Annotated in this window: 50 protein-coding genes and 1 pseudogene (2 of these 51 cut by a window edge); 32 read left to right on the plus strand and 19 right to left on the minus strand. The window is 41.9% G+C overall.

Annotated elements, in window-relative coordinates; translation table 11 throughout:
• From EQO05_RS07165 to EQO05_RS07180, 4 genes and pseudogenes are all read left to right on the plus strand, one after another.
• A protein-coding gene (locus tag EQO05_RS07165) for a PEGA domain-containing protein (protein ID WP_128505115.1) crosses the window boundary here: on the plus strand, window positions 1–392 show its end. It extends 697 nt beyond the left edge of the window; the window shows 392 of its 1,089 coding nt (coding positions 698–1,089); its start codon lies off the left edge, out of view; the stop codon is at window positions 390–392.
• Between the two features lie 154 nt (window positions 393–546).
• Window positions 547–1,083, plus strand: coding sequence for a PH domain-containing protein (locus EQO05_RS07170; RefSeq protein WP_128505116.1), 537 nt, complete (start codon window positions 547–549; stop codon window positions 1,081–1,083).
• Between the two features lie 693 nt (window positions 1,084–1,776).
• Window positions 1,777–3,474, plus strand: a complete 1,698-nt coding sequence (locus tag EQO05_RS07175) for a catalase (RefSeq protein WP_128505118.1) — start codon at window positions 1,777–1,779, stop codon at window positions 3,472–3,474.
• Window positions 3,475–3,577: 103 nt separating this feature from the next.
• A pseudogene (locus EQO05_RS07180) lies at window positions 3,578–3,802 on the plus strand (CatA-like O-acetyltransferase); the annotation flags it as partial.
• Window positions 3,803–3,868: 66 nt separating this feature from the next.
• Here EQO05_RS07180 and EQO05_RS07185 read toward each other — a convergent pair.
• Complete coding sequence (locus EQO05_RS07185; RefSeq protein WP_128505119.1) at window positions 3,869–4,474, minus strand: pentapeptide repeat-containing protein; 606 nt, start codon at window positions 4,472–4,474, stop codon at window positions 3,869–3,871.
• 348 nt (window positions 4,475–4,822) lie between these two features.
• On the minus strand, window positions 4,823–6,511 hold the full coding sequence (locus tag EQO05_RS07190) for a HEAT repeat domain-containing protein (RefSeq protein WP_128505121.1): 1,689 nt from the start codon (window positions 6,509–6,511) through the stop codon (window positions 4,823–4,825).
• Window positions 6,512–7,049: 538 nt separating this feature from the next.
• Here EQO05_RS07190 and EQO05_RS07200 point away from each other — a divergent pair.
• The gene (locus tag EQO05_RS07200; protein WP_128505123.1) at window positions 7,050–7,661 is read left to right on the plus strand and encodes a GNAT family N-acetyltransferase; all 612 of its coding nucleotides are present in this window, start codon (window positions 7,050–7,052) and stop codon (window positions 7,659–7,661) included.
• A 731-nt stretch (window positions 7,662–8,392) separates the two neighbouring features.
• Window positions 8,393–9,601 (plus strand): DEAD/DEAH box helicase, encoded by a 1,209-nt coding sequence (locus tag EQO05_RS07205; protein WP_240664435.1) that lies wholly within the window; start codon window positions 8,393–8,395, stop codon window positions 9,599–9,601.
• 587 nt (window positions 9,602–10,188) lie between these two features.
• Here EQO05_RS07205 and EQO05_RS07215 read toward each other — a convergent pair.
• A complete protein-coding gene (locus tag EQO05_RS07215; RefSeq protein ID WP_128505251.1) occupies window positions 10,189–10,428 on the minus strand; it encodes a DUF2683 family protein in 240 nt (79 codons plus the stop codon).
• Window positions 10,429–10,572: 144 nt separating this feature from the next.
• Here EQO05_RS07215 and EQO05_RS07220 point away from each other — a divergent pair, with 144 nt between their 5' ends.
• Window positions 10,573–10,668 carry a CatA-like O-acetyltransferase gene (locus tag EQO05_RS07220; protein WP_128505129.1) on the plus strand — a complete coding sequence of 32 codons (96 nt, stop codon included), beginning with the start codon at window positions 10,573–10,575 and terminating at the stop codon, window positions 10,666–10,668.
• A gap of 94 nt (window positions 10,669–10,762) precedes the next feature.
• Here the strand turns inward: EQO05_RS07220 and EQO05_RS07225 are convergent, their stop codons facing one another.
• On the minus strand, window positions 10,763–11,089 hold the full coding sequence (locus tag EQO05_RS07225; RefSeq protein ID WP_128505131.1) for a hypothetical protein: 327 nt from the start codon (window positions 11,087–11,089) through the stop codon (window positions 10,763–10,765).
• A 197-nt stretch (window positions 11,090–11,286) separates the two neighbouring features.
• Here EQO05_RS07225 and rsgA point away from each other — a divergent pair, with 197 nt between their 5' ends.
• The 3 genes from rsgA to EQO05_RS07240 all read left to right on the plus strand — a co-directional run bounded on the left by rsgA (window position 11,287) and on the right by EQO05_RS07240 (window position 14,281).
• The gene (gene rsgA / locus EQO05_RS07230) at window positions 11,287–12,396 is read left to right on the plus strand and encodes a ribosome small subunit-dependent GTPase A (protein ID WP_128505132.1); all 1,110 of its coding nucleotides are present in this window, start codon (window positions 11,287–11,289) and stop codon (window positions 12,394–12,396) included.
• A gap of 294 nt (window positions 12,397–12,690) precedes the next feature.
• Window positions 12,691–13,743, plus strand: a complete 1,053-nt coding sequence (locus EQO05_RS07235; RefSeq protein ID WP_255420841.1) for a DUF362 domain-containing protein — start codon at window positions 12,691–12,693, stop codon at window positions 13,741–13,743.
• 352 nt (window positions 13,744–14,095) lie between these two features.
• A complete protein-coding gene (locus EQO05_RS07240) occupies window positions 14,096–14,281 on the plus strand; it encodes a hypothetical protein (protein WP_128505136.1) in 186 nt (61 codons plus the stop codon).
• 137 nt (window positions 14,282–14,418) lie between these two features.
• Here EQO05_RS07240 and EQO05_RS07245 read toward each other — a convergent pair whose 3' ends face one another.
• Entirely contained in the window at window positions 14,419–16,461 is a 2,043-nt protein-coding gene (locus EQO05_RS07245; RefSeq protein WP_164888494.1) for an MASE3 domain-containing protein, read from the minus strand.
• Between the two features lie 462 nt (window positions 16,462–16,923).
• On the opposite strand from EQO05_RS07245, the gene EQO05_RS07250 reads away from it, so the two are divergent.
• Complete coding sequence (locus EQO05_RS07250; protein WP_128505139.1) at window positions 16,924–18,216, plus strand: methyltransferase; 1,293 nt, start codon at window positions 16,924–16,926, stop codon at window positions 18,214–18,216.
• 268 nt (window positions 18,217–18,484) lie between these two features.
• Window positions 18,485–19,549, plus strand: coding sequence for an AmmeMemoRadiSam system radical SAM enzyme (amrS, locus tag EQO05_RS07255; protein ID WP_128505141.1), 1,065 nt, complete (start codon window positions 18,485–18,487; stop codon window positions 19,547–19,549).
• Between the two features lie 95 nt (window positions 19,550–19,644).
• Here the strand turns inward: amrS and EQO05_RS07260 are convergent, their stop codons facing one another.
• The 4 genes from EQO05_RS07260 to tatC (EQO05_RS07275) form a co-directional block, all read right to left on the minus strand.
• Window positions 19,645–20,166, minus strand: coding sequence for a Nudix hydrolase (locus tag EQO05_RS07260; protein WP_240664438.1), 522 nt, complete (start codon window positions 20,164–20,166; stop codon window positions 19,645–19,647).
• A gap of 159 nt (window positions 20,167–20,325) precedes the next feature.
• Window positions 20,326–20,631, minus strand: a complete 306-nt coding sequence (locus EQO05_RS07265; protein ID WP_128505143.1) for a twin-arginine translocase TatA/TatE family subunit — start codon at window positions 20,629–20,631, stop codon at window positions 20,326–20,328.
• Between the two features lie 238 nt (window positions 20,632–20,869).
• The gene (locus EQO05_RS07270; protein ID WP_128505144.1) at window positions 20,870–21,250 is read right to left on the minus strand and encodes a twin-arginine translocase TatA/TatE family subunit; all 381 of its coding nucleotides are present in this window, start codon (window positions 21,248–21,250) and stop codon (window positions 20,870–20,872) included.
• A gap of 132 nt (window positions 21,251–21,382) precedes the next feature.
• Window positions 21,383–22,165, minus strand: a complete 783-nt coding sequence (gene tatC, locus EQO05_RS07275; protein ID WP_128505146.1) for a twin-arginine translocase subunit TatC — start codon at window positions 22,163–22,165, stop codon at window positions 21,383–21,385.
• Window positions 22,166–23,173: 1,008 nt separating this feature from the next.
• Between tatC (EQO05_RS07275) and tatC (EQO05_RS07280) the strand changes: the two genes are divergently transcribed.
• From tatC (EQO05_RS07280) to EQO05_RS07300, 5 genes are all read left to right on the plus strand, one after another.
• Complete coding sequence (gene tatC / locus EQO05_RS07280; RefSeq protein ID WP_128505148.1) at window positions 23,174–23,959, plus strand: Sec-independent protein translocase TatC; 786 nt, start codon at window positions 23,174–23,176, stop codon at window positions 23,957–23,959.
• Window positions 23,960–25,062: 1,103 nt separating this feature from the next.
• Window positions 25,063–30,552, plus strand: a complete 5,490-nt coding sequence (locus EQO05_RS07285; protein ID WP_128505150.1) for a DUF3320 domain-containing protein — start codon at window positions 25,063–25,065, stop codon at window positions 30,550–30,552.
• Window positions 30,553–30,694: 142 nt separating this feature from the next.
• Window positions 30,695–30,988: a hypothetical protein gene (locus EQO05_RS07290; protein ID WP_128505152.1), complete on the plus strand. Its 294-nt coding sequence runs from the start codon at window positions 30,695–30,697 to the stop codon at window positions 30,986–30,988.
• Entirely contained in the window at window positions 30,958–31,443 is a 486-nt protein-coding gene (locus EQO05_RS07295) for a hypothetical protein (RefSeq protein ID WP_128505154.1), read from the plus strand. Before EQO05_RS07290 ends, EQO05_RS07295 begins: the two co-directional genes overlap by 31 nt.
• 198 nt (window positions 31,444–31,641) lie before the next feature.
• Entirely contained in the window at window positions 31,642–32,964 is a 1,323-nt protein-coding gene (locus tag EQO05_RS07300; RefSeq protein ID WP_128505156.1) for a hypothetical protein, read from the plus strand.
• Between the two features lie 221 nt (window positions 32,965–33,185).
• Here EQO05_RS07300 and EQO05_RS07310 read toward each other — a convergent pair whose 3' ends face one another.
• The 3 genes from EQO05_RS07310 to EQO05_RS07320 form a co-directional block, all read right to left on the minus strand.
• Window positions 33,186–33,731, minus strand: coding sequence for a pyruvoyl-dependent arginine decarboxylase (locus EQO05_RS07310; RefSeq protein WP_128505160.1), 546 nt, complete (start codon window positions 33,729–33,731; stop codon window positions 33,186–33,188).
• A gap of 196 nt (window positions 33,732–33,927) precedes the next feature.
• Window positions 33,928–35,949: a hydantoinase/oxoprolinase N-terminal domain-containing protein gene (locus EQO05_RS07315; protein ID WP_128505255.1), complete on the minus strand. Its 2,022-nt coding sequence runs from the start codon at window positions 35,947–35,949 to the stop codon at window positions 33,928–33,930.
• Window positions 35,950–36,192: 243 nt separating this feature from the next.
• A complete protein-coding gene (locus EQO05_RS07320) occupies window positions 36,193–38,103 on the minus strand; it encodes a hydantoinase/oxoprolinase family protein (RefSeq protein WP_128505162.1) in 1,911 nt (636 codons plus the stop codon).
• Between the two features lie 589 nt (window positions 38,104–38,692).
• Here EQO05_RS07320 and EQO05_RS07325 point away from each other — a divergent pair.
• Window positions 38,693–40,078 carry a S8 family serine peptidase gene (locus EQO05_RS07325; protein WP_128505164.1) on the plus strand — a complete coding sequence of 462 codons (1,386 nt, stop codon included), beginning with the start codon at window positions 38,693–38,695 and terminating at the stop codon, window positions 40,076–40,078.
• A 48-nt stretch (window positions 40,079–40,126) separates the two neighbouring features.
• Here EQO05_RS07325 and EQO05_RS07330 read toward each other — a convergent pair whose 3' ends face one another.
• Entirely contained in the window at window positions 40,127–40,420 is a 294-nt protein-coding gene (locus tag EQO05_RS07330; RefSeq protein WP_128505166.1) for a hypothetical protein, read from the minus strand.
• 336 nt (window positions 40,421–40,756) lie between these two features.
• Here EQO05_RS07330 and EQO05_RS07335 point away from each other — a divergent pair, with 336 nt between their 5' ends.
• Both EQO05_RS07335 and EQO05_RS07340 read left to right on the plus strand, forming a co-directional pair.
• Window positions 40,757–40,951, plus strand: a complete 195-nt coding sequence (locus EQO05_RS07335) for a hypothetical protein (RefSeq protein WP_240664440.1) — start codon at window positions 40,757–40,759, stop codon at window positions 40,949–40,951.
• Window positions 40,948–41,229, plus strand: a complete 282-nt coding sequence (locus EQO05_RS07340; RefSeq protein WP_128505167.1) for a type II toxin-antitoxin system RelE/ParE family toxin — start codon at window positions 40,948–40,950, stop codon at window positions 41,227–41,229. Before EQO05_RS07335 ends, EQO05_RS07340 begins: the two co-directional genes overlap by 4 nt.
• 25 nt (window positions 41,230–41,254) lie before the next feature.
• On the opposite strand, the gene EQO05_RS15485 is transcribed toward EQO05_RS07340, so the two are convergent.
• Window positions 41,255–41,416, minus strand: a complete 162-nt coding sequence (locus EQO05_RS15485) for a hypothetical protein (protein WP_164888495.1) — start codon at window positions 41,414–41,416, stop codon at window positions 41,255–41,257.
• 261 nt (window positions 41,417–41,677) lie between these two features.
• Here EQO05_RS15485 and EQO05_RS07345 point away from each other — a divergent pair, with 261 nt between their 5' ends.
• The 6 genes from EQO05_RS07345 (at window position 41,678) to EQO05_RS07370 (ending at window position 46,792) form a co-directional block, all read left to right on the plus strand.
• Window positions 41,678–42,415, plus strand: a complete 738-nt coding sequence (locus EQO05_RS07345) for a M48 family metallopeptidase (protein WP_128505169.1) — start codon at window positions 41,678–41,680, stop codon at window positions 42,413–42,415.
• An 802-nt stretch (window positions 42,416–43,217) separates the two neighbouring features.
• Window positions 43,218–43,349, plus strand: coding sequence for a hypothetical protein (locus EQO05_RS16095; protein ID WP_255420838.1), 132 nt, complete (start codon window positions 43,218–43,220; stop codon window positions 43,347–43,349).
• Window positions 43,350–43,750: 401 nt separating this feature from the next.
• Window positions 43,751–44,065, plus strand: a complete 315-nt coding sequence (locus tag EQO05_RS07360; protein WP_128505172.1) for a hypothetical protein — start codon at window positions 43,751–43,753, stop codon at window positions 44,063–44,065.
• Window positions 44,066–44,331: 266 nt separating this feature from the next.
• On the plus strand, window positions 44,332–44,679 hold the full coding sequence (locus EQO05_RS07365; protein ID WP_128505174.1) for a DUF86 domain-containing protein: 348 nt from the start codon (window positions 44,332–44,334) through the stop codon (window positions 44,677–44,679).
• A gap of 582 nt (window positions 44,680–45,261) precedes the next feature.
• Entirely contained in the window at window positions 45,262–45,396 is a 135-nt protein-coding gene (locus EQO05_RS16100) for a hypothetical protein (RefSeq protein ID WP_255420839.1), read from the plus strand.
• Window positions 45,397–46,417: 1,021 nt separating this feature from the next.
• Window positions 46,418–46,792, plus strand: coding sequence for a hypothetical protein (locus EQO05_RS07370; RefSeq protein ID WP_128505176.1), 375 nt, complete (start codon window positions 46,418–46,420; stop codon window positions 46,790–46,792).
• A gap of 303 nt (window positions 46,793–47,095) precedes the next feature.
• Here EQO05_RS07370 and EQO05_RS07375 read toward each other — a convergent pair whose 3' ends face one another.
• The 4 genes from EQO05_RS07375 to EQO05_RS07390 all read right to left on the minus strand — a co-directional run bounded on the left by EQO05_RS07375 (window position 47,096) and on the right by EQO05_RS07390 (window position 51,267).
• Window positions 47,096–48,064 (minus strand): MarR family transcriptional regulator, encoded by a 969-nt coding sequence (locus EQO05_RS07375; RefSeq protein ID WP_128505178.1) that lies wholly within the window; start codon window positions 48,062–48,064, stop codon window positions 47,096–47,098.
• A 665-nt stretch (window positions 48,065–48,729) separates the two neighbouring features.
• Window positions 48,730–49,056 carry a hypothetical protein gene (locus tag EQO05_RS07380; protein WP_128505179.1) on the minus strand — a complete coding sequence of 109 codons (327 nt, stop codon included), beginning with the start codon at window positions 49,054–49,056 and terminating at the stop codon, window positions 48,730–48,732.
• Between the two features lie 632 nt (window positions 49,057–49,688).
• Window positions 49,689–50,702: a DUF5996 family protein gene (locus tag EQO05_RS07385; protein ID WP_128505181.1), complete on the minus strand. Its 1,014-nt coding sequence runs from the start codon at window positions 50,700–50,702 to the stop codon at window positions 49,689–49,691.
• Between the two features lie 202 nt (window positions 50,703–50,904).
• Window positions 50,905–51,267, minus strand: a complete 363-nt coding sequence (locus EQO05_RS07390; RefSeq protein WP_128505183.1) for a VOC family protein — start codon at window positions 51,265–51,267, stop codon at window positions 50,905–50,907.
• 135 nt (window positions 51,268–51,402) lie between these two features.
• Between EQO05_RS07390 and EQO05_RS07395 the strand changes: the two genes are divergently transcribed.
• Entirely contained in the window at window positions 51,403–52,629 is a 1,227-nt protein-coding gene (locus tag EQO05_RS07395) for an ATP-grasp domain-containing protein (protein WP_128505185.1), read from the plus strand.
• Window positions 52,630–52,803: 174 nt separating this feature from the next.
• Window positions 52,804–53,229, plus strand: a complete 426-nt coding sequence (locus EQO05_RS07400; RefSeq protein WP_128505187.1) for a hypothetical protein — start codon at window positions 52,804–52,806, stop codon at window positions 53,227–53,229.
• 120 nt (window positions 53,230–53,349) lie between these two features.
• Here the strand turns inward: EQO05_RS07400 and EQO05_RS07405 are convergent, their stop codons facing one another.
• Complete coding sequence (locus EQO05_RS07405; protein WP_128505189.1) at window positions 53,350–53,712, minus strand: STAS/SEC14 domain-containing protein; 363 nt, start codon at window positions 53,710–53,712, stop codon at window positions 53,350–53,352.
• A 187-nt stretch (window positions 53,713–53,899) separates the two neighbouring features.
• Here EQO05_RS07405 and EQO05_RS07410 point away from each other — a divergent pair, with 187 nt between their 5' ends.
• The 4 genes from EQO05_RS07410 to EQO05_RS07425 all read left to right on the plus strand — a co-directional run.
• Window positions 53,900–54,871, plus strand: a complete 972-nt coding sequence (locus EQO05_RS07410; protein ID WP_240664456.1) for an ATP-binding cassette domain-containing protein — start codon at window positions 53,900–53,902, stop codon at window positions 54,869–54,871.
• 2 nt (window positions 54,872–54,873) lie between these two features.
• A complete protein-coding gene (locus tag EQO05_RS07415) occupies window positions 54,874–55,710 on the plus strand; it encodes an ABC transporter permease (RefSeq protein WP_128505193.1) in 837 nt (278 codons plus the stop codon).
• A gap of 340 nt (window positions 55,711–56,050) precedes the next feature.
• Window positions 56,051–56,761, plus strand: a complete 711-nt coding sequence (locus tag EQO05_RS07420; RefSeq protein ID WP_128505195.1) for an SDR family NAD(P)-dependent oxidoreductase — start codon at window positions 56,051–56,053, stop codon at window positions 56,759–56,761.
• 289 nt (window positions 56,762–57,050) lie between these two features.
• Window positions 57,051–57,671, plus strand: partial view of an SDR family NAD(P)-dependent oxidoreductase gene (locus EQO05_RS07425; RefSeq protein ID WP_128505197.1) — the 5' portion only. Its footprint extends 90 nt past the window's final position; the window shows 621 of its 711 coding nt (coding positions 1–621); the start codon lies at window positions 57,051–57,053; the stop codon falls past the right edge of the window.

The following is a 57,671-nucleotide window of genomic DNA, read 5'->3' on the forward strand; positions in this document are numbered from 1 at the left end:
ATGAGGTTGTTGTTTTTGCTTATGACAGAGAAGAGGATGTAAATGATGCTTTCACTCTAGGTAAAGTCGAATGGTGCCCAAACGGTGACTGGGGCTCTATGACTCCAGAAATTGCATTTAGTAATGATCGAACTTCCTATCAATATGTGTTTGACATTAAAGATAAAGTTGGAAATATAGATGCTTCAGACAGCCCTACAGAAAGAGAGTACGAAATCTATGATTATTATGAGAAATGCTATGGCGCTGCATGGGATAATATTGACTTGAGTGACCCAACAGCAACTGTAGATGAAGACTTAATAATGGAAGAAGTTGCCAAAAAGTATGGAATTACCAAAGAAGAAGCAAGTAGAATTTGCGATAAAGTGGTGCTTTACAAAATGAGTTGATCTATATAAAATTATGACATAAACAGTAGCTTTGACCAAAATGTTCAGGCTTTGAGAATTGATAGTGTAATGACAAAAATTTCAGTGATTTTTTAATATCAAAGCAATTAAAATTTATGAATTATTCAATTAATTATGTTTATCGGGTGAAACTATGCCAACATTAGAGGAAGTCAAAGACCAAATTTCACATCTTGATACTACAAGTAAATTGTTTGGGCATAAAGAGATTAAAGAATTACCAAATATTTTATGGGAAGACGAAAGAATTGAAAAACTCGTACAAGGGTTATATGAAAAGAAAAATGGTATATTAGTAGCAACAAACAAAAGATTGATTTTCATTGATAAGGGTCTGATTTATGGCCTTCGTGTTGAGGATTTTCCATATGATAAGGTTAGCTCAATTCAATACAAAACTGGACTGATTTTTGGAGAACTTACAATTTTCGCATCTGGAAATAAAGCAGATATACAACAAGTCGATAAAAAAATAGTAAGAAACTTCTCTGATTATGTTAGAGCTAGAATTACAGAAATTAAAGAACATCCAAATCACCCATCAGAAGTAAACCAAAATTCTTCAGGGGATTTAGCAGATCAAATTAAAAAATTGGCAGACTTAAAAGATCAAGGAATTTTGACAGAAGAGGAATTTAGTGCAAAAAAGAAGAAACTGCTAGGAATTTAAATAATTTTTTAGTTCTTGTAAATATTCAGGTAGCCTTTTAAAGGCTACATTTTTTCCTCATTTCGAGGAAATAACCAATAAAAGTAAACACGTCAGCTTGATAACAAACTTATCTCAAAAAGTTCCACCTGGATTTTTGCTTTATTTATTCTGTAATTTTCTTTTAAAAGAGGATAGTTTGTTTTTTGGGAAGGCAACTTTATGAATGAGCCTATCCCAAAAGCCACTTTTACTCCTATATTGGGAGGTACCCATAACTATTTTCCGGATCAATAGTTCGATTGTTCATCTCAAAACAAAATTCAAAGAGCAGTTTTTGAGTTTTGGAATCAGCTCAATATCAATTGAATTAGCAGTATAGTTTATTGTCTGTGAATGTTTATTCTTTTTTCATACCTTTTAGGAGTTTATTTAATGTTCAAGGCATTAGTGCTGCATAAAGATTGGACAAAGATATAACAATAAATGTTAACCAGAGCTAATATATGGTTTTAAATTATAGTTATAGAAAAAAAATATAGTAAAAACATTTGCCTTTATGGGGAAGAGGTTTTGAGGTTCTGTCAGGTCTATGAGGGAGAAATAGTTTACTTTCCTAAATTCTGCTGGAAATGATTTTTTCCTAATAGACTTGATAATGCCCTGATTTGAACATAAAAAGTTAGCGTGAGAGCACATAGTTGAGGGTATTTTATGAAAGGCGACAACTATAAGAATCCAATGGATAAAAACCAATTAGGTGAGCCGCTTCCAAGCAGAAATCAAACAGTGGGGGATACTCCTGAATTAACTACAGTAGCAGGAGCTCCGGTGGAAAGCAACCAGGATAGCATGACAAGCGGTAGACGCGGACCTCTTATGCTTCAAGAGATCTGGTTTCTGGAAAAATTAGCACATTTTGACAGAGAAGTAATTCCAGAGCGTAGAATGCATGCAAAAGGCTCAGGGGCATTTGGAACATTTACCGTAACTCATGATATAACCAATTACACTAAAGCAGCCATATTTTCTGAAATAGGGAAACGAACTAAAATGTTTGCACGCTTTTCTACCGTAGCCGGTGAGCGTGGAGCAGCTGATGCAGAGCGTGATATTCGTGGTTTTGCTTTGAAGTTTTACACTGAAGAAGGCAACTGGGACATGGTAGGGAATAACACGCCAGTATTCTTTTTCAGAGATCCTCTAAAGTTTCCGGATCTGAACCACGCAATTAAACGTGATCCGCGAACCAATATGCGTAGCCCGAATACTAACTGGGACTTCTGGACATCTTTACCGGAAGCTCTGCTACAGCTAACTATTATTATGGGTGATCGCGGACTGCCTTCTTCTTACAGGCACATGCATGGATTCAGCAGCCATGCTTACAGTTTAATAAATAAAGATAATGAACGTGTATGGGTAAAATTCCACTTCAGGTCGCAGCAGGGTATAAGAAACTTAACCGACCAGGAAGCTGAAAAAGTTGTCGGAATGGATCGCGAAAGCCATCAAAGAGACCTGTACGAAGCTATTGAAAAAGGCAAGTTCCCGAAATGGAGAATGTATATACAGGTTATGACAGAGGAACAGGCTAATTCTATGAAGAATAACCCCTTTGATCTGACCAAAATGTGGCATAAAAAGGATTTTCCGTTAATACCGGTTGGTGAATTCGAGTTAAACAAAAATCCTGAAAACTATTTTGCAGACGTGGAACAGGCTGCTTTTTCACCGGCTAATGTAGTACCGGGAATCAGTTTTTCCCCGGACCGTATGCTACAGGGACGTTTGTTCTCTTACGGAGATGCACAGAGGTATAGATTAGGAGTAAACCACCACCAGATACCTGTGAATTCTCCTCAGGGCGTTAAAAACTATCACAGCTTCCATAGAGACGGACAGATGAGAGTTGATGGTAATAGAGGAAGTCAAGTGCATTATGAACCCAACAGCTATGGAAACTGGAAAGATCAGCCCCAATATGCACTTCCAGTTGAAAAAACAGGTTCAACAGATATCTGGAGATATGATTTCAGAGAAGATGACAGTGATTATTATACCCAGCCAGGAGAGTTATTCAGAGCTATGACTCCTGATCAGCAACAGGTTTTGTTTGAAAACACTGCCCGAAATATGGGTGATTCCACTCTTCAAATCAAGCACAGATATATTTATAGCTGCTATCAGGCAGACCCTAAATATGGTGAAGGTGTTGCAAAAGCATTGGAGATAGATATTTCAACCGTTGATTTAAATTTGCCGAAGCGCACTTCAAGAGAAGCCAATTACGAAGCAAACAATAAACATTCCGAATTAAATCAACCTACAATGAAAAAAGATTCAGGCAGGGAAATTGACACTAACGGCGATCCCTACATTGAACCCGAAAATGATCCCTGGCTTTTGTAAATATTAAAATATACATCGGTACTATCAAGTTTACGAGGAATAAACAAATTTGTCTCGAATGGGCTGAAATAATCTCAGCCCTTATAAACTTGACAATACCTTATTTCTAATTTTTTTACGTATTGTAATATTTACTTATTTAGTATTGATGGGCGCGGATTTAGGAAATATGGAAAAAGCGCAGCCCATATTTGATTGGGGAAAATATCACGAAAAAGAAGGCAGATTGATGATGCCGTTTACAGTCCAGGTTCACCACGCATTTGTTGACGGTATTCATATTGGCAAACTTGCGGATAAGCTGCAGAGATACCTGGATGAAGTGTAGATAATAAGCATAATGGGAGATTAGAATGCTTTAAGGGAAAAACTCGAAAATAGTAGCAGTTATTTTTCAGACAATTTTGATTCCCAGAATCCGCGCAGCGAGTTCTATTGCTTGCCCGGCATTGAATATAGCTCCCCTGAGTTCATTGCGTGTATCGGATACCGTGATCCCGTCAATGATACAATCCGATAAGTCGATGTCTTTGAGTAAGGTTTTAAAGAAATCCGCACCTGTGAAATTAACCGCTTTCAGCGTGGGTTTCTTTAACCGAATCTCGGATAAGAAGGCTTCCGTAAAATTGCAGTCACGAATGGTGCAGTTCTCCAGTACAGAACCTGAAAAATCTGCATATCGAAAAGAACCGTCCGTTAAAAAGGATTCTTTCATATGGCTCTTGCTGAAGTTGCTGCCATCGCCCTTGCACGTTAAAATTTTGGAGCCTTTCCAGTAGCTTTCCATAAAAATGCAGTTCGCAAAATTGCAGTTATCAAACACCGAATTGTAAAAGCTGGCTTTTGAAAAATCACATTTATTGAACTGGCATTGTATAAACTGTACCGATTCGAATTCTATCCTTGTGATATCGACGTCTGAAAGCATCTCGCCTTCAAAGCGAATCCGTTCTATAAAATTGTCATCAGATTGTGCGGCTATAATTCTGCTTTCCAGCACGCTTCCATCTCCATATATTGAGGTTTCAAAGGATGGTGTTATATAGGACTTTATATAGGACTTTATATAGGACTTACACACTGGCAGGCAAACCTATAGTAAGAGAGTACCATTAAGAGAGGGTCTCAAATTAAAGCTGAGGATAAGTTCAGATTTTGGGCATCTGTACTTCTCATTGAAGAATGGCTTGGACGAAAGTTAAGAGTCAGAACAGCAGTGAAGTGCCTGAGATAAATGGAGGCAGGGTAAAAATGGAGGAGAGATTTAAGAAATACTGCACCTGACTTTTATCTCCGTTTCCATCTCTCTGATCCGTCAAATGCTACTGCTGGAAAGCAAAAGATAAGTTTACTGCCTTTCATAGCCAGAAAGTCCCGAAAATGCAGATTTATAAAGCACCCATTTTTCATACCCTATCCTCTGGATTCTTTTACCTGGAGTTCTTGAATACATCCTGGCTCCGGGTATCAGGCTTAATAATCTACTAACTTGCCTGTAGCGTTCAAGAAGGTACTGTTCCTGACTGATATCATCAAGTTTCTTAAAAATATAGGTGTTTTCAGGGATAAAAGGAATCTGAGTTCTAAGAGTGCTAAGCAAAGACTCAAGCTGCCTGTCCAGTTCTTTTCTATCCTTTTCAAGATCCTGTAAACTCCATGTTTTGACCCTCTGGTTTACAGCACATGTAATTTTTTCCGTAGGCTTGCCTTTTGCCTTGAAGCATGCTGTTCTTGCTTTATACTTAATTCCGGAAAGGACCTTTTTTAGCTCATGTTCCGCAACTACTTTTCCCGTTATTGAACATTTTTTTCTCAAGTTTTTTTGCTCAAGAATAGCGTCTTCTTCCAGAATATCCAGAATTCCTGAAGCTCTGTCAAAAGCCTCAATGCAGGTCTCAAGAAGTTTTTTCCGGGCAGGCAAATCTCCGGCAGTCAGATTTCCTGCTGCTAAAAAGAGCTCTGAGAATTCTTCCATAGTTTTAAGAAGCCTCTGGTCTTCTTCAAGATACCTGATCTCATGGGTTACTTCTGAAATATATCGTTCGCTTTCAAGTCCTGGGGATCTTTCCCCGAAAAGGATCTGTAAGAGAGCCTCGTAAAAGGAATAGTATAATTCGGGAATAACAGTGCTGGCAGAGGCCTCAGCCGACTCTTTAAAGTATTTGACTGCCTCTTTAAGCCCGAAAAGATAAGCAGCTTCGTTTTCAGCCTTGAGAGCCCTCCAGAGGGAAGCTTTTCCAAGGGATCGAAGTGCGTACATACGGACGTAGATATAAGGGTTATCAATAAGACCCTGCAAATCTTTCCATGCCTGTGTTTTATCAGGCACATAAAAGAAGGCAGGTCCAAGAGTCTTTGTTGCTACCCTTTGAACAAAATTATCACCATGAGTCGAAAGCCTGATAAGGTCGCTCCAGACTTTTCTTTTATCCGGAACCTCTGAATAGCCTGACGAAAGCGCAAGTACAGCCTCTTTTCTTACCTCTCGGTCTTCAGCGGATGTAAGCCTCAAAAGCTCGTCCCATGTTTTTTGCTTATCAGCTGAGTACGCAAATGCGACAGTAAAAAGCTCTGCAGCTTTCTTCCTGAGCTGGGCGTCCCGACTCTCAGTGAGCTTTACAAGGTCAGAAAAAACGGTAGATTTTTCCTCAACCACCGGAAAGACACGCGAAAGCATGCTTGCAGCACCCTTTCTGACACCTGTGTCCGTATCTCCAGACATTTTTAGAAGTTCATCCCAGATATCCTGTTCTTTGCCTGATTTTAGCGAATAAATAGTAAGAAGGGACTCGATTACACCTCTTCTTATCTGCGGGTCCGGATCCGAACTGAGTCGAAGGAGCTCCTCTATAATTTTCTCTTTTTCTGAAAGACTTGCATATGATCTTGCAAGAGAATCTTCTGAATCTTTTCTCAGATATTCGTCTCTGTCATCTGTAGGTCCCAGGAAACTAAAGGCGGATATTCTGCATCCTTTTTCTTTAACCTGCTCACATTCGATCTCGCCCTCGCTTCTCATTTCTCTCTCCCTTGTCATTCCTTTTTTCTCCTCTTTCCATCTCTTTTTATCCTTCAATTTTTTCAAATTGACATATTCTCCAAATGAGTTTGAGTTATAAAATAAATTGGAATTGTCATTTAAATAAATGTCTATTTATTCCCTATAAATAATAAAGCTATAATTAATTTCGAAAGACCAGAATTGGAAGACAAGTTTTCATTACAAAAGGCTCTTCACAAGATTATTTCAATCTAAAGCTTGTATTATATGAAACTGGGAGTCATGGAATGTTATCTCAAATGAACGGGACGAGGGTGCTTGTGAAAGAATTTCTAAACGAATCCACCTATTAAACTGCATGTACCTGAATATTGAACTAACCTTTTCCAAAAGCTTTTGGGGATTGGCAGGTTAAGATATGGAAGATCTCCTTAAGTTGCACTATGGGACTATCTCAGAAAACAAGATGCAAACAAATATAGCAAAAGATTTTAATTTTGATGTGAAAATGGAGTAATTTTATTTTCATTCATTGAAAAAGCGGATTTACTTTATAGGTGAGGAGAAAACGACAATGAACATTTTTATAAGATTAGAAGAAGAAAAGGATTTCAAAATTGTAGAATACATGACAAGAGAAGCATTCTGGGATCTATACAAACCAGGATGCGATGAGCATCTTATAGTGCATAAAATAAGAAAAGTACCTGCATTTGTGAAAGAACTGGATTTTGTTGCATATGATAAGGATACGATCGCCGGCAATATTATTTATTCAAGAGCTAAGGTCCTGAATGAGGAAAACAACGAATTCGAAGTTTTATGTATGGGCCCAATTGCAGTATCGCCATCATATCAAAAGCAGGGTATCGGTTCTTTATTAATGAATCATTCTATCGAAAAAGCAAGGCAGCTGAGATATAAGGGTATAATTATTTTTGGAAATCCAGACTATTATCATCGTTTTGGTTTTGTCAATGCTGAAAAATATAATATCCGGACATCCTGGGGCGATAATTTTGATGCATTTATGGCATTGGAACTCTACGATGGCAGCCTGAGGGAAATTTCAGGAAAATTTTATGAAGACGAGGTTTTTAAAATAGAAAATGAGGAGCTGGAGGATTTTGAGAAGCAATTTCCCTACAAAGAGAAGCATGTTACGGACACTCAATTAAAACTATGAATAAAAGAGGCCTTCGCCTTGCATGTCGCAGTTTGATTGAAGGATAAGGAGTTTAGAATCCCACCCCGCACTTAAATTTTGTGTCGTCTATCTCATAATTTTTTTCCAGTGCGCCTTCTTCTTAGAGGTCACGGTACCCGGACTGGTCCCTGACAGAGCTATGCTGTCCCAAAGCAGATCCGCTTCGAGCCTGCCTTCTTCGGTTTTTGGGTTTAAAGAAATTGTGATGATAGGCATGTATACCATGGTGAAAGTTCACATCAATACTGCAGCTATTGTCTCTGTATTGACAGAATTATTTATTTGTTTTTTGTGAGTGCCATCTCATATTTGTCCATTGGCATTATGAGAATCTTTCAAATAAGCCAGAAGCGATACAGGATATAGATATTGCCTGATGATAGATGAGTGAGCCTTGCAGTGTTATGCGGTATATTGGACGTGGTGGCGCGCAAACAAACCGGAAACGGCTCTTGCATGAAGCGGCACACTATTACAAAAAGAACCTTTGGAAGAACAGTGAATGCTGGGTAATCACATCATCAAAATAGGCAAAAGTATAAAGGGAGAGTTCACCGTTATAAGCGATTACTAACTTTTAAGCAGTAAATTAATCTTAACTTTTCTAAAGTTGTGCTTATAGCTCTTAATTGTTTTTAATATGTCTTAAATATATGAATATGAAAAAGCAATTAAGTAGCTTTTTCAGAAAAATCACGGAAAGTCTAACTATGAATAATTTTAAAAAACTAGGTCTCAGCAATGCTGTTTTGAAATCAATAGATGAACATGGCTTTGAAAGCCCTACAGCAGTACAGGAAAAATCAATTCCCCTAATACTTGCTGGGGAAGACGTTATAGCCGGAGCCGCAACAGGTACCGGAAAAACACTGGCATTTGCTTCCGGCATATTACAAAATTCCGAAAAAGGAAAAGGAATTCAGGCTTTGATTCTGACCCCTACAAGAGAACTTGCGGAGCAGGTGGCAAGTTCTTTCAGGAAATTCTCAAAATACGACCCGTTAAATATCGCATCTATCTATGGCGGTGTAGGGATCAATTCACAAATTAAAGAATTAAAGAATGCCGAGGTTGTTGTGGGAACACCCGGTAGGCTACTCGATCATATCAGCAGAAATACTATCAAATTGAATAATATGAAAACCCTTGTCCTTGATGAGGCAGACCATATGTTTGATATGGGATTCAAAGTGGATGTAGAAAAAATTATCAAGGAATGTCCTCAAAACAGGCAGACCCTTTTGTTCTCTGCGACCATTACAAAAGATATTGTCCGGCTTTCCCGCAAGTACATGGAAAACCCGGTTCAAGTATCAACAGAGTCTTATATCGACCCGCAAAAATTGAATCAGGTCGTTTATAAAGTACAGGATGACATGAAATTATCTCTGCTCGTGTACCTTCTGCAAAATGAGAAGTCAACCCTCGGGATGGTTTTCTGCAACACAAAAAGAAATACTGACAAAGTCGCAAAAAACCTGAGAAAATCAGGTATCAATGCCGTGGCAATTCATGGCGGATTGACACAGAACGAACGAACTCGCATAATGGAAAAATTCCACTCCGGGAACATAGGAGTCCTTATATGTACGGATGTAGCCGGAAGAGGTCTTGATATACAGGGTGTTTCCCATGTTTACAATTATGATATTCCCAGGGAGAGTAAACAGTATATTCACAGGATTGGAAGAACTGCACGAGCAGGAACAGAAGGAAAAGCGATAAATATCCTTTCCAGAAATGACCATGCTAATTTCATGAGTGTACTGAAAGACAATGATGTAAATATTAAGGAACAGGCACTACCTGCTCTGAAGAAGATTGTAATTGAAAGACCGGAAATAAGATTGCCAAAGCCGGTAAATAGGATGAACAACCCCTCCAGAAAAGGTAATAAACCGAGGCACAAAAACTGTTAGACACCGTTCGTCTGTGCATTGCATTATAACTAACCATTGATCGATTGGCATCGGCAGGAGCAATGGACTGCTCCTGTAAAACCCGGGCACGAGAATAAGAACGACAGCCAGTTCGTGCCACTACGATATCAAAATGCACCCTTCCGATGCCTTCGGACAAATGGGCAGAGTTCGTTGACTCCGGGATGGGAGATTTATGCTAAAATCAAATTGCGTACGGCACTCCAACTTAAACAGGCTATTCCCCTGGGCCTCTGGGCATATGAAGAAAGTGAAGAAAGTTTTCAAGGAGCTGCCAGAAAAATAAACAAAATTTCGAAGTCAATATATTTTATCGTGATGATCGTAATCTTCCAGGGTTATAGTTTTTGATTCCTCATCAATAGAGAAGACTAATACAAAATGTTTATCGATATGCACTCTTTTTAAATGGTTCATCGGAGCTCTTAAATTTTTGTACCGATGTGGATTTTCTAAGATCTCATTTACTTTACTTAAAATAATTTCAAGTTGTATTGTATTCTTTTTTGCTAATTTTTCAAATTTACTATCAAGTTCCGATCTGATTTTTAAAAAATACATAAAAATCAAAGACCATATCGTTTCCTTAAGTTTTCAACCGTGCCCAATTCTATAGTTTCCTGTTTTTCTACTTTCTTCAGTTTTTCAATGTATTCAGGCTTTAACTCTGGCTCTAATATCTCTTCTTCATACTCTTCAGCCATTTTAATAATAGCAGCACTTTTGTCTTTTAAACCGTATTTAGCCTTGATAATATTCAAAACTCGATTCGTTCGCTCATCAATGTTTATTATCGCTTGAACCATATATACCATATTAATAAGAGGTTAATGCCCTATTAATATATATCGTTCTGCCTCACTAAAGAATAATTATGTTCTCCAGATCCACTGGAGAAAAAGCGCAGTCCATACTTAGTTAGGGAAATATCATGAAAAAGAAGCAGATTGATGCCTTTTGCAGTCCAGGTTCATCATGCATTTATTGATGGTGTTCATACTGGCAAATTTGCGGATAAGCTGGAGAGATGCCTGGATGAAGTGTAGATTATAAGTATAATAGGAGAACCGGTAGTTCACTTATTTTTACTTTCTGAAGTTATGTTTTCAGAATACATAGGTTTTACATGAGAGTAAGTTATTATTTCTTTTTCACGTCCTCTCTCTTTCCTTTTTCCTCAAGCAAAGCTCCAAAAGCCACTCCGAGGGAAAGTCCGAGAGCAAGTCCCAGGCCTATATTGTCTATCATAAGGCCAAGTATCAAACCGAATGACATACCAAAAGGAATCCCAAGCGCCAACGAATCCTCTTCTTCATTCTCGCTCTCATTTTCTTTCTCTTTAGTAGAGCTTTCAATGTATTTTTCAGCCTTATAGAGCCTTTTCCTTAAACGTGAGAATATAAGTAAAATAGCTATAACAATGAGAATAAAAATTGCAATTATTCGTAAAGATGCAGAATCAATCATTATTTTGAATTAGCTACTTTACTATAAAAGGAGTTTGAAATAGATAGAAAGAGAAGTAGAGAAAAGGGATGTATAATTGAGCGGTTATCGGGCAGAGAATTTTTGCAGCTGGTAGGAAAGATGTTTTCAGGAACTCTCGAACTGAGAAAGGACAAAATATCAAAATATTTAACCATTTAACCGGATATTTCCATTTTATGAACAATCATAGCGAAACAGGAAACTCAGGTGATATTTCAGCCTACAGTAGCGCCGATACTATTCCAGGATGGAATAAAGAGCTTGATCTTGCTTTTTCTGCCTACAGAGGTTCCTACACTCCCGGAAGAGTTGCATCGAGGCATAAAACGGTCTGCGAGGTTCTTATCCCTGGAGCTGTCGTACAGGCTGGAATTTCCGGTGCACTCCAGCGAATAGGAAAGCAGCCGGTCGTAGGGGATTTTGTCGTTTTGCTTGACCAGCCTGAACTGGGCTCACGAGTAGTTGTAAATATCCTTCCCAGAAGAACCTGCTTTTCAAGAGGAGCAGCAGGGGATGGGGGCGGAGAGCAGGTAATTGCTGCAAACCTTGATACCATTTTTATCGTGACCTCCGTTGGTAAGGATCTCAACCTGCGGAGGCTTGAGAGATATCTAGCCGTTGTCTATTCTTCCGGGGCAAATCCGGTGATTTTACTTAACAAGATTGACCTTGCGGATGACCCTGCCAGGCTGGTAGAAAAAATCCAGTCTATTGCAGGAAACGTGCCGGTTGTTTCCTTAAGTGCCCTTTCGGAAATCGGACTCGATACACTAAGTCCTTATCTTAAGCCGGGGGAAACGGTTGCACTAATCGGCTCCTCAGGTGTTGGAAAATCTACAATTATTAATGCTCTTCTTGGCGAAGCCGTCCAGAAAACGGCGGGTATCAGGGAAGACGATCAGAAGGGCAGGCACACAACTACAGTCCGCCAGCTATTCCTGCTTCCAAATGGCGCGGTTCTTATAGACAACCCCGGAATCAGGGAAATCCAGCTCGGAGATTCTTCCGAAGGGCTTGAGAAAGCTTTTTCCGAAATCGTTGATGCAGCCCGAGATTGTAAGTTTAAAGACTGCACTCACCGCGACGAGCCGGGCTGTGCCGTACTGAAGGCGGTTGAGGATGGGCTTATTCCTGAAGAACGGCTTGACAGCTATCACAGGTTAACTGAAGAACTTATATTCCAGACGAAAAAAGCCGAGATAGGGCTCAAGCGGCTTGAAAAGGAAAAACACAGGGAAATCGCAGTGAATATTAAAAAATATAAAAAATTTACTGGAAAGCCATAAGATAAGGATCATAAATAAGGCGATTTCAGGCAGGATTTGTCAGGAATTTATTATTATTTTAGCATATCTTTATATTTTTACAGATTCGATGTGCTGTGTGGACTTCATCGAATGTAATAACATCTATCTTCTTCTCCTGACAGCGCAATACCTAAAAACTAAAAACACTTTCTTAAATCCACATTTTTAACTTCACACTTCAGGATAAAGCACAAATCTAGATTAGGAGGGACTTAGACGGCAAGTAAAGTTTATTTTGCAGACCTGAGGGCAAGAAACCCGCAGGATAGCACCATCAGTAAGATTCAGAGGCTTTTTGATGAGGCAGGTTTCATTGAGCTTCTGGGGTCCGATGACCTCACTGCAATTAAGGTTCATTTCGGTGAATACGGAAACGACGGATACGTAAATCCGGTCTTTGTGCGGCAGGTTGTGGAAAAGATCCGGGCAGCCGGGGCAAAACCGTTTATTACGGACACTAATACGCTTTACTCAGGCAGCCGGCATAATGCCGTCGATCATCTGACAACAGCCATAGAGCACGGTTTCGATTATTCTGTTGTCCGGGCTCCGCTTATCATATCGGACGGCTTGAGGAGCCAGAACGCGGCAGAAGTCGAGATCGGGCAGAAGCATTTCAAGTCCGTAAAGATAGGGTCGGACATTGCTGCTGCGGACTCTATGATTGTGATGTCCCATTTTAAGGGGCATATAGTAGCCGGTTTCGGAGGGGCTATCAAGAATCTTGCTATGGGCTGTGCTCCCGCGGTCGGCAAGAAAGAACAGCATTTCAGGACAAGCCCGCATGTAATTGAGGAAAAATGCGTAGCCTGCGGGAAATGTGTTGAGATCTGCCCTGTCGGGGCTTCTGCCCTTGTAGGGGAGGTTTCAATGATAGAGCCCAATGTCTGTATAAGCTGCGGGCAGTGTATGGAAGCCTGCCCTTCAAGCGCTATTGATATCGACTGGGAACATGATATCCCGGAGTTTCTGGAGTGTGTCACGGAATATGCATACGGCGCAGTAAAGGGAAAAGAAGAAAGGGTCGGTTATATTAATTTCCTGCTTAAAATCACCCCTGACTGCGACTGCGTACCCTGGAGTGATGCTCCTGTTGTGCCGGACATAGGAATTCTCGCCTCAACCGACCCTGTTGCCCTTGACCAGGCAAGCTACGACCTTGTAAATAAGCAGAAAGGGCTTGTCAGCTCCTCCCTGCACTTCAACCACGAAGCCGGGGCTGATAAATTCAGGGGTATATGGCCAATGGTTGATGGAACCCACCAGCTAAGGTATGGAGAGGAAATCGGGCTTGGAAGCCGGGAATATCAACTGGTTGAGATTTGAAGTGGTTAAAAAAATTTGAGATTATTGGCTGAAAAGGTTGAGATTTAAATTGGCTAAAAAAGTTGAAATTTAAATTGACTAAAAAAGTTGAAATTTGAACTGGTTCAATCCGGTTAAAACCCAACCAGATCAAATTGTCAACTTTCGATTTTTTCTTTTTGTTATTTTGATTGTAAAGAACCAGGGATAGCGGCTCAATTCTATGATTTTCCGGAGTTGATTCAAAGACTAATACTCAGATCAACTTTACTTTACTTAATCACAAATCTATTTTTTAAAAAGATAAATATAGCAGATGCCACAACTTAGTATATGAGTTAATCTTACCCAACTTTACTGGAGATGAATTAGAATGACCATCTGGGAATATGATGTTAAAGAGATAAGGTTCAGTGAGTGGTCAAAGACGAAAGAAGATCTTAACAGCCTCGGAGTTGAAGGCTGGGAGCTCATCAAGTTTGCGGACGAGATCGACGAAGACGGAATGATAACAGCTGTTTTTAAAAGGCCGGTCGATTATGTTGACGCAGCTTTCTAAATTTTTTTAAATTTATTGTTTTTTGCCCTGTTTTTCCCATGTAAAAGTTCTTTCGGTGCATTAGCTATCGGCTTGAAGACATGGTTTAGAGCCTGTAATTAGCTATCGGCTTGAAGACGGTTTAAAGCCCGTATGTATTATCTTAGATGGGAAATCTCATTTTTTTGCTTTCTGAACAGTATCCTGAATTCCGTCCCTGAGTCCTTTTTAAGTTTAATACACCCGTCGATCTGTTCCACCAGAAGATTTACGAGCTGAAGCCCAAGGGAATCAGTGTTCCTGATGTCAAGATCTTCCGGAATGCCAGTTCCGTTATCAGCTACAATAAGAATAAACTCCTGGGGTGCTTCATTTTTGCAGCCAGTCCCTCTTACGTCTTCTCCGTTACTGTCCTTTAATGCGAAGAGGCTTATATGGACTTCTCCGCCTTCGCCTGCAGGAAATGCATGCTTCAGAGAATTTGAAACAAGTTCGTTTACTATAATTCCCAGGGGTACAGCCGTATCCATTCCAAGGTAGACCTGTTCAAGTTGCAGTTTTAAGCTTATCTTCCTATTTCCTGAATTATAGGATTTAATAAGGTCACCAGTCAGCCTGTGCAGGTAAGCCGAGAACTCAAGGGTCTCCATGTCCTTACCCTGATACAACTCCTCGTGGATTAGAGCCATAGAGGTTACACGGTTCTGGCTTTCTTTAAAAGCCTCAAAAACTTCTGAGGATTGGAGGATTTCTCTATCATGGAGTTTTTCAGCCTGAAGGCTAAGTAAAGAGGAAATAACCTGCAGGTTATTTTTAATCCTGTGGTGAATTTCTTTTATACGGATTTCTTCACTTCTGGTGAGACTTTCTTCAGCCATTTTACGCTGGGTGATATCGTGAATAAAGCCCTCGAATTTCTCGGAAGTGCCGGATTTTCTGGGAATAAGTTGCATGATTTCCCGAACCCATCTTATCTCTCCATCTTTTCTCCTTATCCTGTATTCCAGTTCCAGAGAGGAATCTTGATTTGACTCCACTGTTTCTATAGCTCCGACAAATAAAGGGCGGTCTTCAGGTACCACTATTTCAGCCCATTTCATTTTGCCGGAAACAAAGTCCTCTCTGCTATAAGCAGTAATTTCTTCCACAGCCCCATCCATAAACACAGGAATGCGTCTCTCGTTGAGGCGGAAGTATAAGAATCCGTGAAGATTCTGCATAAATGGCTTATATTGCTTTGTTTTATCCTGCAAGCTCTGATCCTGCAGTATCTCAATCTCAGGCTCGGGTATATGCCTATCAACCCCAAGCATTCTGTAAATCCGCCCCTGATCATCCTTCAGAAAAATCGTTTCTTTTCTCAGGGCTTCTTCCCTGAATTTAAGTTCTCGGAAAAGAAGAGTGCAGGGATCTTCAAAGCCTGTTTTCACTATTGCTATGTAAATGAGATAAAAAGACAGGGCATATAGAGTCAGCCCGAAAAAGTTCAAAAATTCCTCGGTATTTGTGTAGTATATAAGGGCAAACTCCGAAAGGATTGAAATTGTTATGGCCGTTGTAAGTATCCTGTAAACATGATCCTCAAACCTGTCCTTTTTCCTGTACAGGAGAACCAGTGAACCAATAAACAGGAAAGAGATAATATACTCGCTGATTATCTTAAAGCTGGTTAATCCATAATCTTCAATATAAGACACAGGGAAGTTTCTGTACTTGAAAATTGACAGCAGAAGAACTGCCGTAATTATAGAATAGATAATGAACACTTTCTGGGCAAAATGACCACTTACACTGGTCTTTTCATTCCTTTTTCCATCCCCTGGAAATTGTGTTAAAAGCAGAGGAGCCACAAAGAATGAGATGCTTGCAAGGTATCTCATAACTATCCAGAGCTGCACCGGAAGATTTGTCCCGTATTCGGGAAACACGCCCATTTCTCTATATGAAAATGCGCGCAAAAAACCCAGACCTGCTACGAAAAAGAGGGCTGTTCCGATAAAAGTAAGGTATCGGTTTTCGGAAATAACTTTTGACTTCCATACAATTATGAAAACCATGTAAGCGATTATAACATTAAATAAATTTACAATAATGCGGAAGAGTAGATAATTCTCAAGACTGATCACGTAGAGTACGCACGCTATTAATAGAAATAGTCCAAGCTTAAAAACAGGAGTATTGAAAATCGTAAGACTTTTCATTTCTCCATATTCCATCCCAAATTTATCTCTTAACAATAATATAAAAACCTTTTTATTTTTATATAAATATGTGTAGAGATCTATAGCCGGTTTTCATACCTGTCCCCAATATTTTCAATTCTCGTTTATAACTCTAAATGACCCAGATCATCTTATAAAAGCTAAGCCCGAAAAACCGGATCTCTGTGCAGGTTTCCATGTGTACCCGCTTCTGTATGACACTGTTTTTTATTGTTCCAATCTTTTATAAATTTTCGATCACTTTCCAATCTTCAATTATTTTCTCACAGTATCACTTTGAGTTAACAATGTTTACTTATTTTGGCATAAAATAAACTTCTTATCTTATTAAGTATTACAATAATTCACTAAATTAATATTTATTGTCGTTAACACAGGAAACTAAGTTTTTAAGATTTATGTTCAGAATATGTGCAGAAATTAGTAAAAAGGAGATAGGGTATGGAAGACGAAGTTGGAAATAAAATACAGCCTGATATGGGAGTTAAAAGGCAGGTCATGGAGAAAAACACGTCGGAAGATGACTTAAGTATCAGTAAAGGACTTAAAAATTCTACAGAGCCTGAAAAAGCTGCGGATTTAATGCAGAGACCTGAAGTAGATTCTGACCGTTTTTTCAAGCTTATCGACTCTTCTGTTCAGGGTTTAAGAGAGTACAGGCTGATTGTTTCCGCTCTTGAGCTCGGGGTATTTGAAGCGCTTAAAACTCCTTTATCAGCAGGGGTTCTGGCTGAAAAGCTTGGCTGCAAGCCTGCACTCATGCCCCATTTCTGTGAAGCCCTTTGCAGCCTTGGCCTGCTTGACCGGTTTGAAGAAGGAGCACTTGAGGAAGAGAGCAACATACACAGGCAGGAAAGAAATGAAAACGATGAAAAAGACGGATTCGCTCCCGAGGAAGAATATGAAGACAAACCTGAGGGCAGGGCTCAAAGTTACGGCTCAATAGATCCTGATGCCGTGTACCTGGTCTCCGAGTTAAGTGCGGCTTATCTTCTGGAGAGGTCTCCGTTCTCGCAGCAGCACTACCTTGCCGGAACGTTAAGGACTGTCGGTCTCTGGAACCGCCTCCCGGAAATCATTAAAAACGGACCTGAGATTTTTGAGAAAGGGACCTTTTTCGGAGAAGTTGTTCAGTCTATGGCTGAGAACGCACGCTGCGGAATGCTTCAGGAGACTGTCAAACTCGTTGCAGAAAATGTTGATCTGGAGAACATCAAAAAGCTGCTTGATCTCGGAGGAGGGCATGGGCTCTATGCAATTGCCTTTGCCAGACTGAACGAAAACCTGCAGGCCTTTGTGTTTGACCTGCTTCCTGTAACGGAAAAAACAAAGGAATTTATCGAAAAGTATGGAGCAGCGAATGTGAAGGTAATTCCGGGAGACTTTTTTAAGGACGAAATCGGGGATGGGTACGATCTTATCTTTTCTTCCTTTAACCCGGGGGGAAAAGTCCCTTCCCTTATCCCGAAGATTTCCAGAGCCTTAAATCCGGGGGGCATTTTCGTAACCCGGCAGATGCCTGATGAAAAAATGAAATCCAGTCCCCTTCTCAGCCTTGACTGGAATCTCTGGACGTTTGAAGGTGTGAAAAAAGGAGGATCGGGTTACAGTTTCGAAAACAGCGTACCTTTCAATGAATATATAGATATGCTTGGCAATTACGGGCTTGAGGTTTTTCACTCACTTGATATGAAGGAGGGATCAAGAATTGTATTTGCACGTAAAACAGGATGAAATTAGAGGGGGAAATTAGCTGCACCGAAAAATCTGATTTCGAAAATCATAATTCCTAGCCTTCAACTGGTAGATATTCCCAGAAATCAGTCAGAGGCATTACACCTCCCTGTAAAGTTTTTTTTCTCAATAGGCACGGTACTGTTCCGGATCGACTGCCTCAAAAGCATTACCAGCGCAGAAAACATAATTGAGGCTTATCATTTCTTCCTGCGCGGCGGGAAAAATCTGAAACAGCAACGTTATTATGCTGTAATACAATTTCTAAATGGGGATTGATGTGATAAAAGAAGCCATGCTCTACGAGAAAATCGGAGACAATAAAGTACACTGCAATCTCTGTGCCCAGAGTTGCAAAATTCCTCCGGGAAAAAGAGGCTTTTGCGGGGTCAGGGAGAACAGGGACGGAGAATTATATACTCTTATTTACGGAACAGTCTCAAGCGAGGCAGTTGACCCAATAGAGAAGAAGCCGCTTTATCATTTTCATCCGGGATCTTATGTTTATTCAGTCGGGTCAATAGGATGCAATTTCCGCTGCAAGCACTGCCAGAACTGGGCGATTTCCCAGGCCTGCCTGGAAGATGCATACACAATGGATATCTCTCCTGAGGAACTAATTGAAAGAGCGCTCCTCTCACGCTCAGGCTCAATTGCCTGGACATACAACGAGCCCACAATCTGGCACGAATACACCTACGACTGTGCTAAAATGGCAAAGGATGCAGGGCTTGCAACGATTTATGTGACAAACGGATATATGACACCCGATGCCCTAAGGCATATTGCGCCCTATCTGGACGCCGCCAATATTGATATCAAGGCATTCAATGAAAAGTTTTATCATGATGTCGCCAGCGCAAAGCTGGCTCCTGTGCTTGAGGCTTCTGCCCTTGCAAAAGAACTCGGGATCCATGTAGAGATTACAACCCTTATTATTCCTGGTGTAAACGATTCCCTTGATGAGCTCAGGGAACTCTCAAAATGGGTCTACAAAAAGCTGGGGCCTGAGACTCCCCTTCACTTCACGCGCTTCCATCCCCAGTACAAAATGCAGAACCTCTCCCCGACACCTGTTAAAACTATGCAGGATGCCTGTAAAATCGCAACCGAGGAAGGGCTGAAATATGTATATATGGGCAATGTTCCCGGCAGCGAGAAAAACAATACTTTCTGCCCGAACTGCGGGAAAATGCTGATCACGCGCGGCTATTTCGAGATCGAAAAGTATGAAATCACACCTGAGAAAACCTGCCCGAAATGCGGGGAACATATTCCGATAATAGGTGAGTTTACCGGTTCAAAAGAAGCACCAAACGAATACGAATACTGACCCCGGAGTATAAAGAGCCAGAGCAGGAAAATATAGAAAAAGATTTATCTTTCAAAAAATTAGTGCCCGGTTTCAGGAAAGTAATTTTTATTTTTTCAGAAAAGAAATCTTCCGTATCCTTCCTGAAAAATCTTCATAATTCCTGCCCGCAGGGAAGGCGTATATTTTTGAGGTTCGGTTTTAACGGCCCTGTGCAGTTCCTCCAGTTCTATCCATTCTACATAAACGGCTTCTTCCGGATCAAACCGGACTGAATTTGCAAGTTTTTTCGAACACCTGGCTGAAAATACTGTGTGGAAGGCACCTTTGCTTTCGAAGATACAGGGAATTTTAAATAGTGTCCTGAAAGGAACCGATATTCCTATCTCTTCAAGCATTTCCCGCTTCATGCAGGCTTCATAAGACTCATCCGCTACAGTACCGCTTACCGAATATGTATATCGGTCCGGATACCAGCGCTTTTGAGGCGACCTCTTCTGGATAAGCATTTTATTTTCAGGGTTGAGCAGGATAAGCTGAGCAGCCCTGTGGATATGCTTTCCTGAATAAAACTCCTCTCGCTCGCGCAGCCCGAGAAAATTATCGTTTTTATCGACTTCGGTGATCAGCTCTACCACAAAAAGCCTCCCTGATGGACATCTTACCATCCGGATACGGTTAAGAATAAAAAGTAAGAGTTTCGGTTAAAATAAAATTAAAAATGATGGGCTTCAATAAAGGTAAACCTGAATTAAATGCCTTGAAAAGCAGGGAAAAGCTCACTTTTCAGGGACTTTTCAGGGTTCGGAGACTTCTTTCGGCCTTTCTGTGGATTTCTGGATCTCATCCAGAAGCTGTTCGTCGGTTTTACCTCTTATCTCAATCCCAAGTTTCTGTGCGGTTTCCTGTACCTTGCTCTTCGGCGCTGCGGGTTCCTTCAGAGATTTTTCAAATTCCTTCAGGTTTAGCTCCGATTCTTTCTGGGCTTTTTTAAATTCTCCCATTGAACTTCCCATGGACCGGGCAAGTTCAGGAAGTTTGGCTGCCCCGAAAAGGAGTACAATTACTCCGAAAATCATTAAGAGTTCATTTGTGCCTATCATTGGCTTGACCTCAATATCGTTTTCTTAAATAAATATAATCAATTCAGCAGGTGATAATGATGTGAGAACTGTAAATATCGCTAAGTTAAGCTAAGATTTTTTATGATATATAAAGTTTCTATTTTTAGTTATTATTTTGGATATTTTATATATTTAACTCTTTTTATTTTGTTTTTCCTCTCAGTCTATAGCCTCCACCTCTGACCGTCCCCTTTTATCCTGGCTCTGTCCCGGTATTTCAGTTTTTCCGGGGCTCTTCCTGTCCGGAGATGGTTTTCCCGGTTTCCTGCTTATTTTCCAGACTCGCTTCGGGTTTTGAATCCGCACTGTTGTTTAAATCGGTATCGGCTTTTAAACCCTTATCGGTATTTATTTCTTTACTGCTACCCGCAGTATCTTTCTGTTCTTTCTCTTTCTCTTTTTCCCCGGAAGTAGCCGTATTTGCGGCCTTTCGGGTATAGGCGTCGAATTGATTGAGTTCAAGCTCAGCAGCGCGCTGTGCCTTTTTAAATTCCCCCATTGCACCTCCCAGAGACCGTGCAAGTTCAGGAAGCTTCTGGGGCCCAAAGAGGAAGAGAGCAGCAACGATGATTGCTATCAATTCTGCTGTACCTATCATTGCTGGTTATTATCAACAATCAAATATAAAAGTTCTTGTAAAAAGATCAGGGGACTGGCTTAATTTTAAGATTCCTTTGAATAACCTATCTTTTAAAGAAAAGAAGCAGGAACTAAATAGACGTGCCTGTTCTTAGAATAGCCGGACCACCAGCAGGCTGAACTCAAACAGGAATCCCAGTAATAGCGCTACAACCATCTGAGCGATGAAAGTGGGATCAGGGGAAAGGAATAATGAAACTGCAAGAATTGCACTGTAGACCAGCATTCTCTGCTTTTTCAGGGTCTGGTACTCTACAAGCCCCATCTTCACGGCAAAGACCACAAGCAGAGGAAGCTGGAACACAATTCCGAAACCTGCCAGAATTGTGGTCACGGCTGAGAGAGTGTTCTGGACTGAAAGCTGCGCTGTAGCCATATCGCCCGAGTAAAGGAGGATGTATTTAAACATCACAGGCAGGACGACAAAGAAACCCAGAGCCGTTCCGAAGAGGAAAAGCAGGAAAGATGCCGGAATAACTTTGAGGAAAAACCGCTTCTCATGCGGATAAAGCCCTTTGCCTGCAAACCTGTAAAGCTGGTAAAAGAGCTGCGGAATCGAGATCGCAAGGGCAAAGACCAGGCAGAGCTTGAGGCGGGCAAAGGTCCATTCAAGGGGCGAGTATGCTGTCATGTAAAGATCAGCACTTATAAATTCCTTCCAGATAATCAGCATCCCTTTTGCCGAAAATGGGAAAGCGAGAATTATTCCCAGGAAGAGCCAGATTAAAACGATTGCCAGCCGGTTCCTCAGCTCAAACAGGTGAGCCGTAATGGGTTCTTCCATATCTCCCGGGACGCCGGAAGTATACGTATTCATTCCCGATGTTTTTCCGGTAGAGGCTGTTGTTCCATTGCCTGTGTGCTGTGAGTCCATTTTTTCCGCTCTTAAATGTACCTGGATAAATATATTAATATCGGAACATAATATTAAATCTGAATCTGCAACCCATCCGCAGGATTCCGATTCGCCGTTGCAGGAGAACTTCGGAGTGCAACTTATGATTCCTTTTCACAATATCTTTCTACTATATATTTGCATACCTGATAGCCGATATACCTGAGAGGGCATATCTGAAGTTATCACCTGGGGTTATTATAATGGAAACACTTAAAATGATTAATATAGCTGGATTAAGATAATTTATTAATCAGATTATGGAAATTAATATAACTCAATTAAGATAATTTATTAAATATAGTTATCGGAATTAATATAACTTAGTTGAGAAGTTTGTTTAATATAGTTGTGGTAATTACTATAACCCAATTAAGATATTAGTACAATCACCCGATTAAGATATTAGTAGAATCTGATAAGGTGTGAGACCTGATTAAGATAATTGACACAATCTGATAAGCTGTGTGATTTGATTAAGATAATTGACACAATCTGATAAGCTGTGTGATTTGATTAAGATAATTGATATAATCTGATAAGGTGTGCGACTTAATTAAGATAATTGATATAATCTGATGAATTGTATGACTTGACCAGGATAGTTAATAGAATCTGAAGCATTGATAACTTGATTAGATAGTTAATATAAATATTAATATAATATACTTATTATAATTAATATAACCTATTAGGGTAAATGCATCTCCCGGTTTCCGGCACCTGGACCCCACTGTTTCAGGACTTGAACTTTGTGGCTTCCGCTACCCGAATTTCCCCTTAAAGGCTGATAATTTCAGGAAATATTTCAAGGATTCCATGAAAAGAGCCGGACAAATCCAAAACGAAAAAACAAAATAGGTAAAAGAAAGTTGATGCTAGAAGTCACTGCAGCGAATAGGGCTCCCTGATCTCCTGGCAATGAATAAAAAAGACCCTTAAATTGGATGAAGAACTTTCTTTTGCTTTTCCGGATAGGTACTCCATATGTCTGAAGCCATTGAAAATCTCAGTGTAATCCTGCTGACCCTGCGAAATAAGCTACTTGTGATTGCAGGGGTCCTTATCACAGGTATAATTCTCTCATTTCAGTTTACCGGACCCCTGATAGAGAGAATGAAAGAAGATCTCCTCCCCGAGGGTGCAAAACTTATTTACATTTCCCCTCTGGAGGTAATGATGCTGCAGCTTAAGCTCTCGGTCATTATCGGGCTGCTCATTACTCTGCCTCTTATTGCATTCTATACTTACAGAGCCGTTTCGAGGCGGTATTCAATTCAGGTTCCGGTCTCGATCGGAAAAGGCCAGTTTGTTGTACTGGGCATAGGTGCAGTCATCATGTTTATCCTCGGGGTTTCATACGCCTATTTCCTCATGCTGCCCCTCTTCCTCAAGTACCTTTATATGGATGCAGCTGGCTCAGGGGTGACTGCAACTTACTCGATTTTCAAGTTTATCTCGTTCGTAGCCTCAGGCACGGCAATGTTCGGTCTGGTATTCGAACTTCCGATAATACTTACCTTCCTGACCCGAAACGGATTTGTAAAATACAGGACCCTTGTGACCTACAGAAGACATCTTTATGTCCTCATAATGATTATTGCAGCTACCATAACTCCAGGAGCGGACGTACTGAGCCAGATAATGCTTGCTGTGCCCATGGTAGTTTTCTTTGAGATAAGCCTGGTTATTGTCAGGATACTGGGGGTAAAGAATAGCGTTCCCAAGCCCGACCCGTCAGCATCTGCATTAGGAATTACGAGAAAAAATTAAAAGAAATGAAGAGCTGAAAATAAGAAGAGTTCAGGAATAGAAAGAAGAGCTCAAGCGTGAAAGAAAAATAAAAAGCGGAATACAGTAATTCAAGAGATTAAAGCGCAAAAAAGATGTTAAGAGATTATAAGGGAAAAACCGTTCTCTCAAAGCTGTAAAAAAGAAACAGTGCCTTCAGGGAGATGGCGGATGAGAAGCACAGGCGTGTTTGGGGGTGATGTGATGATAATCGAGAAAGCAATCCAAACACGCCTCTTACTGTTCTTTTTCCGCACTCGCCTATCAGTTCATATTCTGTTTTGACAGGATTTAAGGTTATCGAAATTACTTTTATAAAATAATTTTTTGGCAGTATTGTTAATTATGATTTAGAAAATGCCAACTGCCAGAAGCCCATGTCCTGAAATTCCTTTCAACAGGATCAAAAAGTCTTATTTAACCTAATTTCCTATCCTGGGAGCTATGGAGCCTCAGCATATAAAGGCAGATCTTCAGGTGATTGCCTCATCCGTCGTCTACGGGTTTTCAGGAATTTTTTTCATGCACGTGAAAAATGACGGCAGGATCTGTTGTATTTTTCCAGCTTCTTTCCGGGCTGTTCGCGCTTGCAGGTTATCTGGCAATTCCGGGGAGGCTGTAAGGAATTAGATTCCAGGGAAAAAAGAAAATCTTTATGCTGCCTGGAGCATGGCAGGCAGGTATAATGTCTCTTATTATACGGCTGTGAGCCTTACAAATGCCTTGATATCCGTACTTCTGCTTTATACGGCTCCTTTTTATGTTTTATTGCTCGCCCCCATCTTCCGGAAAGAAAATATAGCAGAAACAATGGTTGCGTTCGAAGTTCTGAGATAAGTAATCGTAACATAGAGAAAAACTCTAATAGTAGGGAAATAGTTTTCAGATATAACAAGGAAAATATTCTTAAAAGTATTATTCTTAAATATGTTATTATCAAAGGAGATATCCCTGATCCGGGTTGTATTTTCCTCCTTTCTAAGCTCTATGTCCGGCGAAACAGAATAAAATTTATTTTAGATACTCTGCATCTTATTAATCGTAAATTTATTTTATTGATTATTTGAAAATAGCCTGGTATTCTTATGGTAGACGTAATTAAGGAATTGGAAGCACTGAGGCAGAATTTGCTTGATCTGTCCCTTCGAAATAATCTTCTCAATTACCGCCCTTCCCAGAAAAGGACCATCTCGATTGCAGGTCGAAAGCCGGAGGAGATTTACGAACTCATTGTCCTCCAGGAAAAATCAATGAGATTCAGGGCAAAAGGCCGGTCCAGAAAAGTCAGGAAAATCGCAAATGAGGAAGAAAACGAGGCTTCCGGGAAGGAAAGCAGGCTTTTAAAGACAATAGGAAAGATTCTGGTTTCCGAAGAAGAAAAACTCCAGAAAGAAGACAATTCCCGGAGTTCCCGTTCCGAAACTTTCCTGGAAACCCCGGATGACAGCGAAACTCTTGATAAAAAGCTTTTTTACGTATTTAACCAGGCAAATTCCATTTTCGAAGAACAGGGTTATCCTGTGCTCTACCTTGCGCTGGGTTTTCTGCAGTGGAATGATACCCGGACAGCCATAAAAAATCCTAAAGCCCCCCTTCTCCTTGTTCCTGTGGAGCTCAAACGCATAGGAAAAGGGCGAATTTTCAGCATCCAGTGGACAGGAGACGAGATTTTCACTTCAATAACTCTCCAGGCAAAAATGAAAGAATTCGGAATCGTGCTTCCCGAGTTTGAGCTGCCTGAGGAGGCTTCAGGTATTGGGGAATACTTCAGGGCTGTATTCAAGGCAGTCCGGGGAAAAAAGGACTGGAAGCTCCTGCCAGAAATCTGCCTTGACCTTTTTAACTTCAGGAAGTTTGTGATGTATAAGGATCTCGATCCTGCGACCTGGCCTGAAGACATGACGCCTGCGGACCATCCTCTTATCCGGAAAGTCTTTAACCCTGAAGACCCCGAGTGCGAGGATTCCGGCTTCCGGGAAGAAGAGGTTGACCTCAAACTTTCAGCGAAGGATACCTACCAGATAATGGATGCTGATTCTTCCCAGATCGCAGTCATTGAAGATGTAAAAGCCGGAAAAGATCTTGTTGTCGAGGGCCCTCCGGGAACCGGCAAGTCACAGACAATTGCAAATACCATTGCAGAACTTATGGCTCAGGGTAAAAGCGTACTTTTCGTAAGTGAAAAAATGGCTGCCCTTCAGGTGGTAAAGAGCAGGCTTGATTCGGCAGGTCTGGGAGAACTCTGCCTTGAGATCCACAGTAACCAGACCCGGAAAAAAGCCGTGCTTGAAGAACTGGAAAGAACCCTGAACCGGGCAGCTCCTTCCCCAATACGCCCAGAAAGGGATCTTAACGAGCTCGAAAAGCTGAAGCATGAACTCGACCAGTATGCCCTATCCCTTGGAGAGCCTGCGGGAAGAATCTATCCCAGCCTCTATACCCTTTATGGCATAAGGGAGAAAACGAGAGCTTATTTCGAATCGAAAAGCCTTAAAATGCCCGGCTATAAATTTCAGGAGCCTGAAACCTGGGAACCTGAAGCCTGGACCGATGCAGAAGCTATTCTGGAAAAACTGGAACAGGTACTTCCCTTCCTCAGCCCGATCCGGAAAAATCCCTGGTATGGCTGCGAACCCGGGCTTGTACTGCCTTCGGATCTCGGAGAAATTGAAGCTCTTACAGGCGAATGCAATGCAGCTTTCGAAACCCTGGAAACGGCAATAAAAACCTTTAATGACTTCTCCGCAACCTCAAAACCAGCTACTCTCGAAGGGATTACTGATATAATCGATGCCGCACGATTTCTAGGAAACTCAAAGCCTCTGCCTGAGAAAATGCTTCAAAATCCGGAATGGGAGTCCGAACCTTCAAGAACAGAAGCCAGCATTCTGGTTTCGAAACTCAGGCAGTACCTGGAACTCAGGACTTTCACGGAGAAGACTTTTAATCCATCAATTTTTGACGTTGAGACCTGCAGATTCGAGGAACTTTCCGGCAGTCTCCTGAAGCTTTTAAATCCGAAATACAGGAAGCTCAGAAAAGAGGTTTCAGCCTGCTATCGCTCAGGCGCACCCTTAAGAGACAGTAAAATCCTGCTTGACCTTGCCTCACTTTCCGAATATAAAGCTTGCAAGCAGGAGCTTGAGGAATCAAACGCAAAAGGCAAAAAATACTTCGGAGACTACTGGAAAGGCTTTGAAAGCGACCCTGCTCAACTTGAGGAGCACAGCCAGTGGATAGTTACCTTCCGGAAATATTTGAGAGAAGGCATTCTGACGGAAAGGAGTTTCAGGCTAATAGCAGCCGGAATTGACAGCACTGCCCTTGAATCCGCAGCCAGCCGGGTACTTGCTGCAAAGCAGGAGTTTCTGGAATCTTTCAATAAAGTTGGGGATAGCATAGGCGCGGATTTTGGCAAAATGTTTGGGAAAAGCCTGGAAGCCGCAAAATTGAGTCTCCTGAAATCCCGTATAACACGATGGAAAACCGAAACTTCTTCCCTGGTGCTCTGGAGCCAGTATCTCGGATACAGGCAGGCTTGCCTGGAAACAAAAGCAGCTCCTATGATAGAGGATCTCGAATCCGGAAAACTCGATGTCTCTGATGCAATCCCTGCTTTTGAAGGCGGCTACGCCGAGATCCTCCTGAACCGCACCTTCAGGGAGAGACCTGCACTTTCTACTTTCATCCGGGAACTCCACGAAGGCAAACTTGGGAAATTCAGGGAGCTTGATAAGAAGGTGCTTCTGGAAAACCGGAAAAGGATAAACTGCTCGGCTTACGAAGAAGCCCCAAAACTGACCTCAGGCGCGTCAAGGGCTTCGGAAGCCGGAATTTTACTTAATGAGTTCAATCGGAAAAGAGGGCATATGCCTATCCGCGCCCTTATGAAAAAGGCAGGCGGTCTGATCCAGAAGATCAAACCCTGCTTCCTCATGAGCCCGCTTTCCATTGCCCAGTACCTTGATCCCAGGAGCACCCGCTTTGATGTGATTATTTTTGATGAAGCCAGCCAGGTCAGGCCCGAAGATGCGGTCGGAGCCCTCCTTCGCGGAAAACAGGTCGTGGTAATGGGGGACTCAAAACAGCTCCCTCCAACCGATTTCTTCGATACCGTGCTCGACTCTCCTGAAATTGAGCCCGATGACTATGCTACAGCAGGGGATATGGAAAGCATACTGAATGTGTGCAAACGCAGTTTCCCGGTAAAAACCCTGCGCTGGCACTACAGGAGCAGGCATGAATCCCTGATTGCGATTTCAAACCAGGAATTTTACGATAACCGCCTCTATGTTTACTCCTCCCCCATGCAAAAAGATGAAAGACTCGGGCTGAAGTTCGTGCATCTTCCGGATGCGGTTTATGACAGGGGTAAAAGCGGAGCCAACCGGATAGAAGCAAGAGCTGTTGCAAGGGCGGTCTTAGAACACTTCAGCAGGTATCCCGAGAAAAGCCTGGGGGTCGGGACTTTTAATATAAAACAGCAGGAAGCCATCCAGGAAGAAATTGAGGCCCTGCTTAAAGCAAATCCGGGATTTGACCTCAATTCTGGAAACGGAAGAGGCGAGCACTTTTTTGTTAAAAATCTTGAGACCATCCAGGGCGACGAGAGGGATGTTATACTTCTGAGTGTAGGTTTTGGCTTTGACGGTAACCGAAGACTTTCCCATAATTTCGGCCCGCTTAACCGTGAAGGAGGGGAAAGGCGCCTGAATGTTCTTATTACCCGGGCCAGGGAAAAATGCATTGTTTTTGCTAACTTTACAGCAAGGGACCTGAATCTGGAAGAAAATTCACCTTTCGGGCTCCGGGCCTTGAAAGTCTTTCTTGAGTTTGCAGAGAGTGGCAGGCTCCCCTTGCCTGCATATAGCAAGGAGACCCCCGATTTACCTTTCGAAGAAACAGTTTCCGGTTTCCTTACCGAAAACGGTTTCGAAGTCCACAGGCAGATTGGCTGTGCCGGGCACAGGCTCGACCTTGCAGTGCCTGATCCCGCCCATCCGGGACGGTATGTACTTGGAATCGAGTGTGATGGAGCCAGTTATCATTCCCTGCATGTTGCACGGGATCGCGACCGTCTGCGCCAGCAGGTGCTCGAAGGACTGGGCTGGAAAATCTACAGGGTCTGGTCAACGGACTGGTACCTGCACCCGAAAGAGAGCAGAGAGAAGCTGCTTGAAGCTGTGAAAGGAGCCATAAAAAAGGCAAAAACTCAGGCAAGATCCGAAACCAGATCCGAAGTTCCGGTAATTAAAGAACCTGCAGCATGGGCCGAATCCGTAAACCAGAGTCCTGCAAGAAAATACTCCGGTTCTCCTTTAAACCAGGATTTACCTGCAATTTCGGCTTTATCCGGAATGAGTGCTGAAAATGCAGGTGATGAAGAATTTGAAAGCAGATTTTTTGAAAGAAGTGCCCTTCCGGAAGCTTTCGAAGCCGAAATTCTTCCAGAGGCTTCGTTTGAAGCCGAGGAGGAAGAACCTTATTCAGGCTCACTTTTCAAACTGGAAGAAGGGCTCACAACTCCTTCAGGCATGGACTTACTGCCGGAAATGGCTTCAAAAACCGAATCAATGGCTCTTGTAGTCAATGCAAATTCTCGCAAGAAACCTGTGAGAAGATCAGGAAAATCAAAGCTTCTTAAATTCAGTGCAGATCCCCGCTCTGACGGGGACGAGCCTGAACTCATACCTGAGCCTGAGCCTGAGAAAGTGAGTTTTTTCCAGGCTTATCCCGAGATTGATTTCAGTGCAGGTCCTGAAAAGAAAAAGAAACGCAGGCGGCTTAATGAATTTGCTTATATCTACGGTTCAGGAGGCGATTTCGAATCCGAGCTTGATTACGGGGAAGAAAATTATGCAGATGAGGACGATAGTTATGCAGGCATATGGGATTCGGATACTGAAACTGAGCCCGAAACTGAATCTGAGATTTTGCCCTCAGTTACCGGATCGAGAACTGTTGAAGTCCCTGACATTTCTGAGAATGAGCCTGAAAAACCGTCCGTGAAAGAAAATTTACTCGAAGATACCGTACCCCTCTACAGGGCTTGCCTTTCCTCAGGACTTCCGCAGTCCGTCGATCTTTCCGAAGTTTCTGACAGGCAGCTTGAGGAAGCAATTATACGGATTATAGCGTGTGAGGGTCCTATTCATGCAGAACTCCTGCCGCTGCGGATAAAATCACATACTGGAATTCCCCGCATGCTCGGGAAAATAAAGCAGCGAATATTTGATGCCGCGGACACTGCCGAAAACTCCGGAAAAATCCGGATAAAGGGCGAGTTTTACTGGCCGGTTTCGGAACCTGCCTGTCTCCTGCGCAGGCGTGATGGGGACGCATCTGCAAAAATTGAATGGATCTGCGACGAGGAAATAAAAGAAGCTATTCGTTTTGTCCTGAACAGTCAGTATTCAACCCCTCTTGAGGAGCTTATTGTCCAGACTTCAAGAGTTCTCGGGATAAAAACTACCCGCAAAAACACCTCGGAAAGGATTGAGAACCTTATCCTTTCAGGAATCGAGGACAGTGAGCTGACCTTTCTGCCCAACAACATGATCGGTTTTGCAGAATGAAAGGTGTTTTCAAAGATTTCAGGAAATCCTATTTTTCTCAGGCTATTCTATTCTTTAATCTTAAAACTCTTTACTGATTTTTAACTTTTCTTCAATAGATTGGTTTTTAAAAGTTTTCAATCCATACAGTCAAATCTCCGATATGAGAATCAAAATATATGAATTAGAAAAAATAAAATACATTCTGGAAATTGGGGGAGGCAATTTAGCGGAGATAGAAAAATTATCTAATCCGGAGGAAGATCCAGGTTATAAGAATAAGCATCCTGGCAATTTCCAGGAATATTTTCTGGTGGGGATATCATATGTACTTTTAACAGTTATTCTTGCCTATCCTGTAATATTTAAGATAAAAACCAATATTCCTGGAACAGGTGAGGATTCTTTTCAGTGGATGAGGATTTTATGGTACACAAAAAAGCAGTACAGGAGGTAAATTTAACAGCTTTTACACATGATAATTTGCTTTTTTATCCGAATGGTATAGAATCTATGCCATTTCCCTCGGCATTTAATCAAATCTTATATTTGCTGCTCTCCCGGTTTCTGGACTTGCATGTCATATACACGATATTATGGCTCCTGACTTTCATAATAGGAGCTGCTGGTGCGTATTTGCTCGTAAAATACCTTACGGATAATAAATACGCTGCCTTTATTGCAGGAATTGTATTTGCATTCTCCCCATATCACTTTTCAAGAGGGCTATGTTTCTTTGGAGCCGCAACAATTCAGTGGATCCCTTTCTGTGCATTATTTCTTATGAAAACGGTTAAAGAGGGAGGGACGAAAAACTCGGTTATTGCAGGAATCTTTTTTGTCCTTGTCGCAATGAGCGACCTGCAGTATCTGATATTTATGGGAATCTTTGCAGGGCTGGTGCTTTTATAAGATATTTACACGAATCTCAGTTCCGAGAATACTTTTATTTATTCTGTGATAATATCAGTTAAAAAATATTTCCTTTTTGGCGGGGTCGCTCATCTCGGAGTATTGCCTTTAACCGTCAATGAAATACTTATTGCCCTTTGAAACGAAAACTTCTTAAAACCAGATGCTCAGGAAATTCTGAAATTATCAAATGACTTGATGACCTTCTTTCTCCCTTCGAAACTACATCCTCTGGTTGGTCAATTTACAGTAGATTTATATTTAAACTTACCAAACTGGCATGCAGAAAAAGTAAACTTCATAGGATACGTCGTTCTGGGGCTTTCGACCCTTTCATTCCTGAAATCAAGGAAAAATCCTGACTTAGAATTCTGGTTAATAGCTACAATTTTCTTTACAATACTTAGCCTGGGACCTGTACTGCATTTTAATGGCATTCTTTCTTTCACTGATTTCAATCTGAAGATACTCCTTCCGCATCGGCTATTAGATGATACGGTTCCGTTCCTGCAAAACTGCAGGACAGTCGGCAGGTTTTTCGTCATCGCAACACTTGGATATTCCGTCCTTGCCGGGCATGGCATTTCGGAATTACTTAAGTATAAGCCCGAAAGAAAGAAGTTGATCTTTACAATAACCGGTTTATTGTTGATTTTTGAATATATGTGCATCCCGTACCCGACTGCGCAGGCAGATGTCCCTGATTTTTACTATGAAATCAGTGATGATACTGAGAACTATGCATTGCTCGAAATACCACAGAGATACAATGCAGGATATATGGATTTTCATCTCCTGTACTATCAGACAGTCCATAATAAACCTCTTGTCGGCGGATTTGCAGCAAGGTATCCAGCCAACATAAGTTACTTTCAAAGTAGTACCCCCTTTATTAGAGAATTAAACTATTATTCCCTGCAGAATAATGGGATTTTAGAACAAAATATTACTGAAATAGGTACTTCAGTCCTGAATGCTAACGATATAAGGTACGTTATTCTCCACAGAGATCAATTGTCCAGCAAAGAGCTGCATTTTACAAACGAGTTACTGAAAAAGACACTTAAAACCGAGCCACGTGTATATCCTGAAGATGGGCTTGTTGTTTACCAGGTTCCGGACGAGACAATTCTCCCCTATATGCTTCTGGGTGACGGATGGAATCGTCGGGAGAACCGGGATGGCATAACAACTGCATGGGTAGCAAATAATGCTACAATACTGATTTACTCGGATGTTACTGAGGATGCGGTATTAAAGTTTAAAGCCCTGAGCTTCCACTCTCCAAAAACACTGGAGGTTTATAACGGCAAAGCTCTCCAGAATAAACAAACCGTAAAAACCAGTTTAAGTACAGTAAATATTCCAATCGACTTAAAGAAGGGAAAAAACACCATTCTTCTGCATATGCCTGAAGGCACAGAAAGACCGTGTGATTTACCAGAGCTAAAGAGCAACAATAATGCGGAATTAAGTATAGGAATCCAGAAGGTTCAATTAATTCATTCACTTGAAAATTAATCCTCAGGAGGAAAGATCACCTGAAGAATTTTATCAAGCCATAGAAATATGTTCTGGAGACATTAAGCTCCAGACAACTCTACCTTTTGTTAGCCGTACCAGGGAAGATCGGAACATTCCCTTCCAGCCCTGCATTTTTTACAAAGTTGGGGAAGCTGTAATTCCTTCCCCTGACCTCAACTAAAACTTATGTTTATTTGATTTACCTTTTCAGTTAACTCTTATTTTGTAATAAAAACCATTGCAGCTACAACGGTAGTCCATTTCCCGTCCTTATCGCCATTTGAGGTCTGGCAAATATGGAACGTATCGAATATATGCCCGCTTGCCTTGTAGACCTGCTCTCTCTCATGCCAGGCCATTTCTGCGTCGAATTCTATACCAAGGGTTGTTGCAAGCATTGTTGCTGCCAGGTCCTCAGCATATTCTCCTGCAATAATCTCTTCTTCTCCAAAAGAGTGATGTTCGGAAATGTACCCGTAGTTTTCTTCATTTACAGGGACTGCAGTTCCTATAGCTGAAGCCATTAAACGATGAGGTTCGTCAGTATCGTTTCTTGCAAGTACACAATGGACAATGGCGCCAGGTTTTAACTCTAAGAGCCCTTCTTCTCTCGGTACTAGTTTGCAGTTGGGAGGCAGAATGCTTGAAACACTTACAAGGTTGTATTTCTCGATTCTTGCATCCCTCAGTGCAAGTTCAAAGGATGCTAATCGGTCTTTATGTACCCCGGTACCCTTTGTCAAAAATGCTTTTCTTGGGATCATGTTAACTCCTCAAGGGATTTATGCGTCTGCTGTGCGGGTTCCATTGTATGAGCAACCAATACACACATAGATAATTTAAAGCTTTTAAGCAGTAAGCTGAACTATTGGGCTGATAGTTCTATCTTTCATGACTCAAACGTACACCAGAGTTATGAACTTTATCCTATTAACTCTCAGCTTTTGAAAACGGAATACTTTATACTGGAGATACATCCAGAAGAGAGTCCTGCTCGCTTAGTTCCTTAAAGCCTTCATCAAATTCATTCTGTCCGGATAGAGCTTTTTCATAGACATCGGAATTTGCAATCCCTTCAAATATAAATCTGGTTTCTACTGGAATCTCACCTGCATGGACCTTTATATCCTTTTTATCTACACGAATTGTAACCTGGTCAGGGAAAAGTCCGGACTCGGCCATGTAGTCAAGTATTAGCTTTTTCCCGAACTCTTCAGCAAAATCCAGGGCTTCACTCCTTATCACGAAATGCCTCCTTCCTGCAGGGGTATATACAAAGATACCTTTCGTTTTAAGGTCGTACTTTGATTCACTATAAAGCGTACGCACAGTTATCTCGACACGCTTTGTCCCTTTGCCTGCAAGAGCTCCGACCGCATTTCCGACATTCGAATATTCCGGAATAAGAATCTCAGCATCAATCAGCTGCTTCAGCTCTTTCACATAAGCCCGGACCGGGCCTCCCAGAAGGACAACAGGGATATCCACTTTAAACCGGGCGAAAAAACTGCCTTCAAGCATTTTTTTAATTTCGGTCCTGTCTACTCCTTCCATCAAAAAAGCGATAAGGTCTCCTGCCATGTTCCTGGCAAAGAGCTGTTTCACTTCCAGACAGAACTCTTGCCTGTCAATCCCTGAGAAGTTTGCAAGCAGGGTAGCTCCGATTTCAGAGGCTTCGGCATTCCACTCAGTATACTCTCCAAGTGCATGCAGGGCATCAGTGGGGGTAAAACCTATCACCTGAACGAGACGCTTCTGGATTAAAGAACCCATCACCTTTTTTGAAGGCAGGATATTTCGGTCCCAGTAAATATCTTTGAGGGAAAGCGGTTTATTTCCTATAAGAGCAAGGAGTTCTCCTTCTTCCCGGCTCAAACTGGCAGGCTTTTGCCCTGTCCGGACAAAAAATTTTGTTGCCTGGATATGTTCATCCAGTTTGAGCCTGTCCGGAATCCAGCGTTTTTTCAGGGTGCTCATGAAATCGGGGTACAGGACTGCTGCCCTGCAAAGAGGAATGACACGTCTGGGACCTATATTTATATTGCCTCTCTGAACCCAGATGTGACTGTCTCCTCCCATAGCCGACGTCTCCATACGCAGCGCTCTGACTTTTGTTTGCCAGCCGCCCACAACTGCACCGGTCTCGCTGAGGTGAGGAAGCCCTTTATGTATCAGAGAGACATCCGTGCTCGTGCCGCCAACATCTATTACAGTGCAGGTCTCATGCCCTGACAGATAGGAAGCCCCGAGAAGACTTGCTGCAGGCCCTGAAAAGACCGATTCTATGGGTTTTTTCAGGGCTTCGTGCATACTTACTACCGAACCGTCGCAGCGGAGCATGGCAATCCTGGGGTTTAGTCCTCTACTTTCGATCTCACTTACTACCGTTTTTAAGAAGCCCTCCGCTACAGGCAGGAGCTGGGCATTGAGGTAGGCAGTAACTCCCCTTTCATAAGCTCCCAGAGACTGGGCCAGCTCATGCCCGCAGACAACAGGCAATCCCGCAAGCTCCTGAATAAGGGTTTTAACGCGTAATTCATGCTCAGGATTTCGAACACTGAAATAAGAAGAAACCGCAAAAGCCGAAACCCTGTTTCTTATTTCAAGCACGAATTTTTCTACTGCTAACAGGTCAAGAGCTGCTGCTTCCTCCCCATTGCTGTCATGTCCTCCCTGTACCATGATGCAATTCTTAATTCCCGAATCGGAAGGAATCTCATAATTTCCTATAAGGATCAGCCCTACGGGATATCCTGTGCTTTCAAGGATGGTATTGGTTGCAAGGGTGGTAGAAACCGAAACAACAGCCACGGATTTCAGCTTTTCAGGATCAAGTCCGTCAATCGATTTTTTAATTCCTTCAAGAGGGTCAGGATAGGTGGTAAATGCTTTATTTGAGCATACGACCTTTCCATCCGACTTCTGAATTAAAACCGAATCAGTATAAGTTCCACCTGCATCAATGCCAAGGTCATATGCCATTTTTGGATTATACGCCATTTTTATATCGCCTTTTATATTACCGATGTTCTACGCTATCTATACCATGCCGTCCGTAATCTGTTATGCTGCGTATTCCATTTCTTAGAATCAAGGGTTTACCAGTTCGGAACATAACATCCGCTCAGAGGCAGGCACAAATTCAAGAACAAATAATGAATTCAGCATATACATTATTTGCGCTATAGAGGGAAAAATATAAATGTTCCGGGAGCTTTCCGGAACTCAAACCTCCGGCATCCCGATGCCCACGAAAACAAGCTTTGTCTCTACGGGTATTGCCCCTGCTTCACTCAAAGCGATATCTTTTTTGCTGACCTCGATCTGGACCTGTCCTTTATCGAGCCCGGCTTCGGTCATGTATTCCATGACAAGCCTTCTCCCGAGAGCATTGGCATGCTCCAGAGCCTCGGGATAGCTTCCGAAGGTTTCCCTGCCCCTGGGAGAGAATAAAAGAACCAATCTTTTCTTATCTTTTGAGTAGGTGCTCTTGATCAGGATTTCAAGCCTTTTTATACCCTTTCCCACAACGGCTCCGACGGCATTTCCTACTTCGGCGTATTCAGGGACTATTATATCAGCATCGAGAATCTGCTTCAACTCGTTGATATATGCTACCACAGGTCCTCCTATCAGCACGACAGGAATTTTCATTCTGAATTGCGTAAACCTGTCGGACAGGAGGATTTTTTCGATTTCCCTGGGGGGCACGTCCTTCAGGATAAAGGATACCAGGCTTAAAGCCATATTCCGCGCAAAATCCTGTTTTATCTGTTTGCAGAGCTCGATATAGTCGGTCTGGGTATAGCGTTCCAGAAGTTTTGCCCCCACTTTTGAGGCTTCTTCATCCCATTCGGTATATTCCCCGAGCACGTGGAGGGCATCGGTAGGAGTGAAGCCGATTGCCTGGATGAGGCGCCTCCTTATGAGCGAATCAAGTAGAGCAGGAGAAAGCGTTTTCTGGGTTTCCCAGAAGATATCGTTAAGCGATGCAGGGAAATCTCCTATTCTGTCAAAGAGTTTTTTTTCAAGCTTTCCAAGATCTGAAGGTTCGACCCCTGTCCTTACAAAGAACTTGGTAGGCTGCACGTTTTCTTCAAGGTGCATAGTCCCCGGGATTCTCCCTTTTTTCAGAGCTTCAAGAAAACCAGGATATTTGACAGCTGCAACGCAGAGCGGGATAACTCGCTTTGGGCCGAGATTTATTTTCATGTTCCTGACCCAGACATGGCTGTCTCCTCCCATTGCCGAGGTTTCCATCCGGATGGCTCTAACCTTTGTCTGCCAGCCTCCGACTACAGCCCCGTCAGCACAGAGTTCCGGAAGCCCGTTTTCGAACATCGAAACGTCGGTACTTGTCCCGCCTACGTCAATAACCGCACAGGTCTCGAGCCCTGAGAGGTGAGATGCCCCTACAAGGCTTGCTGCAGGACCCGAAAAGATAGATTCGATCGGTTTTTCCAGAGCCTCGTTAATGCCCACGACCGAACCGTCGCATTTGAGCATGAGCAGCCTCGAATTCATTCCTCGCCTGGAGATTTCTTCCCTGATTGAGCGGATGAACTGGTTTGCGATAGGAATAAGCTGGGCGTTCAGGTAGGCTGTAATTCCTCTCTCATAGGCTCCAAGGTCAAGGGAGAGTTCATGCCCGCAAACCACAGGCATTCCCGTAAGTTCCTGTATGCGGGCTTTGACTGCCAGCTCATGGACAGGATTTCGAACACTGAAGTATGAAGAAACTGCAAAAGCCGAAACTTTATCCTTCACCTTACGGACAAAAGCTTCTACAGCTTCCAGGTCAAGAGAAACAAGTTCAGCTCCATGGTGGTCGTGCCCTCCTTTTACAATAGTATGAAATTCAACATGCGTTTTTTCCGGGACTTCATAGTCTCCTACAAGGATCAAGCCTACAGGATAGCCATTTTTCTCAAGGATCGTGTTTGTTGCAAGCGTTGTTGAGACTGAAACCATTTTTACGTCTTTTAAATATTTTCCATCCAGCCCGTCTATGGAGCTTTCTATTCCTGCAAGCAGGTCGGGGTAGGTGGTGAGCGCCTTGCTGGAATCCATCACTTTGCCATCGGAATCCCGGATGATGATCGAATCCGTATAGGTGCCTCCTGCGTCAATGCCCATGCTGTACTGCGTCTAAATGCCTCCTGTTCATCTTCTAGAGTTTTCGTAGTTGGGGTTCTCTAAAACTGGGGTTCATGAGGTAGCTCATGAGATTAAAATTGCCGGGGATATATTATATTTAAAAATATATAATAGTTGGCGGGAAATGTATTGGCTGGCTCCAAAAAAAGAGGTTTGACAGACAATTTATTCTATTATAAGATATTTTTTATTATATAACATAGAATGAAATATATTATGCATAATATAACTCGTGCAATAATATTATGCATTATATTACTGCAATTATATTATGCATATAACTACTGCAATTATATTATGCATATAACTACTGCAATTATATTATGCATATAACTACTGCAATTATATTATGCACATAACTACTGCAATTTTCGGTTAATACGGAAATTTCCGATTATATGATTTTATATACGTATTCAGTAACAGATTCTTCTTAAATGATGGGGGGTCAAATACGTCTAGAAAGAAATCTGAGTTTCCTGTAGAGCCTGCTGTCCGTAAGGATGGAACAAAAGAAGGCGAAGTTGTTAGTTTTGAAGCGTTAATCCGCAGTAAAACGGATATTTCCATGTTTGAGCCCGGCCAATTTTTGACGCCGGAAAATATTGAGGAATTTATTCCTGAAGGCGGAGCAACCCAGAAAGCCGCCAAAATCTTTCAGGATATGGGCTTCAGAATTATCCATGTCGGGGTGTTCAGCGTCAGTGGGGAAGCTACCAGGGATCTTTGGGAGAGCACGTTCAATACCGAAGTTAAGAAAGTTACAGTTCCGGCAGATAATATTCATCCTGAGCGGGGAAAAAGAGTCTTCCTTTCTAACGTTGCCGGGGCTCCTTTTGAGATCCCTGCGGAAGTATCCGATCTGGTTGAAAGAGCTTACCCGCAAAAACCTCCGGTTTTTTTCGGATCTCCCCTTCCTCCTATCGTATCTTACCATTGCCTGAATGTTCCCGGTGACATATCTATGCTGCTTCGGGCTGGAAGGGTCAACCAGGAAGGAATTACCGGTAAAGGTGTTCTGGTAGCAATGCCGGATACTGGTTTTTACGCTCACAAGTTTTACGAATGGAGGGGGTATAATTACAACAGGACCATAGCTGAAGATGCCGTAGATGTGGATGTTGATAATAACGGGCATGGGACTGCAGAGGCTGCTAATATATTTTCATCGGCTCCGGGCATTGATTTTGTAGGCATAAAGATGGGACTTAATCCAACGCTTGGCTTCAAAAAGGCAATGGATCTCAGTCCAGCAGTTATTAGCTGTAGCTGGGGATGGGATATCAGGGAACGGTCTCTACCAAACTGGCTGAAGCCGCTCGAAGCCGCAATAATTTACGCAGTAAGGAAACTGGGAATAACCGTCGTGTTCTCGGCAGGGAACGGGCATTACGGGTTCCCAGGTCAGATGCCTGAAGTTATATCTGCCGGTGGTGTTTATGTTAGCAGGAAGCTTGCGGGAGACGATTTTGAGTTTAAAGCATCCGACTACGCTTCAAGTTTCACCAGCCCTATTTATCCTGGCAGAAGGGTACCGGATGTATGCGGCCTTGTAGGTATGAAGCCAAATGCCATTTACATAATGCTGCCTGTCCAGCCGGGATGCTCAATTGACAGGGAGCTGGCAGCGGGAGGTGCTCACCCGAACGGTGATATGACAGAATCTGAGGACGGATGGGCGGCAATAAGCGGAACCAGTGCGGCAGCTCCGCAAATTGCGGGCGTGTGTGCTCTCTTAAAGCAGGTACAGCCGTCTTTATCGCCTGAATTGATAAAACAGATCCTGATCGCATCGGCAAGGGATGTCAGGGAGGGTGAAAGTTCTATGGGCGATACTGCAGGTAAAGGGTTTGACAGTGCTACCGGAGCAGGGCTTGTAGATGCCTACAGTGCATGCAAACTTGCCCGGTCAATCATGGTAAGACCAAGGTTTACGGTTCCTCCGCCAATGTAAGTAAAAAAGCTACTTACCCGGGGGTTAAAACGAGTTTTTGAGCCGATATTAGAAGTATTCGGGCGGTTCGGGGAAGAAAATTTCTTTAATAAAGAGTTTAAATTCCTCAGGAATTAAGGGTTGTGTGACAGGTCTGTAATACTCTACCATTGAGTCAGTGAGACCTGGAAGCACGGACTTGGAGGTTTTTTCCAGCTTCATATTAAAAAAATCTTCAAATTTTTCCGGAGAGCCTTTAATTGTGATTGTTTCACCAATTGAGAGAATATCAAATCCCTGCTCTTGTAGTTTCAAAGCAACAACATTTTTATTTTTAACAGGAATTACGTCGGCTGTTAGCATATAATTTATTCAGAGTCCAATATATATAGGACTTGCGAACTTAAGCCGTTGCAAATATATAAAAACTTATCACGATTTTTAGCCTGCTACTTTCTGAGCTTATATTAAAAACCCGAAATTTATATAAACGAGTATATTAAAAACTCACCTTTAAAAGCTGGTCCCAAAATACTACCAGAGCTTTAAAGGGCTTGAGTCGAGAGCTTTAAAAGTTTTGAATTTGCCGGGTTAATCCGGGGAATTGGACGAGCTAATCCGGGAATTAATTCAGCCAGCTGGAAATTGGCTGGGTTAGTCCGGGAAATGGTTAGACGGACGTATGAATTGAGCGAGTTGATGAGTATGATACTTGAAGAAGTATTCAACCAGCTGAAAGAGCTTGAAAAGAAATTCAATGAGGTAAAATATCCTCCTGAAACTGCTTTTCAGCCATCCTTTTCCTCTAAAATCCGGAAAGCGGAAAAGGACAGTTTACTCCACCGTCTGCCTGCCCTGGAGCTTGATGAACTTCTGGAAAAGGTAGAGGAATGACATACAAAGTAGCGCTTCACCCCTCAGTCCGCAGAAACCTTAAAAAATTGTATCGGCTTGACAGGCCAGGCTACAATTATGTGAAAGACCGCCTCCGCCTTCTTGCTTACATGCCGGAAATGGGCGTTCCCCTCAAAACCGGATTTGAAGGAAAATGGAGAATTCATATCGGTCCCTTCGTGCTGGTCTATACTTTCGACAAAGCCACTAACGTCATTACCCTTCTGGTTTTTGAACATTATACAGAGGCATATGACATATATACCGCATATGCGTGAGGTCAACAAAACCCCGCAAGCCTTTTCAAGAAATAGCTTGACCGCAAGCCTTTTCAAAAAAGGCTTGAGCGAAAACTTTTTCAAAAAATCCTTGACCGCAAGCCTTTTCAAAAAATCCTTGACCGCAAGCCTTTTCAAAAAAGGCTTGAGCGAAAACTTTTTCAAAAAAAGTTTGATCAAAAACCATGCTTTATCTAAGCCGATGTAACCGGAGCGTGATAAACCGGCGCAACGGTTTCAACACAAGCCTTTTCAAAAAAGGCTTGAGCGAAAACCTTTTGAGAAAAGGTTTTATCGAAAACTCTGATGTATCTGAACCGGTGTAACCGGAGCGTGATCGACCGGCGCAACGGTCGAGGCACAACGGTTTGTTGAGAGAAAAGGGAAAGGTTAAGGTAAAGCCGGATGTAAGATCAGTCAGGGATCAGGATTTTAAGAGGTAACCGGAATGAAGAAAAACGATAGCATCAAGGCATGTGGTCGGACTATAAGTTACGAGATCGTTTATAGTGAGAACAGAAAGAGGGCAGCTATATTAGTCCGCCCGGATCTGAGAGTTGAATTCCGGGCACCTCAGGCGCTGGGTACGGATGCAATCCGGAAAATGGTTCAAGGGAAGGCGCAGTGGATAGTCAGGAAACTTGAACTGTTTGAGGCAAACAGGCAGCCTGAGCAGGAAAAGCAATATTTGGATGGCGAAAGCTATCTTTACCTGGGCACGGAGTATCCTTTGAGAATAGTATTCGCGGATAATGCAAAAAGACCTCTCGCTTATTTCAGGGATTCCGGACTCACGGTTGAGATTCCGGAGGGTAGTCCAGCAGATAGAGTTCCCTTTCTGGCGAAAGAAGCGATCTGGAATTTCTATAGCAAGCGTGCCGAAGAGGAAGTCGAGAAAATTCTGGCGAGTTATTCGAAAAAGCTCGGGGTTGTTCCTCCGGCTTTTAAAGTGAAGCACCAGAAGCGGCGATGGGGCAGCTGTTCTGCAGGCAATATCCTGAGGATAAATTTCCAGCTCCTGATGGCTCCGCCCGAGCAGCTTGAATATGTGGTAGTACATGAACTCTGCCACGTAAAAGAGAAAAATCATTCTGCCCGTTTCTGGAAACTGGTCAGGGAACTCATGCCTGATTATAAGGAATACAGGAATAGCCTGAAAAAAGACGGCTGGAAATATGTGCTTTGAAGCCAGAGGATCAGGATTAACTTTTGAGAATGCTGTGCTTTAAAAACATTTTATGGTTCTGTATCTTAAAAGGCCTATGAGTTCATACATTATAAGCATTTTAAAGGGATGGCACATGAAAATATTTTGATGTAGATGGCTTTATAAAAATATTATAGGCATCGGTCGAATATTTTATTAAGTTTTACAGATAGCAGTATAAAATTTATTAATCTACCAGGATATTAAGATACGGTATACTTTCAGATACCTTCATGTTATATACTCAAAAGGTGATGATAGATAAGGATGTCTGAGAAGGCACGCTTCAAAACAAATAGAGAGTTTTGACAGACCCTCTGATTTCGTCCTTTTACAGATGACCATTCTCTATACACACCACCTTTTATTTTTTATTTTTTTATTTTGTCCTGAGAGATTAAAGTTTAAAGAATATTTAGTTCTGTTGAATTCGTTTTTATAAATTAATTCTGTTTATCTTCCAGGTCATCTGTATAATCCTTTCTGAACTAACCCTTTCTGAACTAACTCTTTCTCAGATAATATAGAGCAACGGGCAGGGACAATCACCCCGATTAATCCCCCGATTAATCCTCCGATTCCTCCAATCAGGCGGTTGTAATCCGGATAAAGTATTGTCCAGACCCCATATGCCTGTGCATTGAAAACTCCGAGCATATATGAAGCTAGAAGAATGCTTTTATGTTCCAGGGGAAGGGCTGCTATATAAATTCACGGCAGGGTGATAAGAGTAACAAAATAATACCCCCTGCGAGCCTGTCAGGATAGCCTCCAATATCGATTGGAAACACGAAAAGCAGGTGCCAGAGTCTCCAGATTAGTCCTGAATAAGGGCTTTTTCCCTCCCGAGGAGCAACAGCCTGGGGAGCAGGTAGCCCCTCCAGCCAGATTCCTTGCCGAAAACCGGGATTGAGTTTATTCCTTACAATGGAAACCGAAATCCCGGGAAAGAAGATAATTGTGAGCAGAAAAAGGCTGTAATAACCCGTCATTCTCCCTCAAGATTAATCTGCAAGCTTCGAATACCCAGGGACACGGCAACCGTGGGTATGAAAGCAAAAGCATAGAACCGGAAAATGCCTTTGAGGTCAATTCCGCTACTCATCTTTTCCCCCAGAAAACTATATTTCGTGTTATATTCGGAGCGCGCGGCATAATTAAATCAGAATTATCTCTTAATTTCAAAAAATGCCATTAAATTAAAACCCTGCAAAATAAATTGGAACAGTAAGCTTTAATTTAGGGGGGGTTGTATTATTAATAGCCATTATAAAGCAACTAACTCTAAAAGCATCCTGGAATGGGGTATTTTTGGTGGACAATGACATAGCTACTTCAAATAATATAAACTCTGAGAGTGCTGCTTCGGATAATTGCATTGTTTCAAGCACCTGCACGCCCGGCGCAGAAAGATACTTTCCCCGTGAAATCCTTGAACATCTCTTTAACTCGAATAATGAAGAATCGTCTGTCTTCCTATTGAGCGTATTACTGATGGCTTCAGGGCTCATTTTATTTATTTACGGCCTTATTAGCGGGAAGCCTTACCAGTTTATTATGGCTTTTTTCTTCCTGGTTCCAGGGCTTGTTCTGGACGACGTAAGACAACAGCAAATGTGTGAGAGGTAAATTCCTGATTTCGAGTATTTATCTTTATTTTCCCAATTACTCTTATTTCTCTTTTTTTTATAAGTTGATTTTTTATTCGCTATTATTATATTTCCTATTTAACCTGCGACTGTCTGCAGTGCTGCAGGGAATCACTCCAGGGAGACTCGTTAAATCCTGATTCTCTTATATAATATAGGATATAGAAAAAGGCGGGAGAAAGTAACAAATAGATATGGGGCATATTTCATTATCGAGACGCGAGCTCTTAAAGAGGTAATGGCTTTATGCGAGCCGAAGAAAGAGACCCAGAGGACTTTTTGATTGACATTCTTGATTCAATCGAAAAAATCGAGAGTTTTATTGAAGGATTTGAATTTGAAGACTTTTCTACAGATGATAAAACCATATACGCCGTAATTCTAGCTCTCGAAATCGTTGGAGAAGCAACAAAAGATTTGCCGGATTCTTTAAAAAAGAGACATCCTGAAGTTCCATGGAGAGAGATGTCAGGGCTGCGCGACAAAATGGTCCACGGCGATCTCGGGCTTGACCTTGAAGCCATCTGGAATATAGTAGTGGAATATATTTCCTCCTTAAAGCCATTAATTGTCAGGATTTTGAACGAGGGGTAATCTATCTTCCCGGATTTCAGTGTCAGTTCCCCAGATTAATCTCCTGAAGTAACACAACATCTACGAACATTATCCCTTAAATAATACGCCGTATTCGGAGTCGTAAATATTAATACAAACATATAAAGGCTGCCGCAAATCCGAAGTTTTATATGGGGTATCTACCCCAATCTCAGGGCCATTTTGCCCCCGTTTATTTTTTATAAGGTTCGGCTATACTTTGCCAACATGTGATTAAATCTTTAAGTTTATATATTATGAAGTACTGTAGAATATTGGGCATCTGGGAAGGTCATAAGAGACCTTTTAACTCTTTTTAATAACCCCCCCATACCCCCCAACTCCCCAATATCCAGATGCCCAATCCCCATTAATGTCATGTTTTCTTAATATCTTTCCTGGCGATATCGTTTTCTGTTGCATACGCGAAAGAATATCTTCGTTTTCTTCTAGATACGATTTCACACAGATTCTGCAGCCTTTGAATCTCGTTTCCGGCTAAAAATTATTTTTTTATACCATTATCTTTCGAGGTTTCGGCCCATTCAGGAATACGCATGCAATTGAAACCAGCATAGTATTATGCATGCTATCTGCCGCGCCTCGAACCTCTACTGCCTGCTTGAAAACGCTTTTGAAAAAGCCGTATCACTTTCATTAACGCAATTGATGAAAAGGGCACCTGAGACTCTGCATCCTGAACTCTACGCAGCCTGAATGCGAAAATGCATGGGGCGAGCGGCGCCATAGTGTGCAGGACCCTGAGATAGCGGTCCGGGATTCAGGTCAAGAGAATCTACAGCCGGAGCAAAGCCGGGAAACTGATATGAGCCAGCAACCCTGATAGAGAGCTGAAAAAAAGAAGGCTTGCCGCATATGCCACTGATATATCACCCAGACTGCGTATAGCCCCGTGCTTTCGATGATCTAAGGTAATTTTTATACCTGTGCTTGAAACCTATCGATAAGCAAATATAATACTTATTCTCCAGCACATACCATTTTCAGAAGGCTTTAGCAAATCAGGTAAATTTTTTAAGTCCAGACCTGAGATGAAAGTTTAAAAAAGCTTGTTTCCTTGAATGCTCCCTTTAAAATCATTTATATCTGAAACATCCTGGGTTTTAGGTAAGAAAATTCCTTGACTGATGACCAGCAGAGGTGTCTGGAAGAGGCTCAGAGTATGAGTAGTGAGACAGAAGATATAGTATTCAGGGTGAATATTTAATCAAATCTGAAAAGCAAACACATTTCTATGTTCCGGGAAATGTAGAGAGATTTTTATGCCTGAAATTTCAATAACTTGCCTTCAAAACCTGAAGTTTAAGGTGTTTATGAGTATTAAACTTGCCATAAAGAGATATAAATAGGTTTAAAACTTTAAAAATGATTATTTTTTGAATCAAACCTTTTAAATTGATTATTTAATTAATTAAACCCCTTTAAGCTGTTTTTTAGTATAAGTATATTTATATTTAATCTGGTTAATTCTTGCATTGTCAAGCCGCAGGTAGTCGGCAGGACAACTGGATTTAACTCCGGTAACCGGCAGATAGCCGGAAAGACAATTTAAAACGAAAACGGAACCGGTGGTCTCAGAAATAAATCTGGAGGATCTATCGGTATTGATATTAGTATATTAGATTGAAGGTATATTAGATCGAACATTAAAAGGGTATAAAAAATCTTTGAAGAGTTTTGAAGAGTTTAACATTTTGGGAGTGGATAAACGTTGGAAATGAGAAAGATAATTGGAATCTTCCTGGCAGTCTGTTTTGTATTGTCAGTAACAGTTGCATCAGTAAGTGCAGCACCCTGGGACAAAGACAAGAACAAGCGGGATGACGGCAAGAACAGGTTTGACAACGACAAGAAAAAGTTCGACAACGACAGGAAGAAGTTCGACAACGACAGGAAGAAGTGGGACAACGACAGGAAGAAATGGGACAACGACAGGAAGAAGTGGGACAACGACAGGAAGAAATGGAACTTTAAGAAACACGGCAACGATTACAAGAGATGGAACATTCAATATATGAAATGGTACCAGATGTACATGAAATGGCTCTTCGGCTATAATAAATTCTTTGGCAGCTACCACAAATACTACTGAAGCTGGCTGTGAAAACTGGTTGAAGAAATAAGCCAATGAAATAAGTATATTATTTTGTACATCCTCTGGGGTAAAGAAGCAATAATTTAGATAAGAATCAGTAAAAATCAGAGCAGTAGAATCTTATTGCTCAAAGAGCGAGGTACCACGAATACCCCGATTGAGGGGATAGTAACCTCCTCTCCAGTTTCTTTTTTCAATTCCGTTCAAGACTCTGTTTTCAATTCCGTTCAAGACTCTGTTTTCAATTCCGTTCAAGATTCTGTTTTCAATTCCGTAATATTGTCGGGAAATCTCTGTTAGTCAGTTTTTATCGTTTCTCGTTCCTTTACCGTTCCCTGTGTATCCCTCGTTTGTCAAAACAACAATATTCTCACGCCCATGTTTGAGCTTCTTAATCAGTCCTCTCTTTTCCAGTTCTGAAAGCAGGAGGCTGACTTTTACTTCGGAATACACCAGCCTGCTACGAAGGTGTTTCTGGGAAATCCTGCCTTTATGACCCCGGATTATATCCAGAACCTCACACAGATCAGCAGAAAGGGGAAGTTTCTTCAGAGCAGCAATTTCAATCTCGGAATTGTCTGCAGTTTCTGTAACCGGCTCTGTTACTGACCCGGCTGCGGAGGTTGCTTCTCTTATGTTTCGTGATTCAGGTTTTACTCCAGAACCAGGGCTTCTATGGAGAATTTTCGCCATAATTCCGGTAGTATCGGACTTTTCTGCCTGAGACCTGCTTCTTTTAATCTCACTGCGCTTTCTGGAAAGTTTATAGCCTCCACCGAGCAGGAAGAGAAAAATAAGGGCTACTGGCAGGTAACTTATAGTAGAAGAGCCGGTCCTGGGCTTTTCGGCGGGATTCTCATCACTGGCATAATCCGTTTTATCTCCGATTTTCTCAATTGCCTGGTTTTCGGACACAGGATAAAGCAGAAGATCGAAGACATAGTTACCTTCATCTTCAATCTTTAAGGTTGTTTGTTTTGAATAGAGTATGGTTCTGTTACGGTAGTACCTGGCTGTAATAATATAGTCTCCAGGCCCCAGTTCAAAGGAATATGTACCGTTTTTTGCCACTATGGATTGAGGAGGGTTAGAATTGATATCAATTACTGTATCGTTCAGGGATTCAAGCGTATCCCATGCATACGTTGCCCCATGTATGGTTGCAGTGACGTTACCGTCCGCTAAGAAAGGTATCCCTGAAGCAGGTAAAGCAAATACCCCCAAGGCGAGTAAAGCAGCAGTGCAAAGAATACAGAACCTCAGATTCATTTCTACCAGCAAACCCAGTATTGTGAGTTGAGGCTATGGGGATCAGCTGTTAAAAATTATAAGCATAAAATCTATAAAGTTTCCCGAATGCAGAAATCCGTTTGTTTTTTTCGGATTTATCAATGACTTTCCCCCATGACCCAGTATCGATTTTGATTAATAAGCACGTTTTAAATTGCTTCAAGTCAGATCAAATATAATTTGAAACCGGCTAACTGAAACTTTCCTTATTTTTATAGATTTCATGGCTACGGTCCACAATTAAGTAAGTGTAAATTATAAATAAATATTTCGTCTATTATTTATTTCTATTTTAAATAAAAAATACAAACGATACGGTAGCCTTATGAGTAAAATATATTTTTTTAATAATGTAGTAACTATTAAAAACGCGACAGAAAAGGATTATTAAACGAGATCACCAGATGGATCATTAAACGAGACCACCAGAAGGATAATTAAACGAGACCACCAGAAGGATTGTTAAACGAGATCACTAACGGGGTCACCAGAACAGGAGCTTATTAACAGAATCTCCATTCCGGTATTTTTAGTGGCTTATCAGGAATTAGTATCTTTTTATTCTGGTTTTGGAAGCTCTTATTCCTTAATTCAGGGTTTCCAGTCTTAAAATGCTTATTTTAGGGATAAAGTCATAACATGTATTATTTTAAACATAAATATCTATTTTTGTTGTAGCCATCGAGGTATCCTCTCTGGTATCCTCTGTTATAGCTGTCTTTGTAGGTTTTGGTCCAGCTGTGATTAATGGACGGGAAAGGAATTTTCGAGAGGACTTCTCTCATTCCATACTTAATGCAGTCTTTGTGACCCTGTTTTTTGCCACCATCGTAGCCTTTTCCATAGCCATCGTCGTATCCCTTGCCATTATCAGCTGCGCTTGCTGATTCAACTGTTACTGACAATACAAAACAAAGCCCCAGCAAGACAGCAAGAGTTTTTTTTAGTCTAGCAGATTTCTTATTCATCATAAACATACTCCTGATGTATTTGATTAAACGGAAAAGTCATTTAAGTCATTTATATACGTTTTATATATACGCTTGAAAAGCTCTTTCCTAGAACCGGTAATTCTGACCCGGTGATTCTGACCCGGTGATTCTGGCTTATAGTATAGTGACTCAACTTTTAAACTGGAAAATTTGAAAACCTCATTTGCCTGCAATCTATCTGACTTTTCGTGTTTGTGGAAGTTGCTTATGTTTTTTGACGGCTATCCGTCAATTTATGATTCTAATATTTGCCGGATAAAATATAAATATACTTATACCTGAAAGCAGCTTAAAGGAGCCTTATTAGTTAAATAAATCTTTCTAAAACTTTAATTAGGATTCAGAGGACATATACCCATTAAGAAGGCAATATATCCATTAAAATATCTCTATTCCTGTATTTAGGTAACTTAAAGGCTTTTCTGAGTCATTATAATTGAAAATAGTTATACAGCTTAAAAACTACAATAAGAATGGAAAAAATAAAAGAGAAAAATTTTCTTAGCTTGTGATGCCGAAAAAAAGAAAAATCAAAAACAGGCAGGAAGAAGTAGACAAAACAAGGAACTTATCTAATGAGCCGTTCTGAGTTTGAATCAGTGTTTTTAAACTCAGGCATCAGGCCTTTCCAGCTTTTCCAGTATATCCGCCTGTCCTGTATGTTGCTTTTTAGACTGCTCCTTAAGCTGCTTCTCGGAGGATGGAAGCCTGAAAGACTCAATATCCCAGTTTGCCCTTTTTGCTCCTGCCTGATAGACGCTCTCAAGAAAATCCAGAATCGCCTTTTCCGGCGAATCGGCTGCATTTCGAACATCCTCATATCTTAGAAGCGCAAGCCCGGCCTGATGGCTCCAGAAAGCTTCTTTCGGGCTTAACGGCTCATTCATGAAACCTGCCGGCTGCGGGTGCATGTACGCATAAAAAGCCGGCTCCCTTATATTCCGGTCTCCTGCCCAGAACCCGAAGCTTATCATTTCATGCGAGGAAGCTTCAAGTTCTACAGGATTTGCTCCTTCTCTTACAGGCACAGCCCTGCCTGAAAACAGGGTGAGGGCAAGGTCGGCATGGTGCCAGAAGAAGTGTACAGACGAACTTTTTCCTGTAAACCAGCCTCTGAAAACCTGAAAAACGGAGGAGACCTGCACAAGGATTCTCCAGAATCGGTTTACATATTCTTCGTCATAGGACGCATGCTGGTAATCCGACGTAAAAGGCTCGGTACTCACTTCAGGTATATCATACGGCACTGGCCTGATGCCCGCCACTATCCCGAGTTCGCCCAGGCTTGAAAAAACCCTATCATAGAAACCGGCAACTGACAGCCCCTTTAATGGCACGGTTTTTGAGTCCCCTTCGCTCGTCTCAATCCTCAAAACGTGCTCTTCGTCACGGAAATTGAACTCCATTTCGAAAACCATGTCCTCGTAAGGAGTAGGCCCGGTCGTGAGCCCGCGCACGGAAACATAAAAAGGGACATGCCACCAGTGGTTCATTTTCGGAAACAGAGCAAGCTTCACCTTCCCCACGATTTGCAGAAACAGGTGCAGCGTATTCTTCGTATCTTCCCATTCCTCAAATGGCAAAGGCGGAAACTGAACATCCCGCGTAAAGCTAGTACTTACCATGATTACCCCCTCCGGAAAAACTTCCGAATCACTCAATCAGTGATTTTAGATTTACCTGTGATGCTGTTAAAATTATAAAATTATGAATATAAGCTATAATTCCCGTTATTTTCTAAGTTTAAAATCTTTCCCATCCGACTAAAAAAATTGTGTTTTTGATTTCGGAGCAGGCTTTTAAGATACAATGCCTGATTCTTATTTTTCAGGCCGGGTTTGAGTGTTCCACATATTCTACTACCGACCCGTCGGGATGTCTTACTGTCATATTCCTGCCGGTCGGAACCTTATCCGGTCCCCGGAGGATTTCTGCGCCTTTTTCTTCCAGATAAACCCTGAATTCATCAAGAGAATCGACAAGAAATGTAGCCTGCGTACTTCTAAAGGGCTTCAGAGCTTCATCTGTACCGGCAATGAGCAAAATATCTCCTATCTGAGCCAGTTCTAAACCGATTTGTGGGATTTCAAAACGTAGGGCTGCTGGTGTGCCGAAGAGTGTTTCATAGAATTCGAGGGCTGAGTTAAGGTCGTTTATGTAGAGGCGGGAGAGAGTTTGAAGGATTTTCATTTTGTTATTCTCCAATAAAAGTATTTAATCTCAACATCTGTTTCAATAATAAATATTCCACAACAAATATTACTAACCTCTCTTATTATCTGGCTTCAGGTTCCCAAGCTGAAGAACAAAGGAAAGGTTAGAAAAATGATAATCCTCGACTCCCCCTATGTCTCCGAATTTTTAAAAAATACTGCCGCCGAGTTACAGATTCCTGTTTTAAAAAACGACATGGCAGCCGGACTGAATCCTGAAAAAGGGCTGAGGCTTCTTGAAGACGCTGAGTTCATCGAATTTGTAAAAGAGAAAGGTGAATCTGCTCTCTATTCCAATTCTGAAAATTCAATTGGCTGGATTTCGGAAAATCTCGGCTTTACCGGACTTCCTGAAAAAATTGAGCTATTTAAGAACAAAATTAAGTTCAGAGAGTTGCTGGAAAGGCTCTACCCCGAATTATATTTCAGGGGTGTTAAGTTTGAAGAGCTGGACAAACTCCGGGTTGAGGAAATCGAAAAACCGTTTATCATAAAGCCTGCTGTAGGCTTTTTCAGCCTGGGCGTGCATAAGGTTTCCACGGATGCGGAATGGGATTCTGTGTTGAAGCATATAAAGGCTGAGGTTGGGGAAATTAAAGAGCTTTATCCGGCGCAGGTGCTGGATATGGAGAATTTCATTATCGAGGGGAATATTGAAGGGGAAGAATTTGCGGTTGATGCTTACTTCAACAGCGAAGGAAAGCCGGTAGTCCTCAATATCTTAAAGCATATCTTTTCCTCGGAAAATGATGTTAGCGACAGGGTCTATTTTACCTCAAAAAGAATTATAGAAACGTACCGGGAAGCCGTCGAGGATCTTTTAAAGGAGATCGGAAAGCTGGCAGGGCTCAGGAATTTCCCGCTTCACCTGGAACTGCGGATAGGAAAAGACAGGCGAGTCCAGCCGATCGAACTCAATCCGATGCGTTTTGCCGGTTTATGCACTACGGATATTGCATACTTCGCTTACGGAATCAATAATTACAGGTACTTCCTTGAGCAGCTTGAGCCGGATTGGGAAACAATTCTTGCCGGTAAGGAAGGAAAAAACTTCTGCCTTATCATGCTGAACAGGCCTGAGAATTTGAATTTAAAGGCAGTAAAGGCTTTCGATTACAAAAAACTGCTTTCGGATTTTGAAAAGCCGCTGGAACTCAGGGAGGTTGATCATGAAAAGTTCGGCTTCTTCGGATATATGTTTACGGAAACCAGAGATACCGGCTGGAAAGAGATAGAAAACATTCTTAAATCGGACTTAAGGGAATATATCACTTTTAAGGAAATAGCTCAGGCTGTTCCGGTGCTCAAAGATGAATGTAAAGCTGTAAAAGGCCTTTGAAAGACTCTGGGAGCTTTTACAAAGAAATTAAAGCAGGTCAAAGCAAGTTATATGAGCAACTTTATATAATTCTCTGGGCAAATTCTCATACTTAATCATTAAAAGGAAGGTGAGATTATCAGGAAGATAAAGCTCTTCAGCTTTCTATTTATTACGCTGATACTTGTTTCACTAATGCTGTTTTCTTCCGGCTGCTTTCAAAATGTACCGGGAAACGAAACTGGAAACTTAGAGGGCATAAAAGAAAACTTAACTGAGGAAAAAAATAACCTGACGAATAAAATTCAAGAAATAAACGAGAACTTAAAAGGTGAAAAAGAAAACTTAACAGGTATAGAAGAAAACTTAACAGGCATAGAAGAGAACTTAACAGGTATAGAAGAAAACTTAACAGGTGCAAAAAAAGACCTGATAAGTAAAAAAGAAAATTTGACAACTACAGTTGAAAGTGTAAGAGAAAACATAACACGCGAAAAAGAGAATTTAACAAATTTAAATAAGAACTTAACGGATATAAAAGAGAATTTAACAGATATAAATGAGAACCTGACGAGTATAAAAGGCAACTTAACGAATATAAAGGAGATTCTGAAAAGATAAAAGCAAAAGCTAACAGATCAACTGAAGAGGTGGAATGTTCCTCAGTCAGATAAAATCAGCCATATAAGATGTTTATATCCGCAGAGAAGGGAACGAGTGAAAAGACAGATGTCAGAAAATTCATTCACTGACCCAGGCTTTTGCTTCAGAAAGCTCTTCATTACTATAGGTCTTCACCGGAAAAGGAATAACAAACTTAAGCATTTCGACGGCACTGTTCATCCAGTCTACGTCTGAGACAAGTGCTATCTTCTCAAATGCCGTGAAGCTTCTTATGCCAATTTTAGCGTCCTCCAGTATGGCATTCAGGGTAAACCACTCGAGATCCCTGTCGAGATGGTAAAGCATACGGATTTTCCCATGCTTCTTTATTTTGTCTTCAACAGCAGGAATTAACACCTTGCTGTAGTCTTCTCCGGTTACCTCTCCACTCACATGGACTGCTACAACGTTCTCCGGCAAACCCTGTATAATTTCGATCATTCAACTCCCCCTTTTAATATACCTTTTAATTCTGGTTTTGATTATTATCTTGAACGAATATAATCTTGACTCGAACCCGTACAGGATTCACGGAAGCAAAGAATCTATTTATCATTGGAGGTTTAATCTTTCCTAGGGGAAAAAGTAAACGGGGTAAAATGGGGTACTGGCTCTGGAAGACGATATAATAGAGGTGAATGACCTTGAATATTTTTTCGGCGAGGTAAAAGCGGTCGATAATATCAGTTTTACGGTGAAAAAAGGGGAGATTTTCTCCTTTCTGGGACCGAACGGGGCAGGGAAAAGTACTGTGATCAATATTCTTACCACCCTCCTGCCCGTACAGAAGGGAAGTGTGAAAATAGCAGGCTACGACTTGAAAAAAGAGCCTGAAATGGTCAGGGAGTCCATAGGGATAGTTTTTCAGGAGCTGACCCTTGACAGGGATATGACTGTGAGGGAAATACTGGAATATCACGGGAGGCTCTATTCCATGCCGAAAACTGCAAGGCAGGAGCGGATCGATGAACTGCTCGGTCTGGTCGAACTTGAAGGAAAACGGGATGTCCTGACAAGGCATCTAAGCGGCGGGATGAAGCGCAGGCTTGAGATCGCACGGGGGCTCATGACCCGGCCGAAAGTGCTTTTCATGGACGAGCCTACAATAGGGCTTGACCCTCAGACCCGAATAAGGATCTGGGATTATGTAAGGGATATAAACCGGCAGGGTACAACCATTTTCCTGACAACCCACTATATGGATGAAGCTGACCAGCTCAGTGACAGGATAAGCATTATAGACCACGGAAAAATCGTTGTCACAGGGAGATCCTGGGAACTGAAGAATACACTTGGAGAGGACCTTATATATCTGGAAACCAGCGACAACTGGACAGCATCGGATCTGCTTAAGAAGCTCGATAGTGTAAAAGGAGTTCGGGAAAAATCAAAAGGGTTAATCATCATGGTCAATGTCGACGGCACCTACCTGCTGCCTGAGATAATGGATAAGCTTCGAAGCGGAGGGATCAGGATCAGCGCCGTAAACCTCAAAAAACCGTCGATGGACGATGTCTTTGTCCACTACACAGGCAGGGAATTGCGGGACACCGGCATGGAGAAAGGGTCGACTGTATCCCTCAGGGCAGGGGGGCGCTAGATATGCACACCGGTTTCCTTACCATTTACTGGCGGGATATGCTGAGGTTTATCCGGTTCAGGACTCTTCTGTTTGCTTCACTTGTTCAGCCTGCCCTCTGGCTTGCTTTCTTCGGAATCGCAATGTCAAACAACTTTGAAAGATTGACTGCAACCATGCCAGCCGCTCCCGGGGTCAGGACTGTAGGTTACCTGACCTTTATAGGCGCAGGCGTTATTGCCATGACCACGCTTTTTACAAGCCTCTTCGCCGGAACAGTGCTGCTTTTTGACAAAAACTGGGGGCTTATGCGGGAGACTCTTTCAAGTCCTCTTCCCAGAATCCATATAATCATAGGAATAGGGCTTTCAGCCATGACAAAGTCCTTTATCCAGGCAGGTGTTATAATGGGTTTCGGGCTTCTGCTTGGAGTCCAGTTTTTTGAAGGTTATACTCCTGCACAAACTTTTTTCTCGCTGTTGGGAATCATGCTTTTTATAGGGACGTTTTCGCTCGGGTTTCTGTTCCTTTCAGCTGCAATAGCTATAACAATGGAAAGCCCGGAAGGAATGCAGGCTGTAATAACCCTGCTTACCATGCCTTTTTTTTTCACAAGCAATGCGCTTTATCCTGTGAACTCGTTTCCTCCCGTGCTCCGGGCTCTGTCCACAGTAAATCCCCTCACGCACCTTGTAAGCGGAATAAGGTACTTTGCAATAGGGAGTGATTTTTCATCAATCGGACTCCGTTATACCTATACCCGGGAAGAAGTTCTTGTTTCCTTCCTGGCTCTACTGGCTTTTGCGGGAATAATGTTTCTTATTGCAAGATGGAGGTTTACCAAGGTTACAGTTACATAATCCTCACTTTCAAAAACAATCCTCACTTTCAAAAACAATCCTCACGTTCAAAACGTATTCTGAATAAAAGCTGGCAGCCGGCGGGTTGAAGGCGCCAGTTCTTATCTCATTAAAAGAACCTCTTTTCAGAAACTTAATTTCAAAAAATATATCCCTTTTTTACCCGTTTTATCTTTGATTAAATAAAAAACAATTAGATAAAAGTAGACTGATAAATAAACTGCTCAAGAGATAAATCAATCAAGAAATAAACCAATCAAAGAAAAACAAACGATCGAAAAAAACAAACGATCGGAGAAAAAAGCAATAAAAAGAAGATAAATGCATAAAAGGGGTAGCAATGACTTTAGCAGGTCAAACAGCTCTTGTAACCGGGGGGAGCAAAGGGATAGGAAGAGCTATCTGCCTTGCTCTGGCAAAAGAAGGAGCAAACGTCATCATTGCAGCAAGGAATGAGAATGAGATAAAAGAGATGATAGATAAATTAAAAGCAATGGGCAGCAAAGCCCTGGCTATTCAGGCTGATGTCCGCAGTGAAGAGGACGTAAGGCGTCTGATCTCAATGACAATCGATAAATGCGGCAGGCTTGACATTCTTATTAATAACGCGGGAGTGGCTTACAAAAAAAGGCTGGAAGAAACTACTCTTGAAGAGTACGATAAGATTATGGATACTAACTTAAAGGGAGTCTTTCTCTGCGCGAAATATGCGATCCCGTATATAAGAGAAAGTAAAAATGGAAAAATCATCAATATTTCTTCTGTAGGGGGATTACACGGGCTTCCGGATTTTTCCGTATACTGCGCCTCGAAGTTCGGGGTAAACGGCTTAACGGAATCCATTGCCGCCGAACTGGAAGGAGAAATAAAAGTCTATGCCGTCTGTCCCGGCGCTGTGGATACGGACATGTACAGGTCAATTTATGCAGAGAGGCCCCCACTCAAACCCGAGCATATTGCGGAAAAGGTTCTGGAACTTGCCTCGCCTGATTCAAGAGTTACATCAGGCAAGATAATCGAGATTCAGGCTCCTCCAGTCCCTCAGCTTTGATTGTGAAATAGGAGAGCATAGTCCGGCAGTTCCGGTTGATTTACAGAAGCTCTTTAACAGACCCTGTTAGTCTCTTTTTGCCGGAGATGCTGTTTTCTTTTTTAAGGCCGAAATCGCTCTTGATTATAGTTCAGAAATATTGCTTCAAAAGATATATCCTTGTCCTGCCTGATAATTAGTCAGGTGACTGTTAATAAAGTAACTGTTAATAAAGTGACTGTTAATAAAGTGACTGTTAATAAAGTGACTGTTAAGTGACTGTTAATAAAGTGACTGTTAAGTGACAGCTATGAAACTGAAAGGTCAGACAGCCATTGTAACCGGCGGGGGAAGAGGAATTGGCAGGGCTATCTGCCTGGCACTGGCAGGAGAGGGAGCCAACATTGTAATTGTCGCAAGAACCGAGAGAGAAATTAGAGAAACTGCCAGGCTGGTGGAAAAGCAGGGTGTAAGGGCTCTTGCGGTAAAGACGGACATTCGAAAAGAAGAGGAAGTCATTGACATGGTTTCAAAGGCAGTTAACGCCTTTGGAAGAATTGACATCCTCGTAAACGATGCAGGAGTAGCTTACCGAAAATATCTTGAGGATACTTCAACCGAAGAATATGATGAGATTATGGATACAAATGTAAAGGGAATGTTTTTCTGCACTAAGTACGCTCTTCACCATCTGCTTAAAAGGGGAGAAGGCAGGATCGTAAATATATCTTCAGGGGCGGGAAAGCACGGCATACCAAAATTATCAATATATTGCGCCTCGAAATTTGCGGTTATAGGTTTTACCGAGTCTGTTGCTTATGAAACCGGAGGAGGGATTCAGGTATATGCGGTCTGCCCTGCAAGCGTGGATACCGGCATGTACCGGTCGCTGCATACTGATGAGCCAGTCCTCAAACCCGAAGATGTTGCA

Source organism: Methanosarcina sp. MSH10X1, assembly GCF_004099695.1.
Classification (GTDB): domain Archaea; phylum Halobacteriota; class Methanosarcinia; order Methanosarcinales; family Methanosarcinaceae; genus Methanosarcina.

Coding starts and splice junctions, on each gene's coding strand:
- EQO05_RS07320 (WP_128505162.1), bottom strand. CDS start 38,103: ATGGGCATTGACGCAGGAGGCACCTATACGGATTCGATCATCATCCGG.
- EQO05_RS07390 (WP_128505183.1), bottom strand. CDS start 51,267: ATGAAAATCCTTCAAACTCTCTCCCGCCTCTACATAAACGACCTTAAC.
- EQO05_RS07270 (WP_128505144.1), bottom strand. CDS start 21,250: ATGATAGGTACAGCAGAATTGATAGCAATCATCGTTGCTGCTCTCTTC.
- EQO05_RS07295 (WP_128505154.1), top strand. CDS start 30,958: ATGGTACACAAAAAAGCAGTACAGGAGGTAAATTTAACAGCTTTTACA.
- EQO05_RS07265 (WP_128505143.1), bottom strand. CDS start 20,631: ATGATAGGCACAAATGAACTCTTAATGATTTTCGGAGTAATTGTACTC.
- EQO05_RS07380 (WP_128505179.1), bottom strand. CDS start 49,056: ATGATGAATAAGAAATCTGCTAGACTAAAAAAAACTCTTGCTGTCTTG.
- EQO05_RS07290 (WP_128505152.1), top strand. CDS start 30,695: ATGAGAATCAAAATATATGAATTAGAAAAAATAAAATACATTCTGGAA.
- tatC (WP_128505148.1), top strand. CDS start 23,174: ATGTCTGAAGCCATTGAAAATCTCAGTGTAATCCTGCTGACCCTGCGA.
- EQO05_RS07200 (WP_128505123.1), top strand. CDS start 7,050: ATGAACATTTTTATAAGATTAGAAGAAGAAAAGGATTTCAAAATTGTA.
- tatC (WP_128505146.1), bottom strand. CDS start 22,165: ATGGACTCACAGCACACAGGCAATGGAACAACAGCCTCTACCGGAAAA.
- EQO05_RS07400 (WP_128505187.1), top strand. CDS start 52,804: ATGCTGTTTTCTTCCGGCTGCTTTCAAAATGTACCGGGAAACGAAACT.
- EQO05_RS07245 (WP_164888494.1), bottom strand. CDS start 16,461: ATGAAAAGTCTTACGATTTTCAATACTCCTGTTTTTAAGCTTGGACTA.
- EQO05_RS07175 (WP_128505118.1), top strand. CDS start 1,777: ATGAAAGGCGACAACTATAAGAATCCAATGGATAAAAACCAATTAGGT.
- EQO05_RS07205 (WP_240664435.1), top strand. CDS start 8,393: ATGAATAATTTTAAAAAACTAGGTCTCAGCAATGCTGTTTTGAAATCA.
- EQO05_RS07345 (WP_128505169.1), top strand. CDS start 41,678: ATGAAGAAAAACGATAGCATCAAGGCATGTGGTCGGACTATAAGTTAC.
- EQO05_RS07405 (WP_128505189.1), bottom strand. CDS start 53,712: ATGATCGAAATTATACAGGGTTTGCCGGAGAACGTTGTAGCAGTCCAT.
- EQO05_RS07340 (WP_128505167.1), top strand. CDS start 40,948: ATGACATACAAAGTAGCGCTTCACCCCTCAGTCCGCAGAAACCTTAAA.
- EQO05_RS07325 (WP_128505164.1), top strand. CDS start 38,693: ATGTTTGAGCCCGGCCAATTTTTGACGCCGGAAAATATTGAGGAATTT.
- EQO05_RS07415 (WP_128505193.1), top strand. CDS start 54,874: ATGCACACCGGTTTCCTTACCATTTACTGGCGGGATATGCTGAGGTTT.
- EQO05_RS07300 (WP_128505156.1), top strand. CDS start 31,642: ATGACCTTCTTTCTCCCTTCGAAACTACATCCTCTGGTTGGTCAATTT.
- EQO05_RS15485 (WP_164888495.1), bottom strand. CDS start 41,416: ATGGTTTTTGATCAAACTTTTTTTGAAAAAGTTTTCGCTCAAGCCTTT.
- EQO05_RS07365 (WP_128505174.1), top strand. CDS start 44,332: ATGCGAGCCGAAGAAAGAGACCCAGAGGACTTTTTGATTGACATTCTT.
- EQO05_RS07240 (WP_128505136.1), top strand. CDS start 14,096: ATGACCATCTGGGAATATGATGTTAAAGAGATAAGGTTCAGTGAGTGG.
- EQO05_RS07285 (WP_128505150.1), top strand. CDS start 25,063: ATGGTAGACGTAATTAAGGAATTGGAAGCACTGAGGCAGAATTTGCTT.
- EQO05_RS07370 (WP_128505176.1), top strand. CDS start 46,418: ATGAGAAAGATAATTGGAATCTTCCTGGCAGTCTGTTTTGTATTGTCA.
- EQO05_RS16100 (WP_255420839.1), top strand. CDS start 45,262: ATGCATGCTATCTGCCGCGCCTCGAACCTCTACTGCCTGCTTGAAAAC.
- EQO05_RS07190 (WP_128505121.1), bottom strand. CDS start 6,511: ATGACAAGGGAGAGAGAAATGAGAAGCGAGGGCGAGATCGAATGTGAG.
- EQO05_RS07395 (WP_128505185.1), top strand. CDS start 51,403: ATGATAATCCTCGACTCCCCCTATGTCTCCGAATTTTTAAAAAATACT.
- rsgA (WP_128505132.1), top strand. CDS start 11,287: ATGAACAATCATAGCGAAACAGGAAACTCAGGTGATATTTCAGCCTAC.
- EQO05_RS07375 (WP_128505178.1), bottom strand. CDS start 48,064: ATGAATCTGAGGTTCTGTATTCTTTGCACTGCTGCTTTACTCGCCTTG.
- EQO05_RS07420 (WP_128505195.1), top strand. CDS start 56,051: ATGACTTTAGCAGGTCAAACAGCTCTTGTAACCGGGGGGAGCAAAGGG.
- EQO05_RS07335 (WP_240664440.1), top strand. CDS start 40,757: ATGAGTATGATACTTGAAGAAGTATTCAACCAGCTGAAAGAGCTTGAA.
- EQO05_RS07330 (WP_128505166.1), bottom strand. CDS start 40,420: ATGCTAACAGCCGACGTAATTCCTGTTAAAAATAAAAATGTTGTTGCT.
- amrS (WP_128505141.1), top strand. CDS start 18,485: ATGGGGATTGATGTGATAAAAGAAGCCATGCTCTACGAGAAAATCGGA.
- EQO05_RS07250 (WP_128505139.1), top strand. CDS start 16,924: ATGGAAGACGAAGTTGGAAATAAAATACAGCCTGATATGGGAGTTAAA.
- EQO05_RS07170 (WP_128505116.1), top strand. CDS start 547: ATGCCAACATTAGAGGAAGTCAAAGACCAAATTTCACATCTTGATACT.
- EQO05_RS07315 (WP_128505255.1), bottom strand. CDS start 35,949: ATGGCATATGACCTTGGCATTGATGCAGGTGGAACTTATACTGATTCG.
- EQO05_RS07220 (WP_128505129.1), top strand. CDS start 10,573: ATGCCTTTTGCAGTCCAGGTTCATCATGCATTTATTGATGGTGTTCAT.
- EQO05_RS07385 (WP_128505181.1), bottom strand. CDS start 50,702: ATGGTAAGTACTAGCTTTACGCGGGATGTTCAGTTTCCGCCTTTGCCA.
- EQO05_RS07310 (WP_128505160.1), bottom strand. CDS start 33,731: ATGATCCCAAGAAAAGCATTTTTGACAAAGGGTACCGGGGTACATAAA.
- EQO05_RS07225 (WP_128505131.1), bottom strand. CDS start 11,089: ATGATTGATTCTGCATCTTTACGAATAATTGCAATTTTTATTCTCATT.
- EQO05_RS07215 (WP_128505251.1), bottom strand. CDS start 10,428: ATGGTTCAAGCGATAATAAACATTGATGAGCGAACGAATCGAGTTTTG.